The following is a 53,625-nucleotide window of genomic DNA, read 5'->3' as shown; positions in this document are numbered from 1 at the left end:
TTCGATCATCTCTTTCGCCATCTCATGACGAAATTGCTCAAAAGCTTTTGGGTCTCGCTCTGCCATTCGAACCATTTCATCGAATGGAGGAAGCGTTTGGGATGGGATATGACGTAGAGTAGACATCGATGCTCTCCAAATCCTTATGGAAATTGCTTTTAGTTACTAAAAGCCTATACCACTAGAAAGAGGAGAGAGAATGAATTCTTCAGCCGTCTCACTTATAAGAGAAGCTTTCAAGCTTGAGATTGAATAAGTGCGGCATGTCGATATTTGGTTGTGGTGGTTACTGCAGTTGTTGGATGCGGTAAACGCAGCGTCTTTGGCCACTAATGATGTGTTCGGTACGCTCTACTTTGGTGTCACGTCCAAGTAAAGACTGAAAGACACTTAATTCTGATTGGCACAAGCTTGGGCAGCGAGTTGCGGCTTTACAAATCGGACAGTGATTTTCGATTAAGATAAATCCGTTCTCATCTTTCTCGAGTTCAGCCATATAGCCTTCTTGCTCTCTTAATGTGACGAGTGTTTCTAGTTTGCTTTGCAGAGAGTCGCATTGCTCAAGATGCTGACGATAACTTTGTAACGTGAGTTTTTCCCTCTCTGATGTGACTTTTTCCAGTCCATCTTTGCCAAAGATATGTTCGACAGCTTCTATAAACTGAATGGTCAACTCACCGTGACGGTCAGCAAATTGCTCATGACCTTTTTGAGTGAGAGACCAATGACGAGCAGGGCGACCAACTTTTACTTTTACGTCATGGATAGAAAGAATGCCATCATCTTCTAAACTTTGCAGGTGCTGACGAGCCCCCATGGTTGTCATACCTAGCTCAGAAGAGAGTTGTTTTGCAGTGACGGAGCCATCACGCTTAACGATTTGCAATATCCTATCTACGGTCTTCATATACCCACCATTTATACGTCAGTACATATTATGCGCGATAGGGTTAGTAAAGAAAAGTGTTGACTTAATTTGAGTGTGGATTTGTAGGGGCTATGTTCATATGAGCCAATATATGTCGTCATTCTGAACGGCGAGGAACGAGTGTGATTCAGAATCTATTGCCCGGCTGTGTAGTGGTTAAGGCGAGCAGGAAGAATAGGGGGTTGCTGTTACCAGATTCTTAGTCTCGCTGGAGCTCGCTAGAATGACGAGTTTTTTCGATTTAGAGCTTGCTATGGTAGCCGTCATTCTGAACAGCGAGGAATAAGGTGATTCAGAATCTATCTTCTGGTTGAGCAGTGGTTAAGGTGACCAGGAAAGAATAGGAGCTTGTTACTACTAGATTTTTAGTCTCGCTAGAATGACGAGTTCTTTTGATTTAGAGCTTATTAAAGTCTCCGTCATTCTGAACAGCGAGGAACGAGTGTGATTCAGAATCTATTGCCCGTTGTGCGGAAAGAAAGGCTCAAACTCAGATTGAGCGAGAGCCTCGAGAAATGCTTAAAGAATAATATCACGCACTTCTGGATCTTTACGATCTAGGTAGTGAGTCGACTTAATGCGGCGAATAGTTCGGCATCGACCGCGCACGAGCAGCGTTTCTGTGGTTGCAATATTGCCTTGACGAGAGATACCTTCCAGCAAGTCACCTTTAGTGATGCCTGTAGCTGAAAATACCACATTGTCGCTACGAGCCATGTCTTCCATTTTGAGGACAACATTCGCTTTTACGCCCATTTCATCGCAGCGTTTTAGTTCATCTGCGCCGTAAATGCGGTTTTCTTCAGTATCGCCTTTTACTTCGTGACGAGGAAGCAGGCGACCGTGCATATCACCGTCTAGCGCTCGAATTACCGCTGCTGATACTACCCCTTCTGGCGCGCCACCAATACAGTACATCATGTCCACTTCACTGTCTGGCATACAAGTCAGAATAGAGGCAGCCACGTCACCATCAGGCACCGCAAAGACACGCACGCCCATTGCTTGCATTTCTGCAATAACGTTATCGTGGCGAGGTTTCGCAAGGGTAATAACGACTAGGGTATCAAGTGGCTTGTTCAGGGCTTTTGCTACGTTCTCTAGGTTGTCTTTTAACGGCTTTTCTAAGTCAATTACGCCTTTTGCACCAGGGCCAACAACCAGTTTTTCCATGTACATATCTGGCGCTTTAAGAAAGCTGCCTTTCTCACCTGCGGCAAGTACGGCTAGTGCGTTCGATTGTCCCATTGCCGTCATACGCGTTCCTTCAATCGGGTCGACTGCAATATCTACTTCATCACCACCAATACCCACTTGCTCACCAATGTACAGCATTGGCGCATCATCGATTTCACCCTCACCAATGACAATTTCACCACTGATATCTGTTTTGTTCAGTAGCGTGCGCATAACTTCAACAGCTGCGCCATCGGCTGCGTTTTTATCGCCACGGCCAAGCCATTTGTAACCAGCCAGAGCTGCACCTTCAGTCACACGGGAAAATGCCATTGCTAAATCGCGTTTCATGATGTCTCCAAGTAAGCAAGAGGGAAGAAGAATTTGCGCGGCGATTCTATCACAAGGTCGAGTAAACGTTTGCCTTTTTGCGAGGCTTTTACTTTATCTAACTTGAATTTGATCAATACTTAGGACGATTTTCAGCGTAGCGGGACGCAAAATCCTTGCTCAAAAATGCTTCGGCGACAAGAAAAGTCAGCGTTTAGTGAGATTGCGCTGATTTTTTGACCGAATGATGCAAAATATCGAATATAGTGAGTGTTTCTCATCGCGACGCTGAGTAGAATGAACCTTATATAGGTTAGGTGTGCATCAATCTCGCACATCGTCCCAACGGAATAACATAGGTAGGCCAAGATGTCTTTTGAAGTACTAGAACAACTAGAATCTAAAATTCAAACTGCAGTTGACACAATCACTCTTCTTCAGATGGAAGTCGAAGAGCTGAAAGAAGATAAAGCTAAACTTGCGGAAGAAGCGAACGAGCTTCGCTCTCAACGTGAAGAGCTAGAGCAAAAAGCACAACAAGCACAGCAAGAGCACGCACAATGGCAAGAGCGCATTCGTGCACTACTTGGCAAAATGGACGAAGTGGAATAATTCGGCTTCTTCATTCCAAGTTAAAAACACCCGCGTTAAGCGGGTGTTTGTGTTTTAGGGAAGTAGAAAATGTTAAGACAAGGCTAGGCGCTAAGAGCCAAGAGAAGGCCCTATAACTTAGGCGCCTAAGACTCGTTATGCTTCTTCATCCAACCCTAAATCAATATTCAATGGTTCAGGCGACAGGATAATTCCGGTGCTATCAGCATAAATGTAATCTTCTGGAAGGAAGCTAACGCCGCCAAAGTTGACTGGTACATCCAATTCGCCAATACCCTGACTTGTCGCTCCAACAGGAATAGAAGCGAGGGCTTGAATGCCTAAGTTCATATCTTCAAGTTCATCTACTTCACGAACACAGCCGTAAACGACAATGCCTTCCCACTCGTTTTCTTCCGCAATGGTTGCGATTTCTGCATCGATAAGGGCTTTACGTAGGGAACCGCCACCGTCAATTAACAAAACGCGACCAAGTCCATCTTGCTCTAATGTCTCGCGGATCAACGAATTATCTTCAAAACACTTGATGGTGGTGATTTGCCCGGCAAATGAAGCGCGACCGCCAAAGTTACTGAACATTGGTTCAACCACATCTACCTGATCGAGGTAGATATCACAGAGTGCTGAGGTATTGTATTCCATAGCGTACCTTTCTAAACAGAAATTGGTTGTCTTTGAGTATATCTAGGCATTAAGTCAATGCAATGACAATCCTTTTTTAACTTACTAGAGTTTGAGCTACCACAATTGTTGCAAACAAAACGTTGGTGACTAGAGAGCATTTCACGATGACTGGCATCATTGGTGCTATTTGAGCAGGCTTTTGTGTATGCCAAACCGCTTTACCATGATCGGCCACGAAATAAATACTAAGTAAGAATGGCAAGCTAATCCAAATGGGTTTGTCTTGAATTAACAAGTAAGCCGCAAAGGCAAGGATAGCTCCGCCAAGTAAAATAAAGTGGTACTGTTTGGCTTTACGTTGACCTAAGCGTACCGCCACCGTGCGTTTACCACACTCTCGGTCGTTCTCTATATCACGCATATTGTTGATATTGAGTACTGCAACGGCGAGTAAACCGCAGCCTAAAGCAGGTAAGAATAGCGTGGTGTCTACGTGACCGGTATGCAAGAAGTAGGTACCGGATACGCCGAGTAAACCAAAAAACAAGAACACTGATATATCGCCAAGCCCCACGTAACCGTATGGTTTGCTACCCATGGTATAAGCAATGGCTGCGAGAATGGCCAAAATTCCCAGCCCGATAAAAGTGACAATGCTTTCCAGTGAACTTAGTGAATAGAAAACTAACACCAAGCCTGAGATTGCGGTCAGAACGATGTTAAAGATAATCGCGTGTTTCATCTGTTTCGCACTTACCGCGCCAGACTGCATCGCTCGTAATGGGCCGAGGCGTTTGTCGTTATCTGTACCTTGAACGGAATCGCCATAGTCGTTTGCCAGGTTGGACAGAATTTGCAGCAATGTCGCGGTTACGAAAGCCATGATGGCAATCGTCAGTGAGAAATGACCCGCCGAGTAGGCGAGCACGCTACCTGTTAAGATAGAGACCAATGCCAGAGGTAATGTTTTTGGACGAGCGGCTTCAAGCCAGATCTGTAGAGATTGTTTCATGGAAATTTCGTGCTAGTAACCAATGTGCCCAGTATAGACATAAATTTTTATGTACACTATTAACTTAAATCAAATAGGAGACGATTAAGTAAACTAATATGAGCATTAAAAGCAATACAGCGAGGTTCCTATAGCCTTAAGTATTCATTATTTATGAGTGATTCTATAACTTTATTTCTTTTCATGTTTTTTGAAATTGATATAGCTTTAAGTTTTTCATTGCTGCTTTCAGATAAGTTTATACAATATTGCTTTTTAGATTGAACTTTATCTCTAAACTTCTTTTGATCCCATGCCTTTTTTATCCTTTTAATAGTGATTTCTCTTTTGTTCTCTTCAATTGCATCAAAAAAAGCGATAATGAAATCTTTCAGGTCTTGCGTTGAGTTTTTATTATTCCAAATGTATTTAATAATCAAAGGCTCATGTTTAAGTATGTAGCTCCATGCCCACTTTATTTTTTCTTCATCATCTTTCAACCATGAAATGATCTCAGTTTTATCAAGTGATAAATACCACTTTCTTACAATACCCCTCTCTAGTTCAATATGGCTATGTTTGCTTCTATTTACCTTTCTTATATATGATGTTACCCAGTCTACTCTTTCTTTAAAACTGCTTCCATTTGGATTTAATGATAGTTTTCCGGATAGTTTTTTTTGAATGTAAAACCATGAAAAATTACAAAATCTTTCATTTTTTCGTATTTCATTTTTTATGTATAAAGTTGAATTGTATTTTTCTTCTATTTTCCCGACAATCCTTTTGCAATCTTCAAATGAATATGATTTAAGAGCTGCATTTATTATACTTTCATTTTCTTTAATACTTAATGATTCTTCCCATACTGCTCTAATACCATGTGTTGATAGCTGGTTAGCATAGAACTTTCCCATCTTTTTATCTTTAATTATTACATCGTAATCTTCCATAATTAAACCCTCTTAAATAGTAATTTTTAGCAGCTAGTATCTTACATTTACTACAATGTAGTTTCAATCTGGCTCAGCCTTTATCTTTCATAACTACAATGTAGTTTTTTCAGTGATGTAAGTTAAAAGTTGATTGTCACTAATCATTCATGGTTGTAGCTAACTTCAGAGTAGCTCTTTCGCATGTGTTGTACAGGGGGCTTAGAATTAACGCTTACTAGATATGTTGGTATGGTTAATATACATAATTAAATATATAGTTAACCGTACATACTCACTTAACTAAGTACTTATATCCTACACACTCTACCTCAGTAGAGTTGGTATGCTCTCCTTAAATACCATGTATTAAATAACACAGTAATTCATATCTTTGGATGAATACCAAAGAGAATGAATGATGACTTATACTTACAAAGGTTTAGAGGTTCTTTATCCGGTCGAACAACTCAATACACACTATCTAGATCGTATTATATTAACCATGTCTAAAGTATTAAAAGACTATAAGAGAGTTCATGCGTTAAGACTGGATCTGAGACTTCCTGTTTCTGACAGTGAAAAAGACATACTTTTCAGAGATGAGATTTTGAACAATACATTTAATCAAAAAAATATCATTAAACGATTCTTTGAATCCTTGAAGGCAAAAATAAAAGCGCAAGAAAAAAGAATGAAAGCGAGTGGGAAAAGGGTATATCCATGTCACCTACGGTATGTTTGGTGTAGGGAAAGGAATAAATCTACAAATGACCACTATCACCTTGTCCTGTTTTTTAATAAAGATAGATATTGGAGTAGCGGTTATAGAGATAATGAAGAAAGTTTAGCAAGACTTATTATGGATGCATGGAATAGTGCACTAGGAGAGTATGTTGATAATGCAGATAGGTTGGTTCAACTTTTTTATAAAGGTACGCACTACTTAGACCAAAATAAATACGACTTCGAGAATAAATACCAGACCCTCTTTACAAGACTCAGTTACTTTGCCAAAAATAGAACGAAGCATTATGGTGAAGGAAAACGTTGCTTTGGAACGAGTCAGGGATGAAAGTTAATATTAATCTGCTCATCTGTTTAGTATTTCGAAACGTGATTGCTCTATAGATTGATTATAAGTGTAGAGATAACTGGAGAAGCATATGGTCTCTTAGGTTCAACTTGCCATTCGGGGTATGCTAAATAAGCACGCAGCATTCGGTGGTACGGTCATGCACTGTTGGTAAATTGGCCTCGATAACATCAGTAGTGTTAATGATATCCGTTCTCAGGACCCTACGTCTGTGTCAGTGTAAATGCCGTCTCACGTACTTAGTTATTCATGTATTATTTCTGAATACGCTTCGTTGTGCTCCATAATGACATTGGGAGTCTGACAAAAAATAGGAAGCTAGGCCTCCTATTTTTTCGATCTGCTGAAGATTACTATTTGGTTAGAGTTACACATGCCTTCCATGGAAAGTTAGCAGGTGCAGGCTTTACTGTATTAACCGTAACGCAGTCTTCAAATGACTGACCTTCAAAGTCTACATCCGTTAGACGATACCAAATACTAACGCCAGTATCAGTGTATTCAATTGATGCGATTTCACCGTGCTGGAATTCACCAATAACTTCGAATGTCATAGGACGACCTTGGTAGTCGATAGCCCATGCACCAGCTGGACGTAGTCCTCCGATTTCATCAGAGCCGATATTAACACCGCCAGTGTAAGCAAACACAGGTAAATCTTTGTTAGGTAACACGCCGTCACCATCAACATCGATAAAGTAATCTACGTGTGGAATATCAAAGTCTAGACCGTTGTCTGCGTAGTACTTCTGAGTGTTCTCGTAAGCTGCTGTTTTGTACAGTGCTAGGCTGTACTTGGTCAGAGCTTGTTTCATTTCTTCAAACTGAACGGAGTTAGGCTCTAACAATACCTGACCAATTTTCTCGATTTGTTGCTCTAACGTGAGTCCGTTTTCGGTTGCCATAGTTAAAGTACTTGCAGAGATCACGAGTAGCACAGTGCTGGTATCGCCAGCGTTAGAAAGGTTGACGTTATAGAAATTAATGCCATCTGCCCATTGCTCAGGATCATAACTGTAAAGGCTTAGCAGCTCAGTGGTCGCCTCATGCACCGCCTCCTCAAAGGTCTGTCCGGCTTGTACCTTTGCCATGATACTTGCTTTCATGGCCGCTGTAGCAACATTGAAGTTCACTTGTGTCGTTGCGTTCATATCGACAAAAGCGCTCATGCGCATCTGCTCATCACTTTTTCCTGTCAGCTCATTAAAGTAATTCCCCTGTGCAACGAGCTCGACATAAGGCGTATTGAATCGCTCATTCATGTTGTAATTACCTTCATAGTCCTCTATTTGAGTGGTGTAAGAGATGTCGGTCTTTTCTAAGTCTTGGTTAAGTTCATAGGCGGTGACGACTGAACCAGGTTGTAGAGGACCTTTCTGTACTGCACCACCAAATTGATATGATTGCCCTGAGTCGTTATTGTCACGCCCGCCAGAAGAGCCGCCACATCCGATTAAGGCGAAAGGAATAGTAAAGAGAGCGATGGTAAGTAGGGGTTTAGATAGGTTCATTCTATTTCTCCATAATAAGTTTTAGAGGGTACTATTTTGTTTAATTCAAGATGAGAGTCAGCGATATCAAACAGCTCTTTAACTTCAGACGAGAGCAGAGTCGCATCTGTTTGAAGCTCAAAGCGAAAGCTCGACATGGTGGCCTCCTGGATGTTGCTAAGAAGTAAGGTGTTCAACTTGGTATGCGTGTGTGTACGCCAAACGAGATAAGGGCTGCCGTGATGGAGTACGAGACTTATTGGTTGAACGTTAGTTAGGCGTAGAGTGCCGTCTCTTTTGTTTATCTTTAATGAGATAAGACGTTGTTGAAGTGTCGCTAGACATACAATCTGAAAAATTTGGATATCGACTTGAGCGTGTTTACTCAATGGGGTTGGGGCTGTGATAGGAACTTTGGATGACCAATGATTTTGAATGTTATTGATGTCTTCAGGAGTTATGTTCGAAAGGAGGTCATCTAAGAGTGGAGCAAGGCTGCTAGGCAGATGATGCTTGGTTGACTCGATGAGCCAATAGATCAATACCGCTTCGTGAGCCGTCGTGCTCATCTTCAGAGTTTCGGTTTTTTGGTAACCAAAGGGTTTGTCTCTATCATCCACCATTACATTGGGAAACATGGCACAGATAGCGGACAGATTACGTTGGATAGTACGCAAGGAGCGCTCTAAACCAAGCGGGGACAGTTGAGCTTGAATTTGCCTGGCGGTGACTTTCTTATTGTAAGGAATAAGGTTGTAAATCGCCAAGATAAGCTCAAGGTGATACTGAGTTTGGTTAGGTTGCGTCATGGTCAGTTCAACAAGGTTCGTTCTGTTGGGTATGACAATATCAAAAAGGCGCGACAAAGCTCGTCGTATCAATGCCTTAAGCAAAAATGATACGACGAAATTTGTCACATCTACGTCATGAAGTGTCGTGATTAAGGGGGCAGAGGCTTACTTTCCAACGATGGATAAATCGATTTCGTCAAAATCCATGCTTGAAAGATGCCGAGCGAACGTTTTCATCCATACCTGAAGAAGGTCGATTACTTCTGGATGTTCAAGGTTTACCGCCCCTGTATCGGGCTGATAACACCATCCCTTGGCAAGATGAAAGTACAGTTCAGGCTGAACGTTGAGCGCGCTCTCAAATGGGTAAGAAAAGCTGATAAAGAAGACAATCTGCCAGGGCCCTGAATTTGCAGTGCGTTGGAACTGCACTTCAACAGGGTGAATGCCTCGGCCATGGCGGTAGTAGCTTAATTGGCGGCAAGTCAAGAGCAACTGTTTGGCATTGTCAGGTAAAGAGTACCCCTTCAATAGCTTCTCCAACTGCTGACGCAATTGTGGCGCTAAAGAAACACCACCATAAATCGTGTTGATCATATCCACCCCTTTTCTGCAAACGAGACACTACTTTCTCCCACAACGATATGGTCAAGCACCCTTACATCCACTAACGCTAAAGCGTCGATAAGCTTGCGTGTGATACGCCTATCCGCTTGAGATGGGGAAGGGTCACCAGAAGGGTGGTTATGCGCCAGAATGACTGCCGCTGCATTCACTTCCAAGACGCTTTTGACGACCTCGCGCGGATAAACGCTGGCGGAGTCAATGGTGCCTTTAAAGAGTGATTTAAACTCGATGACACGGTGCTGGTTATCAAGTAGTAGCAGAGCGAAAACCTCGTGCTCCGCGCTGGCTAGTTTGAATCGAACATACTCTTTGGTTGCTTCAGGGTTACAAAGGGCATTACCTCGAACGTAGCGGTTAGCTAGGATTTCAGCAGCATGCTCTAGGATTTCATTTTCTTGGTGTTTCTTTTGTTTTTGGTAGTGAAGGTTATCGGTCGGCATAGGTCCTCCAAGAGTGAAACGATAGGAACTTCACTAAGAGGACATATATCTGAAAATAATTGATTCCAAGGGAAGTTAGAAAGAATTCTAAATGTTTAACAACTAAGTAAGTTTTCAGAGAACATTCAATTTTGAGCTTAGACTATTTAGTTCTGGCTATGTTGAAATTGCTGTTACCTACTTTGACTTAGGAGACTGTTCAATAATGGAGAGATAAAAGTTGTGAAGTGAACGATAGAATTAAGTTCACCTAATAAGAGTACGGATGTTGGAAATTTATAAATATATATCATTTGATGCATACGGTGCTCTTGTTAGATAACGAGACGTTGCAAAGTTTGTTTTTCCATAAAAAGGGTTGCCAACGGCAACCCTTTTTCTACTTATTAATAATGGAGTTTTTATGTCTTTGTATCAAACGCTTGGTAGGGCTATTACTGGAACAGCTAGTGTTGCAGGTGTGATCGCTTCTGCGCCAGTATTTGGTCCGAAAGGAACTATTACATCTAGTGGTGTTGTTGTGTCTGTTTTGGTTGGAACATCAGCAGCATTGCTTGACCAAACAGTGCAATCCACATTTTTGCAAGACCTTACTGTCAAACCTAACGAGCATTGTGACGAACTATAAGCTACAAAATCTTAGGTAGATAAAGAAAGCCATTACACAGTGTCATCCCTATTAAAAGTGGCGTGACGGTAATGGCTTAAATGAACTTACATTAACCAAATGAAAGTTTCCAAGTGTGCACATTTACACAATGTAATTCACTAGGCTAATTGAATCTTACTATTTATAGGATAAAGCGGCTTAGATCTTCATCTTCAATCGTGTCGCCTAAGCGTGCTTTCACATAAGCGGAATCAATAACGAATTTAGCGCCAGATTGCTCCGCTGCGTCGTAAGAGATTTCATCCATTAAGCGTTCCATAACGGTGTGTAAGCGACGAGCACCGATGTTTTCTGTGCTTTCGTTGACCGTCCATGCCGCTTCCGCGATTTGCGTGATGCCGTCTTCTGTGAATTCGATGTCCACATCTTCCGTTTTCATCAACGCAACGTACTGCTCTGTTAGAGAGGCTTTTGGTTCTGTCAGAATGCGTTTGAAGTCGTTGCTGCTTAGTGCTTCTAGCTCAACGCGAATTGGTAGACGACCTTGCAATTCTGGGATCAAGTCAGATGGTTTTGCCACTTGGAATGCACCAGATGCAACAAACAGAATGTGGTCTGTTTTTACCATGCCGTGCTTGGTTGATACCGTGCTGCCTTCAATCAATGGAAGTAGGTCGCGCTGAACACCTTCGCGTGAAACGTCTGGGCCTGAGCTCTCGCCGCGTTTACAGATCTTGTCGATCTCATCGATAAATACGATGCCGTTGTTTTCAACGTTGAAAATCGCTGCTTCTTTTAGCTCTTCTTGGTTTACCAGTTTCGCCGCTTCTTCTTCCGCTAACGCTTTCATTGCGTCTTTGATTTTCAGCTTACGTTTTTTCTTAGTGTCGCCTGCCAGGTTTTGGAACATGCCTTGCAGCTGGTTAGTCATCTCTTCCATACCAGGAGGCGCCATGATCTCTACGCCCATCTGCGGTGCGGCTACGTCGATTTCAATTTCTTTATCGTCTAGTTGGCCTTCACGCAGTTTCTTACGGAAGATCTGGCGAGTGTGAGAAGACTCTTCCGTTTGCTCTGCTTGACCCCAGCTATCACGTGCTGGTGGCAGTAGCGCATCAAGAATGCGTTCTTCCGCTTGCTCTTCTGCTCGGAATTTCACTTTCTCCATCGCTTGTTGATGCGTCATTTTCACAGCGACATCTGTTAGGTCACGGATGATGGTTTCAACTTCTTTACCAACGTAACCCACTTCGGTGAATTTTGTCGCTTCAACTTTGATGAAAGGGGCATTTGCCAGTTTTGCGAGGCGTCGTGCGATTTCAGTCTTACCAACACCAGTAGGGCCAATCATCAAGATGTTTTTTGGCGTCACTTCGGCACGCAAGCTTTCTTCAAGCTGCATGCGGCGCCAGCGGTTACGAAGTGCAATCGCAACCGAACGCTTGGCTTTTTCTTGACCGATAATGTGGCGGTTCAATTCATGAACGATTTCGCGAGGCGTCATTTCAGACATATTCTTTCCTTACTTCGTTACGATTACGCGGTTGGTTTTTCAGGCTCTACTGTTGAGTCTAGCTCTTCTACCGTGTGGTGATGGTTAGTGAAGACACAAATATCACCCGCGATATTGAGAGCTTTTTCCGCGATCTCACGAGCATCTAGATCTGTGTTTTCTAGTAGGGCGGTTGCGGCAGCTTGTGCGTAAGCACCACCAGAGCCAATCGCAATCAGGTCGTGTTCTGGCTGTACGACATCACCATTACCGGTAATGATTAACGATGCGGTTTCGTCGGCAACGGCAAGTAAGGCTTCGAGCTTGCGCAGAGCACGATCGCTACGCCAGTCTTTGGCTAGCTCAACTGCCGCTTTGGTTAGGTGACCTTGGTGCATTTGCAGTTTGCTTTCGAAGCGCTCAAAAAGGGTGAAGGCATCCGCAGTACCGCCGGCAAAGCCCGCTAGTACTTGGTTGTTGTATAGGCGGCGAACTTTGCGCGCATTACCTTTCATTACGGTATTGCCTAGAGATACTTGGCCATCACCCGCGATGACGACTTTATTATTTCGACGTACAGATACAATGGTAGTCACAGTCGACCTCTTGATTATTTCTCTTTGGATTTAATTCAGTATATGGGGGAGGAGAAATGGGGATTCAAGGGGGCAAAAAGAAAGGCCCTAGGATCTTAGCTCCTAGGGCCTGAGTTTAAAGATTTTCTTTCCAAATCGCGCACGGCTCGATTTTCGCGCGTTGCAGTTTATGACGGTCACGTTCTGCATCACGTTTGAACTTATACGGACCTAGCACCACACGATACCATGAACTGCCTTCTTTCTTACGAATCTTGCTCGACATCCCTTGGAACGCGATTGCAAGCTTGCGCTCTTCCGCTTGTGCCTGAGTTTTGTACGCGCCACACTGCATGATGTAAGGAATTTTAGAAACTTCAATTTCTTTAGCCACAACTTCAACTTCACGTTTCGGTAGTGACTCAACATATTCCCATTTTTCTTCTGGTGGTGGCGGCAAGTCTTTTTTCGGCTTTGGTTTGCTGACAGTGGTTGTTGGCTGCTTCACGACTGGTTGTTTAGGTTCTGGGTCGCTACTCAAAAGGTAAAGACCATAGCCAAAACCGCCCACGAGCAAGATAGCGAGCAGGCCACTGCGCCAAGGTTTTTTTCTTCTCGGCGGCTGTTTTTTTGTCGACTTTTTTGGGGCGCCTCGCCCCCGTCTTACATAATCTCTATTTGCCACGGTTATTTCTGGTCATCAAGGATTCTTGCAAATATGTTAATCCAGAACGAGTTGAGAAAACACCCTATTGATAGAATCTTGATAGCTAAAGCGCGACAACGCCCGAGTGTAGGAGTGTGTTTCCGTTCTCACTTACATTTATTCAGGGATACACAAAAAGCAGGAGGGGTAAATAAAAAAGCGGCGCCTTAGCACCGCTTTGGGGATGAATACCTAATCTTTAGGTTAAGGGCGCTGTGGTGGCGCTGCACTTCCACGAATGACGAGATTAGTTTCAAGCAGACGCGAGCCTGAATGCACGTCGTGGCCTTTTAACATCTCGAGCATCATTAGCATCGCTTGTCGACCAATCTCATAGCGAGGTTGAGATATGGTGGTCAACGGTGGATCGCAGTACTGAGCGAAGTTAATGTCATCAAAGCCCACAACAGAGAGATCTTGCGGTACTCGTAAGCCAAGCTTTTTCGCTTCTTGAATTGCGCCGATGGCCATTGTGTCACAGTGACAGAAAATAGCCGTTGGTGGTTCTGGCAATTCGAGCAGTTTACGAACGGCTTTTGCTCCGCCATCAAAAGAGAACTCAGTAATGACACTATATTGTGGATCTTTATTGATGCCGGCACGGCGCAGGGCTTGTTGGTAGCCTTGCTGGCGGAACTGACACAATATTGCTGTATCTGGTCCAGAGATTTGAGCAATGCGTTTATGACCTAATTGGGTCAGGTAATTCACCGCTTCAAATGCTGAGGTCAGGTTATCAATATGTACTGTCGGAAGCTCGAGCTCTGGCGCAAATTCACACGCCATTACCATCGGAGGTAAGTTCTTTTGCTCTGGCTTACTGACATCGAATGGTAGATCTGTACCAAGCAGTAGCATTCCATCTGCCTGCTTAGTAAATACGAGGTTTACGAAAGAGCTTTCGCGTTTCTTCTGTTGTCCGCTATCGCCCAGCAGGACTAGATAGCCATGTTCCATGGCTGCATCTTCAATACCGCGAATAATTTCAGAAAAATAAGGATCACAGATGTCGGGAACGATAGTAACAATGGTTTTTGATTCGTTTCTACGTAAGTTACGCGCTAATGAGTTTGGAGAATAACCCGCTTCAAGTACGGCATCTTCTACTCTCTTTCTTGTAGAAGAAGATACTTTCTCTGGATTCATTAAGGCTCGAGATACCGTAGCCGTAGACACTCCCGCAAGCTGGGCAACATCCTTCATTGTCGCCATAGTTTTTAACCTCTCATTTATTTTTTGCCAAGATGACGTTATTCCGGTTTGAAATCAGAGTAATCAAACCGAGTTAGAGCTGTATTTGCTCTTCGCTCAGTTCGTGTTAACGAGTGGGAAAATGGATTCTTCACCGCGATATCAATTTGTGGGAATAGTCATTGTTTTAATCTAAGCTTGTGCAAACAAGTCACTTTAGACTTTTCTAATTTGGATAGTCTATTCATTTCTAAAGTGAAAGTTACGGTCTGTTTAACAAAAATTGTAATCTTGGTGTGATTCTGGTCACATTAAATGGTAATTCATTACATAGTTAAACGTTTGCTAGCTGAGATCTTGTGGTTCTATGTCTAAATTCCAGCGTACTTTCTTAGCATTTGGCAACAACTCAATAGCAGGTTTGGCACTGGTTAATAACTTTTGCATCAATGAACGATGCTGAGTTTGCAGTAATAGTTGCCAACGGTATTTACCAGCCCGCTTGGCCAAAGGTGAAGGAGTAGGGCCTAACACCATGCAGGAATCATCGAACAGAGGGTGTGACTCTAACGTAAAGCGAACCTGACGCAGGAAGTCTTCAACTACCTCACTTTGGTTCGCCTCTGCTTTAAACAGAGTCAAGAAACTATAAGGCGGAAGCTGAGCCAATTTGCGTTCTTCCAGAGCAGTCATAGCAAAGTGGCGATAGTCTTTTTGAAGCAGGGCCTGCAGCAAGCTGTGCTCAGGATGGTGGGTTTGTAGGATAACCTCGCCAGGTTTACTTGCGCGGCCGGCACGACCTGCGACTTGAATAAACAACTGCGCTAGTCGCTCGGAAGCGCGGAAGTCACTACTATAGAGAGAGCCATCAACATCCAAAAGAGCAACGAGCGTTACATTTGGAAAATGGTGCCCCTTAGCCAGCATTTGGGTGCCAATCAGAATTTGATGTTCACCTTTACGAATCGATTCAAGGGCATCTTCCAAACTACCTTTGCGACGTGTGCTGTCTCTGTCGATGCGAATGGCGTTGTATTCTGGAAATAACTGAGCCAATTGTTGTTCGAGTTGTTCCGTTCCTACGCCGACGGTAACCAATTGGGTTGAACCACACCCCTGACATTGATGAATCACCGGTTGTTGTGAGCCGCAGTGATGGCAGCGTATTTCGTTGCTGTAATGGTGGAACGTATAGTACGCATCACAACGTTTACATTCTGCAATCCAACCGCATTCATGGCACATCAAAGCGGGCGAAAAGCCTCGGCGGTTAAGAAACAACATTACTTGATTGCCCGCTTTTAAATGCTTGCGCATCTCGGCAATCAGTTGGGCAGATAAGCCACTTTCTAAATACTGACCTTTTACATCTAACACTTTATTAGTGGTTGGCACGGCAGAGCCAGCTCGTTGGGTTAGTGTTAAATGGTGATATTTGCCTGACAAGGCATTGTGCAATGTCTCCAGTGCAGGTGTGGCTGAGCCCAGAACAATCGGAACTTGTTCTTTATGAGCGCGCATTACAGCAACATCGCGTGCATGATAACGCAAGCTATCTTGCTGTTTGTAAGAGGTGTCATGTTCCTCGTCCACAATGATAATCCCGAGATCAGCAAAAGGCGCGAGTAGGGCAGAGCGTGTGCCGATAATGATTCCGGCCGCTTTGTCGCGTGCAGAAAGCCACGCATTCAGACGCTCCGTCTCGTTTAACCCGGAGTGGATGACGTCAACTGGCACATTAAAACGGCGTTTAAAGCGGTTGATGGTTTGTGGTGTTAAGCCAATCTCTGGTACTAAAACCAAGGCTTGTTTACCTTTCTCTAAGACCGGCTTGATAAGGTTTAAGTAAACTTCTGTTTTACCAGAGCCAGTTACTCCCTCTAATAAATAGCAAGCAAAGCCTGTTTGGCTATTTACACTTGCAATAGCGAGTGCTTGTTCGTGGTTGAGCTTTGGCTTCTCGACGTCGCATTCAACGTGCTGTCCCCACTGGGTGATTACAGGCTTCTTCTCGATACGTTCAATCCAGCCTTTCTCTTCTAAAGACTTTAGTACTGTTGAGGCTATCTCTTGGTCGACAAATTCCTGGTGAGGCAAAGCGCCGTTAACCAACATTTGCAAGACCTTCTGTTGTTTGACCGCTCGACGATCAAGCCCTTGCATCAGCTTGTCTTTACCGGATTCGGTAATTTGCCACTCTTGTAGCGTCGCAAAATCTGCAGGCTTTCCTTTACGTAGAGCTGCTGGCATCGCATTGTGTAGCGTATCTCCAAGTGGGTATTGGTAGAACTGGCTGCACCAAGTCAGCAACGAATAAAGCTTTTCAGACCATATCGGCTGAGAATCAAGAACTGCTTTGATTGGCTTGAGTTGATCTTTGGGAAAGTCCGAGTGATTAACCATTGCGGTGACGATGCCGACTAAGGTTTGGCGTCCAAAAGGCACGGAAACGCGTCCACCAATGATCGGAAACAGGTGCCCCGGAATGGCGTAATCAAATTGTTTGTCGAGCGGAACGGGTAATGCCACTCTAGCAATGGTTGGACGCATAAATTCTTAGCTATTAAAAAGAGGGAAAGGAAATGAGAGTCTATTAAAATCGGTATGGAAATTCGAGTAAAGCTATGTGATTCAGCGTGAATCGTGCCTCTATGATTAGTCTGGCTAAAAAAGTGGCGAAAAAGTTGCCAAATGTGTTGATCCGAGCAATGTGATTCTTTACTATATCGCGCCTTGAGATATGGCTTCGGCAATTAGTTGATGCGGTATCCCATTTTATTATTAATTGCGTGTGGTGTGCGGCTTAGATTCGTATAGCGACACGGCCTACTATTGAGGTTATCCCATGAAAGCTGGTATCCACCCAGAATACAAAGCAGTAAAAGCGACTTGTTCTTGCGGCAACTCTTTTGAGTTCAACTCTACTCTAGGTAAAGAGTCTATCCACCTAGACGTATGTGACAAGTGTCACCCATTCTACACTGGTAAGCAACGTATCGTTGATACAGGCGGCCGTGTTGATCGCTTCAACAAGCGTTTCGGTGCACTATCAAGCGGTAAGAAATAATAGCAGCCGCTATTACGATTACAGTTTAGAAAAGGACGCTTCGGCGTCCTTTTTGTTTAATGGCTACCAAGCGAAGAGGGATGTATAGGGTTTGGAATATTCCCGATTATTTTTCACTCAGCGCTTGCAACCTAAAGTGTGATCTGTATAATGCAGCGCACTGGTTAAGCCAGTTGTGAACCAATGAGCAGTGAGGAGCGAGCAAATCTAAGGATTTGTGAGGTAATGTATACTCAGCTTATGTTCGCGGTTAATACAATTAGCTATCTTTTCTTCGGAAAAACTATCCTCAAAGGTGACTTTGGCATATAGGGATAGTTAATCGAAAATTAACTGACAATGCGTCCTAATCTTGGATGCTACGGTTTCACATAAATCAATCGGCATTCTCTCGTCTCGACGAGTTTGAGTGGCGATATTGTTTGTGTAATTTATTAAATTTGGAGCTCTGTCTCATGCAGAACCAACGTATCCGTATCCGCCTAAAAGCTTTCGATTACAAACTAATCGATGCTTCTACAGCGGAAATCGTTGAAACAGCTAAGCGCACTGGCGCACAGGTTCGTGGTCCAATCCCACTGCCAACTCGTAAAGAGCGTTTCACAGTTCTTATCTCTCCACACGTTAACAAGAAAGCACGTGACCAGTACGAAATCCGTACTCACAAGCGTCTAATCGACATCGTTGAGCCAACAGACAAGACTGTTGATGCTCTAATGCGTCTAGACCTTGCTGCGGGCGTTGACGTTCAAATTAGCCTAGGTTAAGGGAGATTAGAAGTATGATTGGTCTAATCGGTCGTAAAGTGGGCATGACCCGCGTATTTACTGAAGAAGGCGTTTCTATCCCAGTAACAGTTGTTGAGGTTGAAGCTAACCGTGTTTCTCAAGTGAAAACTCTTGAAACTGACGGCTACGCAGCAATCCAGGTTACAGCTGGTTCTAAGAAAGCTAACCGCGTAAACAAAGCTGAAGCAGGTCACTTTGCTAAAGCTGGCGTTGAAGCTGGTCGCGGTCTTTGGGAATTCCGTTTAGAAAACGGCGAAGAGTTCGAAGTTGGTTCAGAACTAACTGTTGAACTATTCAACGAAACTAAGAAAGTAGACGTTACTGGTACATCTAAGGGTAAAGGTTTCCAAGGCGCTGTTAAGCGTTGGAACTTCCGTACTCAAGATATGACTCACGGTAACTCATTGTCTCACCGTGCTCCTGGTTCTATCGGTCAATGTCAGACTCCAGGTCGCGTATTTAAAGGCAAGAAAATGGCAGGTCACATGGGTGCTGAGCGTGTAACGACTCAAAACCTAGAGATCGTACGTGTTGACGCTGAGCGCAACCTGCTTCTTATTAAAGGTGCAGTCCCAGGCGCAACTGGCGGCAACGTGATCGTTAAACCAGCTGTTAAAGCATAACGTCTCAGGAGTAAGTAATGGAACTAATGGTTAAAGGTGCCGATGCACTAACTGTTTCCGAAACTACTTTCGGACGTGAGTTTAACGAAGCTCTTGTACACCAAGTAGTTGTTGCGTACGCAGCAGGTGCTCGTCAAGGTACTCGTGCTCAAAAAACACGTTCAGAAGTTTCTGGCGGTGGCGCTAAGCCATGGCGTCAAAAAGGTACTGGCCGTGCGCGTGCTGGTACAATCCGTAGCCCAATCTGGCGTACAGGTGGTGTTACTTTTGCTGCGAAACCACAAGATCACAGCCAAAAAGTAAACAAAAAAATGTACCGTGGTGCTATGAAGAGCATTCTTTCTGAGCTTGTTCGTCAAGAGCGTCTAATCGTTGTTGATAACTTCTCAGTTGAAGCACCAAAGACTAAAGAGCTAGTTGCTAAGCTTAAAGAGCTTGAGCTAACTGACGCTCTAATCGTGACTAGCGAAGTAGATGAGAATCTATTCCTAGCTGCTCGTAACCTATACAAAGTTGACGCACGTGATGTTGCTGGTATCGATCCAGTATCTCTAATCGCGTTTGACAAAGTTGTAATGACTGCAGAAGCAGTTAAGCAAGTAGAGGAAATGCTAGCATGATCACTGAAGAGCGTATCCTAAAAGTTCTACGTGCACCGCACATCTCTGAAAAAGCAACTATGGCAGCTGAGAAAGCGAACACTATCGTTTTCAAAGTAGCTAAAGATGCGACTAAAAAAGAGATCAAAGCAGCTGTAGAAAAGCTATTTGAAGTTGAAGTTAAGTCTGTAAATACTCTTATCACTAAGGGTAAGACCAAACGTCAAGGTCTACGCCAAGGTCGCCGCAGCGACGTTAAGAAAGCGTACGTTACTTTGAAAGAAGGTCAAGATCTTGACTTCGTTGGCGGCGCGGAATAACAGGAGTAGTTAAAAATGGCTATTGTTAAATGTAAGCCGACTTCCCCTGGTCGTCGTCACGTTGTTAAAGTTGTTAACGCTGACCTACACAAGGGCAAGCCATACGCACCTCTTCTAGAGAAAAACTCTAAGAACGGTGGTCGTAACAACAAGGGTCGTATCACAGTACGTCACATCGGCGGTGGTCACAAGCACCACTACCGTGTAGTTGACTTCAAACGTACTAAAGATGGTATTCCAGCGACAGTTGAGCGTCTTGAATACGATCCAAACCGTAGCGCAAACATTGCTCTAGTTCTTTACAAAGACGGTGAGCGTCGCTACATCCTAGCACCTAAAGGTGTTGTAGCTGGTGATGTTATTCAGTCTGGTGTTGATGCACCAATCAAAGCTGGTAACACTCTACCAATGCGTAATATCCCAGTAGGTTCAACAGTACATAACGTTGAACTTAAGCCTGGTAAAGGTGGTCAGCTAGCTCGTTCGGCTGGTGCTTACGCTCAAATCGTTGCTCGCGACGGTGCGTACGTAACTATCCGTCTACGTTCTGGCGAGATGCGCAAAGTTCTTTCTGAAGGCCGTGCAACAATCGGTGAAGTTGGTAACTCTGAGCACATGCTACGTGAACTTGGTAAAGCAGGTGCATCACGTCATCGCGGTATCCGTCCAACGGTTCGTGGTGTTGTAATGAACCCGATTGACCACCCACATGGTGGTGGTGAAGGTCGTACTTCTGGTGGTCGTCACCCAGTATCTCCTTGGGGTATGCCTACTAAAGGCTTCAAGACTCGTAAGAACAAACGCACTGACAAGTACATCGTACGTCGTCGTAACAAGTAATCTATATAAAGAGGAATCGCCATGCCACGTTCTCTCAAGAAAGGTCCTTTTATTGACCTACACTTGCTGAAGAAGGTAGAGAAAGCGGTGGAAAGCGGAGACAAAAAGCCTATTAAGACTTGGTCCCGTCGTTCAATGATCATCCCTACGATGATCGGTTTGACCATCGCTGTCCATAATGGTCGTCAGCACGTACCAGTATTTGTAACTGATGAAATGATCGGTCACAAACTGGGTGAATTCGCACCAACACGTACTTACCGCGGTCACGCTGCGGATAAGAAAGCTAAGAAGCGCTAAGGAGTAGATAATGGAAGCAATTGCTAAACATAACTTTGCTCGCATTTCGCCTCAGAAAGCTCGCTTAGTTGCGGATCTAATCCGTGGTAAATCTGTTGACCAAGCTCTAGAAATCCTAACGTTCAGCAACAAAAAAGCTGCTGCACTAGTTAAGAAAGTTCTAGAGTCTGCTATCGCTAACGCGGAGCACAACGAAGGTGCAGATATTGACGATCTGAATGTCGCAAAAATCTTTGTAGATGAAGGCCCAACCATGAAGCGTATTATGCCTCGTGCTAAAGGTCGTGCGGATCGTATCTTGAAGCGTTCAAGCCACATCACTGTTGTTGTAGCAGATCGCTAGAGACTAGGAGAGTAAGCAATGGGTCAAAAAGTACATCCAAATGGTATTCGTCTAGGCATCGTTAAGCCTTGGAATGCTACATGGTTTGCTAACACCAAAGATTTCGCTGACAACCTAGACGGCGACTTCAAGGTACGTCAGTTCCTTACAAGTGAACTGAAAAAAGCGTCTCTATCACGTATCGTTATCGAGCGTCCTGCTAAGAGCATCCGTGTGACTATTCACACTGCTCGTCCAGGCGTTGTTATCGGTAAGAAAGGTGAAGACGTTGAGAAGCTACGCGCAGCTGTAGCTAAAATTGCAGGTGTACCAGCGCAAATTAACATCGCTGAAGTACGTAAGCCTGAACTAGATGCGCAACTTGTTGGTGACAGCATCGCGTCTCAGCTAGAGCGTCGTGTTATGTTCCGTCGTGCTATGAAGCGCGCAGTACAAAACGCAATGCGCCTAGGCGCTAAAGGTATCAAAGTGGAAGTAAGCGGTCGTCTAGGCGGCGCTGAAATCGCACGTTCAGAGTGGTACCGTGAAGGCCGTGTGCCTCTACACACTCTACGTGCTGACATTGATTACGCAACTTCTTCGGCTCACACTCAATACGGTGTGATCGGCATTAAAACTTGGATCTTCAAAGGTGAAATCCTAGGTGGTATGCCAGCAGCTAACGCTGTAGAGCCTAAAGGCGACAAGCCTAAGAAGCAGCGTAAAGGCCGTAAGTAAGGAGTCGACAGATGCTACAACCTAAACGTACTAAGTTCCGTAAGGTTCAGACTGGTCGTAACCGTGGTCTAGCTAAAGGTACTGATGTAAGCTTCGGCGAATTCGGTCTTAAAGCTGTTGGCCGTGGTCGTCTAACTGCTCGTCAAATCGAAGCGGCACGTCGTGCAATGACACGTCACGTTAAGCGTCAAGGTAAAATCTGGATCCGTGTGTTCCCAGACAAACCAATCACAGAAAAACCACTTGAAGTTCGTCAAGGTAAGGGTAAAGGTAACGTTGAGTACTGGGTAGCCCAAATCCAACCTGGTAAGGTTATGTACGAAATGGGTGGTGTACCTGAAGAATTGGCACGTGAAGCGTTCCGTCTTGCGGCACGTAAACTGCCTTTCAAAACTACATTTGTAACTAAGCAGGTGATGTGATGAAAGCACAAGATCTACGCGAGAAAAGCGTTGAAGAGCTTAACGCTGAGCTAATGAATTTGCTACGCGAACAGTTCAACTTGCGCATGCAAGCTGCGACTGGTCAACTACAGCAAACTCATACTCTGAAAGCTGTACGCCGTGATATCGCACGTGTGAAAACTGTTTTGACTGAGAAGGCAGGCGCATAATGAGCGAAGTAAAACGTACTCAACAAGGTCGTGTTGTTAGCGACAAGATGGACAAGTCTATCACTGTTGCTATCGAACGTTTCGTAAAACACCCAATCTACGGTAAATACGTAAAACGTACGACTAAAGTACACGCACATGACGAGAACAACGAGTGTGGCCTAGGCGACACAGTTGAAATCGCAGAGTGTCGTCCACTGTCTAAGACTAAGTCTTGGACTTTGGTAAAAGTTCTAGAAAAGGCGAAGATTTAATCTCGTTAATTCTATGAAACTAAAGCGGCTCCAAAATATTTTTGGAGCCGTTTATTTTTTGACTACCCAATCACAAAAAAGGGTGGTACAATTCGCGTCCCTTTTAAAGAGGCAGCCCGACCCGTGATGGGTCTAGTTATTAATATTTAGCGGAGCACTAACATGATCCAAATGCAAAGTATGCTGGACGCAGCTGATAACTCAGGCGCACGCAGCGTAATGTGTATTAAGGTTCTGGGTGGCTCTCACCGCCGTTATGCACATATCGGTGACGTCATCAAAGTTACTGTGAAGGAAGCAATCCCTCGCGGTAAAGTTAAAAAAGGTGATGTTCTGAAGGCGGTGGTAGTGCGCACCCGTAAAGGCGTACGTCGTCCTGACGGTTCTGTCATTCGCTTCGACCGAAATGCTTGCGTATTGCTAAACGACAATACTGAGCAACCAATCGGTACACGTATCTTTGGTCCTGTGACACGCGAACTTCGTGGCGATAAGTTCATGAAGATCGTTTCACTGGCTCCAGAAGTTCTGTAAGGAGCACGTAGAAATGGCAGCTAAAATCCGTCGTAATGACGAAGTAATCGTTCTTGCTGGTAAAGACAAAGGCAAGAAAGGTAAAGTAACTAAGGTTCTAGCAACTGGTAAAGTTATCGTTGAAGGTATCAACCTAGTTAAGAAACATCAGAAACCTGTTCCAGCTATGGGTATCCAAGGCGGTATCGTAGAGCAAGAAGCAGCTATCGACGTTTCTAACGTGGCTATCTTTAACGCAGCTACTGGTAAAGCTGACCGTATCGGTTTCCGTTTTGAAGACGGCAAAAAAGTTCGTTTCTTCAAGTCTAACGGCGAAACCGTTTCTAACTAATAGAAGTAATTTGGAGTTCTACTATGGCGAAACTGCATGATTACTACAAGTCGTCTGTAGTCGCTGAACTGACCAAACAGTTCGGTTACACAAGCGTCATGCAAGTCCCTAGAATCGAGAAAATCACCCTAAACATGGGTGTTGGTGAAGCAATCAACGATAAGAAACTGCTAGAAAATGCAGCGTCTGATATGGCAACGATCTCTGGTCAAAAGCCACTTATCACAAAAGCGCGCAAATCTGTTGCAGGTTTCAAAATCCGTGAAGGCTACCCTATCGGTTGTAAAGTAACCTTGCGTGGCGAACGTATGTGGGATTTTCTTGAGCGTTTAATTAACATCGCTCTTCCACGTGTACGTGACTTCCGTGGTGTTAGCGCTAAGTCTTTTGACGGTCGCGGTAACTACAGCATGGGCGTTCGCGAGCAAATCATCTTCCCGGAAATCGACTTTGATAAAGTTGATCGAGTACGCGGTCTAGACATCACTATTACGACGTCTGCTGGTACTGATGAGGAAGGCCGTGCTCTGCTGGCTGCCTTTAACTTCCCATTCCGTAAGTAAGGTGAAGGGTTACTGTTATGGCTAAAAATTCAATGAAAGCACGTGAAGCAAAACGTGCGAAGCTAGTAGCTAAGTTCGCTGAAAAGCGTGCAGCGCTAAAAGCTATCATCAGCGATGTAAACGCATCTGAAGAAGATCGTTGGAACGCGGTTCTTACACTGCAATCTCTTCCACGTGATTCAAGTGCATCACGTCAGCGCAACCGTTGCAACCAAACTGGTCGTCCACACGGTTACCTACGTAAGTTCGGTCTAAGCCGTATTAAGGTTCGTGAAGCTTGCATGAAAGGCGAGATTCCGGGTCTTCGTAAGGCTAGCTGGTAATTGCCACTTAATCATTTGGAGTAAATCATATGAGCATGCAAGATCCGATTTCGGATATGCTGACCCGCGTTCGTAACGGTCAGGCAGCAAACAAAGTTGCTGTAAAAATGCCTTCTTCAAAGCTTAAAGTTGCAATTGCTGCACTACTAAAAGCTGAAGGTTACATCGTTGACTTCGCTGTTGAAGGCGAAGCAAAACCTGAGCTAGAAGTTACACTTAAGTACTTCCAAGCTAAACCAGTAATCGAGCAACTTAAACGTGTTTCTCGTCCAGGTCTACGTGTTTACAAGAAGAAAGATGAACTTCCTTCTGTAATGGGTGGTCTTGGTATTGCTATCGTTTCTACTTCCAAGGGTCTTATGTCAGACCGCGCTGCACGTAAAGCAGGTCTTGGTGGTGAAATCATCGCTTACGTAGCTTAATAAGGAGTAGACTATGTCTCGTGTTGCAAAAGCACCTGTCGCTATTCCAGCTGGCGTAGAGGTGAAACTAAACGGCCAAGAAATCACTGTAAAAGGTGCGAAAGGCGAACTAACTCGCGTTCTTAACAACGCAGTTGTAATCGCTCAGGAAGAAAATAACCTGACTTTCGGTCCTAAAGAAGGTGTTGCTAACGCATGGGCTCAAGCAGGTACTGCTCGCGCTCTAGTTAACAACATGGTTGTTGGTGTTACTGAAGGCTTTACTAAGAAGCTAACTCTTAAAGGTGTAGGTTACCGTGCTGCTATCAAAGGCAACGCTGTAGGTCTAACACTAGGCTTCTCACACCCAGTTGAGCACGAGTTGCCAGCGGGTATTAAAGCTGAATGTCCAAGCCAAACTGAAATCGTGATCACTGGTGCTGACAAGCAACTAGTTGGTCAAGTTGCGGCTGACATTCGTTCTTACCGTGAGCCTGAGCCATACAAAGGCAAAGGTGTTCGTTACGCAGATGAAAATGTGCGTACTAAAGAAGCTAAGAAGAAGTAAGGTAACACTATGGATAAGAAAGCATCTCGCATCCGTCGTGCTACACGTGCACGTCGTAAGATTGCAGAACTGGGTGCGACTCGCCTAGTTGTACACCGTACTCCTCGTCACGTGTACGCACAGGTTATCGCGGCTAACGGCTCTGAGGTTATCGCAGCAGCTTCTACTGTAGAAAAAGCGATCCGTGAGCAAGTGAAATACACTGGTAACGTTGATGCAGCTAAAGCAGTGGGTAAAGCTATTGCTGAGCGCGCTCTAGAGAAGGGCGTAACTGCAGTTGCATTTGATCGTTCTGGTTTCCAATACCACGGTCGAGTAGCGGCGCTAGCAGAATCTGCTCGCGAAGCTGGTCTGAAATTCTAAGGTAGGGTTGGAAGATGGCTAAAGAACAACAAGTTCAAGCGAATGATTTGCAAGAAAAGCTAATCGCAGTTAACCGTGTTTCTAAAACGGTTAAAGGTGGTCGAATCATGAGCTTCACTGCACTAACAGTAGTTGGTGACGGTAACGGTCGTGTAGGTTTCGGTTACGGCAAAGCTCGTGAAGTACCTGCAGCGATTCAAAAAGCAATGGAAAAAGCGCGTCGTAACATGACTACGATCGCTCTAAACGAAGGCACTCTTCACCACCCAGTGAAAGGTCGCCATTCGGGCTCTAAAGTTTACATGCAGCCTGCTGCAGAAGGTACTGGTGTTATCGCAGGTGGTGCGATGCGTGCAGTACTAGAAGTTGCTGGTGTACACAACGTACTATCTAAAGCGTACGGTTCTACGAACCCTATCAACATCGTTCGTGCAACGATCGATGCACTAGGTAGCATGAAGTCACCAGAAATGGTTGCTGCTAAACGTGGTCTAACTGTTGAATCTATTTCGGAGTAAGAACACCATGGCAACTATTAAAGTAACTCAAACTAAAAGCTCAATTGGTCGTCTGCCAAAGCACAAAGCTACTTTGCGCGGTCTAGGTCTTCGTAAAATCAACCACACAGTAGAACTTGAAGATACTCCGTGTATTCGCGGTATGATCAACAAGGTTTACTACATGGTTAAAGTTGAGGAGTAATCAGAATGCGTTTGAATACTCTAGCACCGGCTGCTGGCGCGAAAACTTCTGCGAAGCGAGTAGGTCGTGGTATCGGTTCAGGCCTAGGTAAAACTGGTGGCCGTGGTCACAAAGGTCAAAAATCACGTTCTGGCGGCAGTGTTCGTCCAGGTTTCGAAGGCGGTCAGATGCCTCTGAAACAACGTCTACCAAAATTCGGTTTCACTTCTCGTAAGAGCCTAGTGTCTGCTGAAGTTCGTCTAGCTGAGCTAGCGAAAGTTTCTGGTGACGTAGTTGATCTAAACAGTCTTAAAGCTGCTAACATCATCACTAAGAACATCGAATTTGTAAAAGTTGTTCTTTCTGGTGAAATCAACAAAGCAGTGACTGTTAAAGGTCTACGTGTGACTAAAGGCGCTAAAGCTGCAATCGAAGCTGCAGGCGGTAAAATCGAGGAATAATCTCGAGGAACGAGGTACAGATGGCTAAGAAACCAGGACAAGATTTTCGTAGTGCTCAGAGCGGCTTAAGTGAACTAAAGTCGCGCTTGTTATTCGTAATTGGTGCACTTTTAGTATTCCGAGCCGGCTCTTTTGTGCCGATTCCTGGTATTGACGCTGCTGTACTTGCCGATTTGTTCGAACAGCAAAAAGGTACCATCGTTGAAATGTTTAACATGTTCTCCGGTGGTGCTCTTGAGCGTGCATCTATATTAGCATTGGGCATCATGCCGTATATTTCGGCATCTATTGTTGTCCAATTGCTAACTGTAGTTCATCCAGCGTTAGCTGAACTCAAAAAAGAGGGTGAAGCAGGCCGTCGTAAGATAAGCCAATACACACGCTACGGCACGCTTGTACTTGCAACCTTCCAAGCTATAGGTATTGCAACTGGCCTACCAAACATGGTCGACAATCTGGTTGTTATCAACCAAACCATGTTTACGCTAATTGCTACCGTAAGTTTAGTAACCGGTACCATGTTCTTGATGTGGTTAGGTGAACAAATTACAGAGCGCGGAATTGGTAACGGTATTTCGATACTGATTTTTGCAGGTATTGTTGCTGGATTGCCTTCTGCAATCGGTCAAACAATCGAGCAAGCGCGTCAAGGTGAATTGCATGTACTTCTTCTGTTGCTAATCGCGGTATTAGCTTTTGCAGTAATTTACTTCGTTGTTTTCATGGAACGTGGTCAACGCCGAATCGTCGTTAACTATGCGAAACGTCAACAAGGTCGTAAAGTGTTTGCTGCGCAAAGCTCGCACTTGCCTCTTAAAATTAACATGGCAGGTGTAATTCCAGCGATTTTTGCATCAAGTATTATCTTGTTCCCAGGAACATTGGCTCAGTGGTTTGGTCAAAACGGTGAGAGCAGCGCGTTCGGTTGGTTAACTGACGTGTCTTTGGCTCTTAGCCCTGGTCAACCGTTGTATGTAATGCTTTATGCAGCAGCAATTATCTTCTTCTGTTTCTTCTACACGGCGTTGGTTTTCAACCCGCGTGAAACAGCAGATAACTTGAAGAAGTCTGGTGCATTCGTACCCGGTATCCGCCCAGGTGAGCAGACAGCGAAATACATTGATAAAGTAATGACACGTTTAACCCTTGCTGGTGCACTGTACATTACCTTTATCTGTCTGATTCCCGAGTTCATGATGGTCGCGTGGAACGTACGTTTCTACTTCGGCGGTACATCGCTACTAATCGTAGTTGTTGTAATTATGGACTTTATGGCACAGGTACAGACTCATCTGATGTCTCAACAGTATGATTCTGTGTTGAAGAAAGCGAATCTGAAAGGCTACGGCCGTTAATCCGGCGGTAGACTCAGTTTCATTTACGGAGTTTAGCAATGAAAGTTCGTGCTTCCGTTAAAAAAATCTGCCGTAACTGTAAAGTAATCAAGCGTAACGGTGTCGTTCGCGTGATTTGCAGTGAGCCAAAGCACAAACAGCGCCAAGGCTAATTAGCAGAAATTTTTACTTGAAAATGAAGGTTGGGTCGAGTATATTCCTCGGCCTACCTTTTGCGTGCAAAAGAAGTAGTATTCCGCAGCGTATCCATAACGGGCTTTGCTGCGGCTAATTCTTTTATAGAAACACTTAGGAGTGAATAATGGCCCGTATAGCAGGCATTAACATTCCTGATCAGAAACATGCAGTAATCGCTCTAACAGCGATCTACGGCATCGGTAAAACTCGCTCTCAAGCTATCCTAGCTGAAGTGGGTATTGCTGAAAATGTTAAGATCAGTGAACTAACTGAAGAGCAGATCGATCAACTGCGTGATGGTGTAGCTAAGTACACTGTAGAAGGTGATCTACGTCGTGAAGTATCTATGAACATCAAGCGTCTTATGGACCTTGGCTGTTACCGTGGTCTTCGTCATCGTCGCAGTCTACCACTACGTGGACAGCGTACTAAAACCAACGCTCGCACCCGCAAGGGTCCGCGTAAGCCGATCAAGAAATAATCGGGAAGGTAGAGTACAATGGCTAAACAACCAACTCGCGCTCGTAAGCGCGTACGCAAGCAAGTTGCAGATGGCGTTGCGCACATCCATGCTTCTTTCAATAACACAATCGTAACCATTACTGACCGTCAAGGTAACGCTCTTGCATGGGCTACTGCAGGTGGTTCTGGTTTCCGTGGTTCTCGTAAGTCTACTCCGTTCGCTGCACAGGTTGCTGCTGAGCGTTGTGCTGAAATGGCTAAAGAATACGGCCTAAAGAACTTGGAAGTTATGGTTAAGGGTCCTGGTCCAGGTCGCGAATCTACTGTTCGTGCACTAAACGCCGCTGGTTTCCGCATCACAAACATCGTTGATGCTACACCAATCCCTCATAACGGTTGTCGTCCACCTAAGAAACGTCGCGTATAACGTTTCTAGGACAATTGGAGAAGAATCATGGCAAGATATTTGGGTCCTAAGCTGAAGCTTAGCCGTCGTGAAGGCACTGACTTATTCCTTAAGTCTGGTGTTCGCGCGATCGATACCAAGTGTAAAATTGATAACGCACCAGGTGTACACGGCGCTCGTCGCGGTCGTCTATCTGAGTATGGCGTTCAGCTTCGTGAGAAGCAAAAAGTACGTCGTATGTACGGCGTTCTAGAAAAACAATTCCGTAACTACTACAAAGAAGCTGCTCGCCTAAAAGGCAACACTGGTGAAAACCTACTTCAGCTTCTTGAAGGTCGTCTTGATAACGTAGTTTACCGCATGGGCTTTGGCGCAACTCGCGCAGAAGCACGTCAGCTAGTTAGCCACAAAGCTATCCTAGTAAACGGTAAAGTTGTAAACGTTCCTTCTTTCAAAGTAGCGGCTAATGACGTTGTTTCTATTCGCGAGAAAGCTAAACAGCAAGCTCGTATCAAAGCAGCTCTAGAAGTTGCTGAACAACGTGAAAAACCAACTTGGATTGAAGTAGATGGTGGCAAGATGGAAGGTACATTCAAGCGTATGCCTGAGCGTTCTGATCTATCAGCTGACATCAACGAACAATTGATCGTCGAGCTTTACTCTAAGTAAGGTTTAAACTAAAGAGAGGACACAATGCAGGGTTCTGTAACAGAATTTCTTAAGCCACGTCTAGTTGACATCGAACAAATCAGCTCGACTCACGCAAAAGTAACTCTTGAGCCATTAGAGCGTGGCTTTGGTCATACTCTGGGTAATGCACTTCGCCGCATCCTTCTATCTTCTATGCCAGGTTGTGCTGTAACAGAAGTAGAAATTGAAGGCGTACTTCATGAGTACAGCACGAAAGAAGGCGTTCAAGAAGATATTCTTGAAATTCTTCTAAACCTTAAAGGTTTGGCTGTGCGCGTTGCCGAAGGCAAAGATGAAGTGTTCATTACTTTGAACAAATCAGGCTCGGGCCCTGTGGTTGCAGGTGACATCACCCATGATGGTGATGTAGAGATCGCTAACCCTGAACACGTAATTTGTCACCTAACGGATGACAACGCTGAGATCGCAATGCGTATCAAAGTTGAACGTGGTCGTGGTTATGTTCCAGCTTCTGCGCGTATCCATAACGAAGAAGACGAGCGTCCTATCGGTCGCCTACTAGTAGATGCTACTTACAGCCCAGTAGACAAAATTGCCTACGCTGTAGAAGCTGCTCGTGTAGAACAGCGTACTGATCTAGACAAGCTTGTTATCGATATGGAAACAAACGGTACTCTAGAACCTGAGGAAGCAATCCGTCGTGCAGCTACAATCCTAGCTGAACAATTGGATGCATTCGTAGATCTTCGTGATGTACGAGTTCCTGAGGAGAAGGAAGAGAAGCCAGAATTCGATCCGATCCTACTGCGTCCTGTAGACGATCTTGAACTAACAGTTCGCTCTGCTAACTGTCTGAAAGCAGAAGCGATTCACTACATCGGTGATCTAGTACAACGTACTGAGGTTGAGCTACTTAAAACGCCTAACCTTGGTAAAAAATCTCTTACTGAGATTAAAGACGTACTTGCGTCACGTGGTCTGTCTCTGGGCATGCGCCTAGAAAACTGGCCACCTGCATCAATCGCTGAAGATTAATCGATACTAGTTAGAAGGATTAGGTCATGCGCCATCGTAAGAGTGGTCGTCAACTCAACCGCAACAGCTCACATCGCAAAGCGATGTTCAGCAACATGGCTAGCTCTCTAGTACGTCATGAAGTTATCAAGACTACTTTGCCAAAAGCAAAAGAGCTACGTCGCGTAGTTGAGCCTTTGATTACACTAGCTAAGACTGACAGTGTTGCTAACCGTCGTCTAGCATTTGCACGTACTCGTGACAACGAAGTAGTTGCAAAACTATTTAACGAACTAGGTCCACGTTTTGCTGCTCGTCAGGGCGGTTACACTCGTATCCTAAAAGCTGGCTTCCGTGCTGGTGATAAAGCTCCAATGGCTTACATTGAGCTTGTAGATCGCCCAGCTGCTGAAGAAGCTGCTGAGTAATCAGTTCGTAAGAACGAGAAAGCCGAGCATTAGCTCGGCTTTTTTGTATCTGTAATTCTGTAAACCTTTATATCCAGCCTGCATTTATTTCAACCCATGCAGACTGGCAATTTAAAAAGTGATTATCACTTACGCTTATTTACTAGTATTCCACAACCCGCCCAACGAACTTAGAAGCCCTTCGCTAGCGCCTTGCTTGTTCAAGTAATCCAAGATTACTGGAGCAAACTGACTGATCATAGATGGGTCTAAACCTAACGTATCGAATGCACTTTTTACTGCACTGATATTCTCAATATTTCCTAGTAAGCTTTGTGCTCCTTGCAAGTTTGAAAGTCCAGGAATCAAAGACTGTAATTCACTACTATTTTCTTGCGAAAGCTGGCTTTGAGCCAAAGCGAGTAGCGCACCACTGCCTCCGGCTGCTTGCTCAGTGGATACTGGTAATTGGCTAGTTAGCATGTCTGTTAATGGAGATGACTCGGTGTTCAAGCTGCTGCCGACCATGTCCATCAGACCACTTTCTTTACTTTTTTGAGTGACTGAATCTAAGAATGCGTGCGCACTACCAATGTTGATTGATAGGAGTGCTAGAGTTAGGAGTGTTTTACGCATAGTACCTCCAAAGGTTGAGCGTTTTTTAAAAGTGATTTTATTTTTAAAGGCTATCAGAGTGAAAGGTTCAGAGGTGAGAAAGTCTATTCAGTTTAGACAAAAAAACGGCGCTAGTGCGCCGTTTTATTTAATCATAATTGAAAATGGTTTCAATTAGATAATATCTAATAGTTCTACTTCGAAAACTAAAGCTGCAAATGGAGGGATAGCCGCACCAGCGCCACGCTCACCGTACGCAAGATCTTGTGGTACGTATAGCTTCCACTTAGAGCCAACAGGCATTAGTTGTAGTGCCTCTACCCAACCTTTGATCACACCTGTAACAGGGAATTCAGCAGGTTGACCGCGAGATACAGAGCTATCGAATACAGTACCGTCAGTTAGCTCACCGTGGTAGTGAACGCGAACTGAGCTTTCTGCTGTAGGAACTGCACCAGTACCTTCAGAAATGATTTCGTACTGAAGACCAGAGTCTAGAACGTTAACTTCAGGTCGTAGAGCGTTGTCTTTTAGGAACGCTTCGCCTTCTGCTGCCGCAATTTTTGCTGCTTCTTGGCGAGCTGTTTCTGCACGAGTGTGAAGTTCTTGTAGTGCTTTGTTGATTTCATCAATTTCGATTGATGGCATGTCACCAGTTAGTGCTGTTGCAATACCCGCTGCGATAGCATCAACGCTAAGACCTTCAAGACCAGAGCCTGCAAGTTGCTGACCCATTTGCAGACCAATGCCGTAGCTTGCTTTTTGTTCTGCAGTTTCAAATTTAATTTCAGACATGAATGTCGCTCTTATTAGGAGTGATAAAGGTAACAGGATATCAGTTTCGAGCTTAGGTTTAAATGATTGCGACTGAATGCTTAATTGAGGCGGCCAGGTTGTGACTTATCTCTTACTCCAAGTGAAATTTCTGCTAATTTAATCCCAATTCCATTTTAGTTTGGTGAAAAACATATACTCTCCGCGTCGGTATTTTTATACTGGCCGTAGAAGTATTAAGGGACTCATTACAATGAATCGTCGCAGAAAGAAAAAGCAGCAAGTCGACTATGTCGAGTTGGTTAAACAAAAATTCGCTGCTATCGACTGGAAGCAGCCGTTCAACAAAGAGCAATGGTTGGAGCGTATACAGCCTGTTAAGCAGTTTTGGTTGCGCCTGCCTAAATTTCATCAGCGTGCTTTGATGGTCTTAGTGCCATTGATTCTGGTACTCCTTGTTATTCCTTTGCCGAATAAAACAGACCAGCCAGTTGAGCAGACTGAGGTCGATCATCAACGCGTAGCGATTGAGCTGAACGCGCAGAGTTTAAGCCAGCAGCGAACCTCTCAGAACTCTGGACCGAAATCTGAAGACTGGAAAGAGTACACGGTTAAAAATGGTGATACATTAGCGCAGGTTTTCAGAAGTAATCAGCTCTCTATGGCGGATCTTAGCGCTCTGGTCAAAATAGAAGGCAGTGATAAGCCGCTAAGCCAAATAAAGCAGGGACAATTGATTCGCTTTAAGCTTAGTGACGAAGGCGAGTTAGATATGCTACAGCTGGAAAAAAGCGGGCGGTCCGTTATGTTTTTCCGTTTATCGGATGGGACCTTTGGACGTAACAAGTAAACGCTTCAAATGAAAAGACGCGAAGATATCGCGTCTTTTTAGTCAGTTTTTCATAGCGATTAGTTTTCATAGTAACCAATCGAGTTGAAGCTTATAGCGCTACGGATTCTTTCCGCATATCCACATGAGGGATACCATCTTCAAGATAGCACTCTGAGATAACCTTGAATCCATGACTAGCATAAAACTGGATGAGGTGTTCTTGAGCACCTATATCTATTGTCTGTCCTGGCCATAATGTTTCGCATTGTGCCAAGGCCTTGTCCAATAACTTATGACCTAAGCCACCGCCTCGCGCGGTCTGCTTTGTCACCACTCGACCAATACTCACATTGTCATACGTAGTGCCTGCGGGCAGTAATCTTGCGCAAGCAACCAGTTCATCACCGTGATAGCCTATTAGATGATAAATGCCTTCCAGCGTGTCCTTACCATCAAGTTCAGGGTAAGGGCAGGTTTGTTCAACAACGAATACATCCACACGCAATTTCATCATTTCATACAGCTGCGTGGTTGTTAGCTGAGCAAAGGGCAAAGTAATCCAAGTGAGCATGTTGTTATCCGTAATGAGAATAGAGTGACTGACTTTACTTTGTTTTGAGCTCATACTCATTAACAAAGGTTAATTAGCACTGGTTTTCCCACCAAATCTGGTGATAATGTGCCCTCTTTCCATCTCACCTGAGGATATCCCCGTGAGCAAACAAACATTCGATCAAGTTGGGCTTAACCCAGCGTTACTCGCCACACTTGATTCCCTGAACTATACCCACATGACGCCAATTCAAGCTTTGAGCTTGCCTGCAATCCTAAAACATCGTGATGTCATCGGGCAGGGTAAAACGGGCTCAGGTAAAACCGCTGCATTTGGTTTAGGGGTTTTATCGAACCTCAACGTCAAACGCTTTCGTGTCCAGTCATTAGTATTGTGTCCAACACGTGAGCTTGCAGATCAAGTAGCGAAGGAAATTCGTACTTTAGGTCGCGGCATTCATAATATTAAAGTGCTTACTCTCTGCGGTGGGATGCCAATGGGGCCACAAATTGGTTCGTTAGAGCATGGTGCGCATATCCTAGTTGGTACTCCTGGTCGTATTTTGGATCACCTTGAAAAAGGCCGAATTGATCTTAGCGAACTGAATACCTTGGTGCTAGATGAAGCTGATCGCATGTTGGACATGGGTTTCCAAGACGCATTAGATGCAATCATCGATGCAGCGCCAAAGCAGCGTCAAACTCTACTTTTCAGTGCTACTTTTCCAGAAAAAATTGAGCAAATTGCGCAGCGTATAATGCAGACACCGGAAGTGATTAAGGTGGAATCGACGCATGATACTTCAAGCATTGCGCAGTACTTCTATAAAGTTGAAGGCTCGGAAGCGCGTGATGAAGCATTGGCGAATTTGCTGCTGACTCACCAACCAGAGTCCGCGGTTGTTTTTTGTAATACCAAAAAAGAAGTGCAAAGTGTCGCAGATGAGTTGCATCACAAAGGATTCAGCGTTATCGATATCCACGGGGACTTAGAGCAGCGTGAACGCGACCAAGCATTGGTGCAGTTTGCTAACAAGAGTGTGTCTATCCTTGTTGCAACAGACGTTGCAGCGCGTGGTTTGGACGTTGATAATCTTGATGCTGTCTTTAACTTTGAGCTATCGCGCGATCCTGAGGTTCATGTGCACCGTATTGGTCGTACAGGTCGTGCGGGTAGTAAAGGTTTAGCGTTTAGCTTTTTTGGTGAGAAAGACGGTTTACGTGTAGCTCGTATTGAAGAATACCTAGAGATGGACGTGGTACCAGCAACATTGCCTGCCAAATCAAATCAGCAGCCATACCAAGCGAAGATGGTGACGATTAACATTGATGGCGGTAAGAAACAGAAAGTACGACCGGGTGATATTTTAGGTTGTCTGACAGGAAAAAATGGTATTCCAGGCTCTCAAGTCGGAAAGATCCATCTGTTCCCTGTGCGCGCTTATGTTGCCGTCGAAAAGTCTGTGGCTAAAAAGGCTCTACAAACCATTAGTAACGGCAAGATGAAAGGGCGCCAGTTCCGGGCGCGAATTCTTAAATAGCTCAAATAGCAGAGAAAAAGCTCTTCGTTTGAAGAGCTTTTTTCTTTTTTGAGTTTATTTGAGAGTGTGATCTTTGGTTAAGCGTGCTTTGATTCGACTCAAACTGATTGGTGTAATGCCCAGGTAGGCCGCAATTTGACTATCGGTAATACGTTGCTTTAAATCTGGGTAATGAGCGCAAAATAATTGATATCGTTCTTCTGGAGAGTAGAGCAACATAAAGCGTTCTTTGTTCTCTTTATTAACCAGTTGGTTTTCGAGTAGCTTTAAGTAAATGGCGTGCTTTTCTGCTCGCCAGTGATGCAACGTTTCAATTGGCAAGCAAAATAGCTGACAAGCGCTCAGCGTTTCCAATAAGTAAGGCGAAGGTTGGTCCTTTATTATGCTCTCAAACCCGATAACCCAGTCCTTCTCCCAATAAAATTCTTTACTGAATTCTTTGCCGTGCTCAGTAAGATAGCTTGCGTGGCATAACCCCTCAATGATGAAGTAAAGGTGTGAGCTAAACTCCCCTTGGTGATTAAGAATGTGGCGTGTAGGCAGTTCGAGTAACTCACCATTTTCAATAAGTTGGTTTGCTTCTGTCTCTAAAAAGCCATGTTTGACTAAGTCTGAAAAAAGATCGCTGTGCATGTGATAACTCAGAAACGGTTTTCTTTATTTTAACGGGTTTTATTGATAACAAAAAAGCGGCTCATGAGAGCCGCTTAGTGTTGTTGTCAAATCAACCTTATTTATTCAGATCGATTTGATAAATTGCGAAACCAATGTCGTCTGTTGACACGCGTTTCATTGGGTATTGTCCTTTCTCTTTGATGAACTGCGCCGCTTTATCGCTAGGGGAGGTTTCGAAACGAATATCTAGCTTGTTATCGGACTTAATCGGTGCGAAAGACCAGTTGTTGTCAGCGCTTGGTGTCACTTCTCCTTTTTCTTCACTCACGCGAGAAATATAAGTGGCGACGACAGAGCGGTTTTCATCTGGTGCGTCAAACGCAATGAAATCTGGGCCTGTACCAGGGAAAGTATTGCTATAAGCACGGTAGTTATTGGTTGCGATGATGAAATCTTGCTTCGGATTGACAGGCTTACCATTGAACGTCAGGTTCACAATACGCTGAGAATCTGGATTAATCACTTTACAATCCGCATCGTACTTCGGCGGTTGGGTAACGTCGATTTGGTAGTTAACCCCATCAATAACATCGAAGTTGTAAGTACGGAAATTATCCCAATCAATCAAAGATTGCGGTTTAGGATTGTTGATGTCGATGTGGTTGAATTGACCCGCACTGCACTCTAGCCATTCGCGAACTTCTTTACCTTTCACTTTCATCGCAACCAAGGTGTTTGGATATAAGTAAAGATCGGCCGCATTACGGAAGGTGAGCTGACCGGATTCTACTTCTGTAAAGTTATTCGGATCGTTCTTACGACCGCCGACTTTAAATGGTGCTGCCGCACTCAGTACTGGAATGTCAGAAAGGTCTGGGTCGCCTTGAATAAAGCGTTCTACGTAGTCTTTCTGAGCAAGGTTAACGATTTGAATGGTGGGGTCGTCCTGCACTAATGCCAAGAAGCTGTACATGACATCATTTGCTTTGCCGATTGGTTGGTTTACAAATTCACGAGTGCCTTTGTGATCTTCTTCTAACGCTTTCACAATATCTTCATCGGCTTTAGCTAATGACTTCTTATTTACTTTATCGAAGATAGGGCGTGCTTCTGCTTGGCCTTCGATGACTTGCCATCTGCCGTCTTTCTCTTTCAGCATCAAATCCATCACACCTACGTGACTTCCCCAGCGACCCGGCATCACGGACGTTACACCATTGATGGTCCCTTTATCTATATCAACACCAGGTAGGTTTGCGAAGTCTTTCCCTGGGAAGACTGCGTGAGAGTGGCCAAAAGCAATTGCATCAATACCTTCAACTTCTGTGAGGTAGTAAACAGAGTTTTCAGCGCCTAGCTTGTATGGATCAGTAGAAATGCCCGAGTGTGGAATCGCCACAATCACGTCTGCGCCTTCTTTCTTCATTTGAGGAATCAGTTTCTCTGCTGTTTCCTTAATGTCTTTAGCAAAGACTTTGCCTTCTAGGTTCTTCTTATCCCACACCATAATTTGTGGTGGTACAAAGCCGATGTAACCCACTTTTATTTGATGCGCTTCGCCGTTTGTGTCTGTAAATGTGTGAGTTTTGATGAGGTAAGGCTTGAAGTAATGCTCACCGGTTTGTTTATCAAATACGTTTGCATTGATGTAAGGGAAGTTTGCCCCCTTCAACGTCGTTTGTAGGAAATCTAAGCCATAGTTGAACTCATGATTGCCAATGTTGCCCACATCGTAGTCTAGCTGGTTCATCGCTTTGTAGACTGGGTGCACGTCGCCGGGATTAATCCCCTTTGCCGCCATGTAATCGCCCATTGGGCTGCCCTGAATTAAATCACCGTTATCTACTAGTACCGTGTTTTCTGTCTCGGACTTAGCTTGTTTCACTATTGTCGCTGCGCGACTTAAACCGATTTGCTGTGATGGTTGGTCTTTGTAGTAATCGTAATCCATCACGTTGGTGTGAATGTCGGTAGTTTCGATAATACGAAGCTTGATGGTATCGGCCATTGCTGGGCCAGCAAGCGTTAGCATGCCACTTAATACTGCGAGGGAAATAGGATGAACTGCCACTTTCATTTGGTGCTCCAATTCAATGATAAGGGGAAATCGTACTGCGTAATGTATCAAACACAGATGCAACTCGATGATAAAGATACAGAAAACTGTGAACATTAATCAGTTTACTGAACCTTATTCATATTAACCGCCGACTTTTTCACGCTTTTGAATGAGACCAAACAAAAACTTCTTAGCAGATTTTTGAATAAAAAATGAAATTTTAGAATTTCAGGTAATATAAACGCCCCGCCATAATGCTTGCATAACGATATCAATGGACGATGAGCAAGCACATGGCAACGAACGATTCAGTCACTTCTTTTCCTAAACCAAAGCCCCGGTTAGTTTCTGACAACCCAGTCGCTGGTGTTACTCGTTTTGCAAAGCAATCGCTACAGCCTGGTGAAGTCGCCTTAGTAGGTGCAGGACCAGGCGATCCTGAACTTCTGACGGTGAAAGCACTGAACTGCTTGCAGCAAGCTGATGTGGTTTTGTACGACTACTTGGTGTCTGAAGAAATCATGGCATTGATTCCAAGCGATACGATTTTGGTGTGCGTTGGGAAGCGAGCTGGGCATCACAGTGTGCCGCAGGAGAAGACGAATCAGCTTTTGGTGGATTTTGCCAAGGAGGGCTACAAAGTAGTGCGCATTAAAGGTGGGGATCCGTTTGTATTCGGTCGTGGTGGTGAAGAGTTAGAAGTGCTTGCTGATGCCGGCGTTCGTTTTCAAGTTGTCCCTGGCATTACCGCAGCAGCTGGCGCAACCGCTTATGCTGGTATTCCACTGACTCATCGTGATTATGCGCAATCGGCCATCTTTGTGACTGGCCACTTGAAAGAAGAAAGTGATGAGATGGATTGGTCCACGTTGGCGCGTGGGAATCAGACTTTAGTGATCTACATGGGGCTGATGAAATCACACTATATTCAGAATCAACTCATTAAGCATGGTCGTTCAGCGTCGACTCCGATTGCCATTATTGAGCGTGGCACGCAGATTCAACAAAAAGTATTTACGGGAGAACTCTCCCAACTCTCTGATTTATCGAAGGAAGCACAGTCGCCATCTTTGATTGTTGTCGGAGAGGTAGTGCGACTGTCTCAAAAGTTAGACTGGTTTTTGTCTAGTACTGAATTCAACAAAAGTGCTATTGCCAACTCCATATAATTTCAGACCAAAGATTAGAGACGTAATGCGCCTTCAAGCTTAAAAAGGAAATACAAAACATGGACCAACAACGTTTAACTCACCTTAAACAACTCGAAGCGGAGAGTATCCACATCATCCGTGAAGTTGCGGCTGAGTTTGATAACCCAGTCATGATGTATTCGATTGGTAAAGACTCATCAGTGATGCTGCACCTTGCGCGTAAAGCTTTTTACCCAGGTAAGATTCCATTTCCATTGCTGCATGTTGACACCGATTGGAAGTTCCGCGAGATGATTGAATTTCGTGATCGCACCGCGGCCAAATACGGTTTTGAGCTTTTGGTACATAAGAATCCAGAAGGTCTAGCCATGGGCTGTAGTCCGTTTGTTCATGGTTCTTCTAAGCACACTGACATCATGAAGACTCAAGGCTTAAAACAAGCGCTGAACAAGTACGGTTTTGATGCGGCCTTTGGTGGTGCGCGCCGCGACGAAGAGAAATCACGGGCGAAAGAGCGCGTGTATTCATTCCGCGATAAGAACCATACATGGGATCCTAAAAACCAACGTCCTGAGCTATGGAAGACGTACAACGGCCAGGTCAATAAGGGTGAGAGCATTCGTGTATTCCCGCTGTCTAACTGGACTGAGCTTGATATCTGGCAATACATCTATTTAGAAAACATCGAGATCGTGCCGCTTTACCTCGCGGACAAACGCCCAGTTGTTGAACGCGATGGCATGCTGATCATGGTTGATGATGATCGTATGGAGCTTCAACCGGGTGAAGTGATTGAAGAGAAGAGTGTGCGCTTCCGTACCCTTGGTTGTTATCCATTGACTGGGGCCATCGAGTCTGAAGCAAACACTTTAACTGGCATTATCGAAGAGATGCTGGTGGCAACGTCGAGTGAGCGCCAAGGCCGAGCGATCGACCACGATCAGTCAGGATCGATGGAGCTTAAGAAACGTCAAGGTTACTTCTAAAGGATCTAAGGAAAGATAATGAACAGTGCAGTTGAAGCTCAATTAGCCGAGCTTGGTATCGAAGGCTATTTAACACAACACCAGTACAAGTCGTTACTTAGATTCTTGACTTGTGGCTCGGTGGATGACGGTAAAAGTACATTAATCGGTCGCTTACTCCATGACTCAAAACAAATTTATGAAGATCAGCTAGCGGCAGTGCACTCAGACAGCCAACGTGTGGGCACCACGGGTGAAAAACCTGACCTTGCGTTGTTGGTCGATGGCTTACAAGCTGAGCGCGAGCAGGGGATCACGATTGATGTGGCTTACCGCTATTTCTCGACGCAGAAACGTAAATTCATCATTGCAGATACTCCTGGACACGAGCAGTACACACGTAACATGGCTACAGGTGCATCGACATGTGACTTAGCTGTGATTCTGGTTGATGCACGTAAGGGCATTCTCGATCAAACTCGTCGTCACTCTTTCATTTCCAACCTGTTGGGTTTGAAGCACTTTGTTGTGGCGATCAACAAGATGGACTTAGTGGATTACTCCCAAGAGCGCTTTGAAGAGATCCGCGACGAGTATTTGAAGTTCTCTGAGAATCTGACAGGGGATATTGATATTCAAATCATCCCGATCTCAGCGCTTGAAGGGGACAATGTGGTGGATAAAGGCCAAAACCTGACTTGGTTTAAAGGCCCATCATTGCTTGAGCTTCTTGAAACGGTCGATGTGGATCAAGAAAAAGGCGCGGGTGAATTCCGCTTCCCTGTGCAATACGTTAATCGTCCTAACCTCGATTTCCGTGGTTTTGCGGGGACCATTTCTTCTGGTTCGATCAAAGTCGGTGATGCCATTAAAGCATTGCCATCGGGTAAAACGTCAACTGTGGCTCGTATTGTGACCTTTGATGGTGATATCGAAGAAGCTCGTGCCGGATTAGCTGTCACTCTGACGCTAAGCGATGAGATCGATATTAGCCGTGGCGACTTAATTGTTCTAGATAATGCTCAAGTGGAAACCACAAACCATTTGCTTGCCGATGTGGTGTGGATGACAGAGCAACCCCTGCAACCGGGTCGTGACTATGACATCAAAATCGCAGGTAAGAAAACCGTAGGTCATGTTGAAGCGATTCGTCATCAATATGACATTAATAATCTCTCGACTCATAGCTCGGCAGAGCTGCCATTGAATGGTATTGGTTTGTGTGAATGGTCTCTTAATGAGTCAGTCGCGCTGGACAATTATCAAGACTGTGCAGATACCGGTGGCTTTATCATTATCGATCGTCTGACAAACGTGACGGTTGGTGCTGGCATGGTTAAAGAGAGCCTCGCCGTGGTTGAGCGCGATTTGACGGACATCTCTGCGTTTGAAGTTGAGCTTAATGCGCTTGTCCGTAAACACTTCCCACACTGGGAAGCAAAAGACGTCAGCCAGTTTCTGAAAAAGTAACTGGCTTACCCAAGTACGATAATTTCAGGCTCTGTCTGCTGTTGTACTTGAGGCGTCGCTACCTAACTGAATTGCGAAATGTCGTTAGGTATTCTCCTAATACCAGAATGCTTCGGTGGAGCCCAAGAAAACCGAGCATTCTGATGTTCTTTTCGCTTGCGCTGATTTTTGTCTGTTTACTCGTTTGTCGGTGTTTCATGGATAAATGAGTCGTTGTTGTGCCCTTTGGGCTATTTGGTAAGGAAAGGCTATGTGGGAACAAGGGTTTGTGTTAGCGATTTTGCTTGGCATTATCACTTGCTTGCTTGTCACGAAAATTAAGCCTAGTTACGTCTTTGCGGGTGCCGCTTTTATTGCATTCATGGCTGGGATGATGGATTCAGCCACTATCGCATCCAATTTTACCAACTCTTCATTGTTAACCCTGGTTTTATTGATTCTTGCATCCTGTGCTCTAGAAAAAACACTGCTGATCAGTTGGGTGAGCCGAAGTATCTCTGAGGGCCAGTTAGGCAGCGTGATTGCTAAGCTCGGTGTGTCGACCGCCTTGCTTTCTTCATTTACGAATAATACCGCTGTGGTTGTCTCATTGATTGGGGCGATTAAGCGTAATCAGCAGCATGCACCTTCGAAATTACTTATTCCCTTGTCTTACGCCGCCATTTTTGGTGGCACGTTAACTTTGATTGGTACGTCGACTAACTTAATCATCAACAGCTTTGTCGAAGACGCAGGCTTACCGAGCCTGAGCTTTTTTACACCTACGATGATAGGTTTGGCTGTGCTGGTGGGAGGGATGTTGATTCTTATCCCGCTCAGCTACTTGCTACCGAATTATGATGATCAAAACCAAGAAGATTTACCTTACTTTCTTGAGTCTCGCGTTGAGCCAGGATCACCGCTAGTTGGGCGTACGATCAGCGAGAATAATTTACGTGCTCTGCGCAAACTGTTTCTTGCAGAAGTGGTGCGCGATGGTGTTACTGTTTCTTCTGTGGGACCGGATTTTGTGCTCAATGCAAAAGACCGCCTGTTATTTTGTGGCGATGTTGAGAGCGTCGCGACCCTGCAAGAAATTCCGGGCCTCAAGTTGTTTGGGCAGCAGCACTTAAATGGGCAAAACTTTATCGAAGTTGTGGTGAGCTCGTCGGCGACATTTTGCTACAAAACCCTCAAAGAGAGCCGATTCCGCGACCGATTCGATGCCGTTGTTGTGGCGATTCGCCGAGGCCACGAACGCCTAGAAGGTGGCTTGGGTAGTATTACCTTAGCGCCAGGGGACACGTTAGTTCTGGTTCCAGGCAAGCGTTTTGAGTCTGAACGCCGAGCTCATCGTAAAGAGTTTGTTTTAGTGCATGACTTGGACTCTAGCGCTCGGCTTGATACGAATAAGTCTTCTATTGTATTACTGGGCTTTGCAGCCGTAATTGGATGCGCTCTATTAGAGTTAGTACCGATTATTAAAGGTCTAGCTGCGTACCTTATCGCGCTTATTGCGTTTGGTATTGTGCAGATTTCAGAACTGCGCCGCCGTTTTCCGATCGATATCGTCGTGATTGTCGGTTCCGCTTTGTCTATTGCTCAACTGATGATCTCTTCTGGATTGTCAGAAAGAATGGGAGTGATGTTTATTGAAGCGTTTAATGGCTGGGGAGTATTTGGTGCCTTGGTGGCGACTTATATCATGACATTGGTACTCACTGAATTGGTGACAAACAATGCCGCGGCTGCGCTTTCTTTTCCTATCGGCTATAGCATGGCGGTGGGTTATGGCGTGGATCCGATGCCATTCATCATGGCGGTTTTGTTCGGCGCGAGTGCGAGCTTTATCTCTCCCTACGGTTACCAAACTAACCTGCTGGTGTACAGCGTAGGAAATTACAAATTGACCGACTACGTGAGAATTGGAGTGCCAATTTCGATTGTGTACTCTGTATTAGTACTTACTTTGATCCCGGTCTTTTTCCCGTTTTAATTCCGATATTTACAAGGATACGTTATGACTGCCGAAACGACGGTAAAAGATGAAAACATTGTTTGGCACCAGCATTCGGTTGATAAACAGTTTCGTGCTGAATTAAAGAAGCAAAAACCTGCCGTATTGTGGTTCACTGGCTTATCTGGAGCGGGTAAATCAACCGTAGCGGGGGCGTTGGAAAATCGCCTTGCAGCATTGGGTTACCACACCTATTTATTGGATGGTGACAATGTACGACATGGTTTGTGTAGCGATTTAGGTTTTTCTGAACAGGACCGTCGCGAGAACATTCGTCGTATTGGTGAACTGGCGAAGTTGATGGCAGATGCGGGTTTAATTGTTCTGTCGGCGTTTATTTCACCGCATCGTGCAGAGCGGAAGTTAGTGCGCGATTTATTGCCAGAAGGCGAGTTTATCGAAGTGTATGTCAATGCATCTCTAGAGGTTTGCGAAGGTCGAGATCCTAAGGGTTTATACCGTAAAGCCCGTGCGGGAGAGATTCCTAATTTCACTGGTATTGATTCGGAATATCAAGCGCCAGAGAACCCTGAAATCGATTTGCCCGCGGGAGAAAAGAGTGTCGATGAGCTGGTGGATTTGTGCTTAATCGATCTTAAACAACGCGGTGTGATCCGATAAAAAAGCATTTAGATCATAGGTGACCTAAAGCTCTTTGAGCAGCTGTAGAAGTATTTGGCTCATAGGTAGTCAAATGCTTCTCAAGCTGGCTAGACGGTATGATGAACCGTACTTTTAGCTTCACTATGGACACTAAATCTATGATTTAACAGTGCAAGCATTTGGTCGTAGTATTCGGCATGTGGTTTGTTACCGAGCAAGGTACAGAGCTCATTGCCTGTGGGTGTGAATCGGTAATATAAAAGGCGGACACCTTTACTGTTTACGTTCAGCGACAAGTTTTTACCTTGGTAGGTGAGGATCAACGGTGTATCGATACTAATTTCGCCAGATTCAAGTTCGGCACTGTGCAGCAGCCCTAATTCAATTAAGAGCAAAAAGCTTGAATAGGGCAGTTGAAAACTTCCCATATTTAGGCTGTTGGCGACGTCTCGCTTGCCGAAGCTAAATATGCCTCCTTGCGCTTTGTAACCAATCAGCAGTTTTCTGCTGTGATCCCCTCCAAAACTGCACGCTAAAGAGGCGGCTCTTTGCAGAGTTTGTGCTTCCTTTGGTGACATATCTTTGAGGGTTTTCAACGCTTTCATGGACGTTGAGCCCGGATTGGTCACTTCACGCTTCATCACTTGAGCCCATAGCTTTTGCATCGCGCTGTTATGGATGTCTTGAGCCATCTCAAAAAATCGATGCAACCAATCTTGGTCTGGCTCTCCCGCTGTCTCATCTCGGCATGAACTGTGCGCTAATTTTAAAATCTGTTCTAAGTTTTTTTGTCGCTGTTCTTGGCGTCTTTGCTCTCGCAATTGGGCTCTTTCAAACGCAGATTTGGCTGGCGGTTCGGTTTGCAGTAAGGCGTCAAGACCGTGTATTTGGGCAATGGTTTTTACCTTACTAGCACTGTCTTTTATGTAGCCTTGTTTCTTTTCTTGTTGCGTATTTTTTTTTGTGTCTGACTGATGTTCGATGACAACAGGTTGCTTTGTCGGGTCTGCCATTCGTTTTCCTACCAAGAACTGCGCGGTTCGCACGTTTAAATTTACACCTTATCTGACCAAGCGACCAGACAGGAGTTCTCAGTTTTTGAACGAATAGGGCTATTCAAAATGATAATGAGTTGTTAAAATTGTTATCGTTATTTTGGAGGGGCTATGAAGTTCTCAGAAGCAGGTAAACTCAAAAAGCACCTGTCGATAGCGTTTCTTTTGGTTATTTATGTGGGCGTATTAGCGTATTTATCTCGTTATATCGTGTAGCACAAAGCTAAAAAAGGCGCCAGTGTGACGCCTTAGGTGTAGCGAGGCTTATCGACGACTTAAATTACATATCGTCGTAGGCTTCTATTTCTGATCCCTCAATAACGTAAGCCGTTTCTGCCAGTTCGTGGTTTATCGTCTCGGTTTTCAACGTTCCAACCACATATATAACATCCCACAACTCTTGAACAGGCGCGCCTTTCGGAAACTTCACGTAAATGATCTGGTTTGGAGGCGGTGGTGGCACGTGAATACAAGCTCCAAAATATGGCACCAATAAAAATTCGGTGACGGTATCGGCATCACCTTCAAGTGGGATAACAAACCCTGGAATTTTAACTTGGCTTCCGTTCAGTTCTGGTCGAACGTTACCAATCTTGGACTGCTGGGCTGCGCCACCACTGTGATCAGATGCGGGCATGCCTATACTGTCGAATAATTTACGCTCTTTTTCTGGAACAAGGTCAATCCAGTCAAGCTTCAATGGTTCTTCGCTGGCCATAACAGGCGCTGTGAATGCGACGACCAGCAAGCAACTTGCGAGAATTTTTTTCCACATTTTATTAAATCCTTATTGTCATTCCGTCACTCAGTGACTGTCGGTAGGCGCGGAGTGCGGGAATGAAACCAATCACAATACCAGCGCATTGTACGAAACCTAATAGCATCCACTCATAAGTAGATAAGATGCTTAAGGTGAGATGTATTCCATAGTGCTGTTGGATGATCGGCTGCGCGATAGCAAGAATAGCATACAGCCCAGTAACGCCAGTAATAATACCAGCAGCAGTAAGCAAGCTGGCTTCACTAATTAAGAGTGAGAAAACATGACGAGGCCTTGCTCCCATGGCACGCAAAATCGCCATTTCACGGCGGCGTTCCTGTAGGCTAGTTAATAGACTGCTTAACATACCTAACAACCCTGCAATCACGACAAAACCAGATACTGCCATTAGGGCTTGCTCTGCAACAGACATCATTCCCCATAACTCATGCAACGCAACGCCGGGCATAATGGCGCTAAGCGGCTCTTTGGGGTAGGTGTTAATTTGTCTTTGCAGGGCGAAAGTTTGAATACGAGATTTCAAACCAACGAGCATAGCGGTAATTTGTTTGGGCTGAAAGTCTCTGTTTTTGAGATCTTGTGCCTTGGGTGTCGGGCCCAAACGCGCACCACTTTCCCATCCGACGTGAATGGCTTCGATGGCTTCCAATGATACATGGACAGTTTTGTCGACTGGTGTTCCTGTAGGTGCAAGGATACCGACAACTTTAAATGGCAGATTGTCATGACGGCTAAAGCCAACGTCGCTAATGCCGTGGGCAATGATGATTTCGCTACCGATATCATAACCAAGTTGTTTAGCGACATCAGAGCCTAGCACGGTTTCAAATAAACCATTGAATTCTCTACCCTTGCTGAATGTTAGTGGTTGCTTACTTCCAAACTTGTAATGCTCAAAGTAACTGTGATTGGTTCCCATAACTCGGAAGCCTTTATGCGAGTCGCCAAGCGAGATTGGAATAGCCCAATCGACTGAACGATGATTGGCAAACTCTTGGTAGCTTTTCCAATCGATGTTGTTGGTCGCATTACCAATACGAAACACAGAATAGAGCAATAGGTTCACTTGCCCAGAACGTCCACCAATAATGAGGTCTGTGCCTGAAATTGTATTGGCGAAGCTATCCTTGGCTTGAGTTCGGATACGCTCGACGCCCAAGAGGAGTACCACTGAAATCGCAACGGTCATGATGGTTAGAATTGCCGTCGCTTTGCGGTTCATCAAGCTCTTCCAGGCGAGCTTTACAACAGCACTCATGATATGGCTCCTAGGCTAGATACTTGATTAATGTCGGGTAGATTGAGCGTGCGATCGAATAAGGGTTCGAGTGTTGGGTCGTGGCTAACGAATACCAGTGTGGCATTGGCTTGATTCGCTTGCTCCATGAGGAGCTCAATAAATGCCTTACGATTGTCATAGTCTAAAGCTGAGGTTGGTTCGTCAGCGATCACTAACTCTGGATGTCCTATCAGAGCTCGAGCCGCAGCCACACGTTGTTGTTGACCAATACTCAATTCAGAGACAGGGCGTGTATGAAGCTCGTTTGGCAAGTGCAGTCGTTCTAGTAGGGCCTGAGCCTGTTCATTTAACGTTTGAGATGAGGCACCTAAATGGGCACGGTCACGTCGTATTTTACTGAACTGACATGGCAATAATACGTTTTCAAGTACGTTAAGGTACGGCAATAAATTGAACTGTTGAAAGATGTAGCCAATATGATTGGCGCGAAAGCGGTCTCTCTGACTGGCACTTAAACTAGCAAGGTCAGTATCGAGTACAGATAGAGAGCCTGAAGTTAATGTGTTAATCCCCGTCAACAAAGCGAGCAAGGTCGATTTACCGCAGCCACTTGGACCTTTGATAAACACATGCTCGCCTTGTGTAATGTGTAATTTGGGGATGTGGATGGTTGGGTTGGTTGAACCGGGCCAGAAAAATTGGGCATCTTCTAGCTCGACAACATTTGGTGTGGTTTCAGTCATATTAAATCACCAAAGCTGTGGCGTGTAAGTGGGTACTTACACGCCACTCGTGTTATTTGATTACGATTTGGGTGTTATCTTTGCTTAATTTAATTGCTGATTGCATGGTATCAGTGAATATATTGACGCTGATGGACTCTGTAGTTGGGAATTGGTTAAACCAATCGGTTTGGATTTGGCTAAGCTGATTAACTTGTTCGCAACTGAAGCGATATTGCACCGAAAATTCACCGTGACCGCCATGATCGTGCGCCTCATCATGAGCGTCATGGTGGTCATGTTTATCATGATGTTCATTGTGATCATGGTGTTCGTGCCCTTCATGATCGTGATGTGCATGGTCATCATGGTCGTGCTCACTATGATCATGTTCCTCATGAGTTTCGCTTAGGTTGTGGCTCACGTAAGCTTCTTCAATATTACAATCAGCTTGTGAGTTAATAGCGAACAATGCGTTGCTGTCTTCGAGTGTAGCGACGGCTTGTTTAAGCGCTTGCTCTTGTTGCGCGTTTTCTGGAGCATGTTCGAAACCCACAACATCAGCTCCAGGAGCTGTAATCTCTACTAACAGATCTTTGCCATCTTGGGCGATATTAAACTCGACGTGACCATGCACATGAGCACCATGCTGGCGGTATTCGTTTGCATTCGCTGCTGTTGATAAAGTGAGGCCAATAGCAAGGGCTAAAACGTGTTTTGATGACATTGTATTTTTCCTAATTTTACTGGCATTAACCAAAGGCGGTATTGCTCAGATTCGAGTTTCACTAAGTTATTGTTCCTGACACACTAGGTGCGGAAATGAACTCAATAATTTTGAGTGTGGAATAGTTTGGAAATTAAGCAAAATAAGGAGGGGCACGAGCAGCGCCAAGAACTTCTTCGCCGTACACGAGATGCAAAAAAACATGATGATGCTGGGCGCGCGTAAAAGTCGGTGTAGAGAGGGTAGGTTGTACCTTTGCTATACCGTGCTGAACACCAGAAAATAATTGGCAATGATGATGGGTATGATGGTCGGGCGTCAGATCGACTTGATGAAGTACAACCGCAAAGTTCCAAGCGATCAGCAACGCAACACTGAAAAATAAAGCAGTGCGATACCAATATCTTAGTGTTTTTTGCTGGTGGTGGTACATCTGAGCTCCTCTTACCGACTGTTATAATATAACACCCATAATGAATAAAAGTTCACTCTTTTGTTGGCTAGCAGAAAAATTTAACTCCACACATACGTGCCGAAAAATATTGGTAATACTCTCTGATGGAAGTGTCGCACTTATAAAGAGCAGAGTTATCACTGCCCATGCTTCTAATCAAATTCATATAGCTCCTTACAGCAAGAGCAAGGAGCCATTCAATGAAGCTAGATGTTCTGTTTAATAAGCTCAATGACTTTTGTTATCTCATCTTGCTCAAGTGCGCCCTCTTTGACGAACAGAATTTTGCCCGTTTTGTCTTGAACAATAATGGCCGAGCTTTCTTCTTTCAGGTCCCAAGTATTAGCAACTACGCCACTTTCATCAAGAACCATGGATGACCAAGGAAACTCTTTTTTGCTGTCTTGAGCTGAAGACTTCACGAAAGAGCCTGTCCCCCAAATTGCATCATCTTGGTTGATGATAGTCGTCGTCTGGTAGCTTTCTTGTGGAAAATTTGCCGCTGTTATTGCCGACATTAAAGGGGCATTCATCTCTTTTGAACTGCTACGGCCTGCGATGGCTTGAATAACACGAACTTTGCCTTGCATATGTTGAGTTGCCCAGGGTTGGTATGCAACGCCTTCGCCTTGTAAAACAATCTCGCCGTAAGCGGCAACATTGACAGGAGGAACGCTTTTTCCTACTGACAAGTTGTGTGCAAAGGTCAAGCTTGGCGTTAAGGCCAGTAGTAGAGGTAGGAGAGTCTTAGTTTTCATATTGTTATATTCCGTACGAGGTTTGGAAGCTTCCAGTATATATCCAGATCTTAGAAATTTGTAGGACCGTTTATAACATTTATTTAACGTATGGAGTGGTGTAATCTTGCGTTATATTTAGAATTTGCTAAAATGAGTTCCGTCGCAAATTGCGCATTAAGATTGCAGAGGAAAAATAAGCAATCCGTGTTTTCTCAAAGGAATTGAGGTGAGTTATGCTACGTGAGTTTGCTGTATATCGACCATTACAAGTGGCCCGTTTTGTTAAAACGTTGTTCAAAGGTCAGTTTTTTATTGTCGGGGTTGGTTGTTTTCAGTTCGACAATGGCAAAGTGTTACTACCTGACGTCAACGATCATAAAAGGCTCACCATCTTTAAAGAAGTCAACCAAGTGATAGCATCATTATCGGCTTAGTTAGCTTGGTACCCACTTAGATTTAGAAAAGAGCGACCATATCGGTCGCTCTTTTTGTTGCTGGTTAGGTTTATCCTTGGAGGCTTGGTGGGAAGCAAACTCCCGTTCCTCCGATGCCACAGTAACCATCAGGGTTTTTCGCCAAATATTGCTGGTGGTAGGTTTCCGCAAAGTAATACGGACCTGCTGGTTGTATTTCGGTGGTGATGTTCGCGCGTTGCTCTTCTTGCAGTGCTTGTTGATACAAGAGTTTCGATTTCTCTGCGCTCTCGAGTTGCTCCGTCGAATAAGTGTAAATTGCAGAACGATATTGAGTACCTAAGTCGTTACCTTGACGCATTCCCTGAGTTGGGTCGTGTTTTTCCCAAAAAACAGCCAGTAGCTTTTCTAATGAGATGACGCGTTCATCGAAAACGACTCGAACGACTTCTGTATGACCCGTTTTACCCGTACAGACTTCTTCATAGGTGGGATTGGGTGTGTACCCCCCAGCGTAACCGACCGAAGTAGATACAACGCCGTCGAGTTGCCAAAATACGCGCTCAGCGCCCCAAAAACAGCCCATTCCGAGCAAAATCTGTTGTTGGTGTGACGTCAGAGGCGCCTTTAGGTTAGATTTATTTACAAAATGATGATCGTCAATCTGCATTGGTTGATCTCTACCTGGCAAGGCATCTTCTATACTGATCAATGTTTGTTTGTTGAGCATGGTATTTGTCCTTCAATACGTGTCTTAAATTTGCGAACTTTTTCATTTCGTCTGTATCTGATGCTGTGATGACATAGACCGCGTTAAACCTATTAATATTACAGACTTAGAATCTAATTGGCGTTATCATTATTTACGTTTACTTAACCTCATTCAGCCATAAAAGCATGATAAAAAAAGCTCTCCCCACCATTGTTGGCCTGTTTGCCTTTTCTCATGGTGCCTATGCCGATGTTTCTTTGACTTTGAAAGGCATTGATGGCGCTTTAGAAGAGAATGTCAGTGCGTATCTATCATCTATTCCAGAGAAGGATTACTCCACTTCTCTGCGTTTTCAAGCGAGATTAGATCAAAGTATCACTGAAGCGCTTAACGCGCTTGGGTATTATCATGCAAAAATTTCATACTCTATTCCTGAAGCGAATGATGAGTTAATTGTGCTCATCAAGCCGGGCTTGCCAGTGAAAGTGAAAGTCATGGATGTGGTCATCACTGGAGAGGCCAAGGACGATGAAGAGTTTGCAAAACTTATTGAGCGCTCTCCGCTCAAAGTTGGCCAAGTTTTGAATCAAGGCCAATACGACACCCTTAAGTCAGGCATTCGTAACTTGGCGCTTCAGCGTGGTTACTTCAATGGTGAGTTTACGCTAAGTCGATTAGAGGTTATCCCTGATCTGAACGAAGCTAATGTCCGTTTGCACTACAGCAGTGGAATACGTTTCAATTTTGGCGACGTTTCTTTTATTGGCAACCACATCTGGGAAGACCGTGTCGCATCACTACAACCTTTTAAAGAAGGGGACCCATACAACGTTTCGAAGCTGGGCGAGTTTAACCAGAAGCTATCAAATACGGAGTGGTTTTCCTCAGTTTTTGTTGAGCCTGAATTGGATAGGCTTGATGATGGCCGAGACTTGCCAATTAAAGTGTCTTTATCTCCTGCTTCGAAGAATCAGATCGAGACGGGTATTGGTTACTCAACGGATGTCGGCGTTCGAGGAACGTTGAAGTGGAAGAAACCTTGGGTGAGCTCCCGAGGACACAGTTTCAACACTGCTTTATCCCTATCTAAGCCAGAGCAAACCGTGACTGCTTCTTACAAAATTCCTTTAGAAGATGTCGCTAACGATTATTATCAAGTTCAATATGGGCTTAAAAACCTAGACAACCGTGACACACAGAGTATCGAGTCTAACCTTGCAGTGGAACGTCATTGGTTAGCAGACGGTGGTTGGCATAATACCGTTTATGTTCGTCATTTGTACGAGAGCTTTACGCAAGGTTTACAAGATGATGAATTCAACTTCGTACTTCCAGGTGCGACATTTTCTCGGACTAGGGTTCGAGGGGGCAATATGCCAATGTGGGGAGACAAGCAAAGCATCACTATTGAGTATGGTGATACCGCTATGCTTTCTGAAACTAGAGTGCTCCGCTTAATTGGCTCGACTTCTTGGATTCGTGGTATTGGAGAGAATCATCGTGGTTTGTTCCGCTTAGAAGGTGGTGCGAATATTACCGATGAACTTGAAAAACTATCACCGTCGCTGCGTTTCTTCGCTGGTGGTGACAATAATATTCGTGGTTACGGCTATGAATCTATTTCACCTGTGGATGAGAGTGGTGCTTTGACGGGTGGTAAATACATTGTTAGCAGTACATTAGAATACCAATATCGTGTTTATGGAAACTGGTGGGCTGCAACGTTTTACGATATTGGTGATGCGTTTAATGAAACACCAGATTGGAAATCAGGCGCAGGTGTTGGTATCCGCTGGGCGTCTCCGGTGGGCCCTGTTAGTTTTGATTTTGCATGGG

The 53,625-nt window shown here is 44.6% G+C and carries 69 protein-coding genes (2 of these 69 running past the window's edge); 41 read left to right on the top strand and 28 right to left on the bottom strand.

Annotated features, from left to right (window positions below; genetic code table 11):
* The 3 genes from R7H07_RS13100 to glpX form a co-directional block, all read right to left on the bottom strand.
* A protein-coding gene (locus R7H07_RS13100) for a DUF3135 domain-containing protein (protein WP_206959366.1) crosses the window boundary here: on the bottom strand, positions 1-126 show its 5' end (the start). 225 nt of this gene lie to the left of the window's left edge; 126 of the gene's 351 nt are visible here — the first part of the coding sequence; the start codon lies at positions 124-126; its stop codon lies off the left edge, out of view.
* A gap of 160 nt (positions 127-286) precedes the next feature.
* Positions 287-907: a helix-turn-helix transcriptional regulator gene (locus tag R7H07_RS13095; RefSeq protein WP_005379532.1), complete on the bottom strand. Its 621-nt coding sequence runs from the start codon at positions 905-907 to the stop codon at positions 287-289.
* Positions 908-1,447: 540 nt separating this feature from the next.
* On the bottom strand, positions 1,448-2,455 hold the full coding sequence (glpX, locus tag R7H07_RS13090; protein ID WP_206959365.1) for a class II fructose-bisphosphatase: 1,008 nt from the start codon (positions 2,453-2,455) through the stop codon (positions 1,448-1,450).
* A 348-nt stretch (positions 2,456-2,803) separates the two neighbouring features.
* Here glpX and zapB point away from each other — a divergent pair, with 348 nt between their 5' ends.
* Positions 2,804-3,046: a cell division protein ZapB gene (gene zapB, locus R7H07_RS13085; protein ID WP_005379536.1), complete on the top strand. Its 243-nt coding sequence runs from the start codon at positions 2,804-2,806 to the stop codon at positions 3,044-3,046.
* Between the two features lie 135 nt (positions 3,047-3,181).
* Here the strand turns inward: zapB and rraA are convergent, their stop codons facing one another.
* The 3 genes from rraA to R7H07_RS13070 form a co-directional block, all read right to left on the bottom strand.
* Positions 3,182-3,688, bottom strand: coding sequence for a ribonuclease E activity regulator RraA (gene rraA, locus R7H07_RS13080; protein ID WP_206959356.1), 507 nt, complete (start codon positions 3,686-3,688; stop codon positions 3,182-3,184).
* A 76-nt stretch (positions 3,689-3,764) separates the two neighbouring features.
* Positions 3,765-4,682 carry a 1,4-dihydroxy-2-naphthoate polyprenyltransferase gene (locus R7H07_RS13075; protein WP_206959348.1) on the bottom strand — a complete coding sequence of 306 codons (918 nt, stop codon included), beginning with the start codon at positions 4,680-4,682 and terminating at the stop codon, positions 3,765-3,767.
* Positions 4,683-4,810: 128 nt separating this feature from the next.
* Positions 4,811-5,614, bottom strand: coding sequence for a hypothetical protein (locus tag R7H07_RS13070; RefSeq protein WP_206959346.1), 804 nt, complete (start codon positions 5,612-5,614; stop codon positions 4,811-4,813).
* Between the two features lie 397 nt (positions 5,615-6,011).
* On the opposite strand from R7H07_RS13070, the gene R7H07_RS13065 reads away from it, so the two are divergent.
* Positions 6,012-6,668, top strand: a complete 657-nt coding sequence (locus R7H07_RS13065) for an inovirus Gp2 family protein (protein WP_206959343.1) — start codon at positions 6,012-6,014, stop codon at positions 6,666-6,668.
* 374 nt (positions 6,669-7,042) lie between these two features.
* On the opposite strand, the gene R7H07_RS13060 is transcribed toward R7H07_RS13065, so the two are convergent.
* From R7H07_RS13060 to radC, 4 genes are all read right to left on the bottom strand, one after another.
* Positions 7,043-8,200 (bottom strand): hypothetical protein, encoded by a 1,158-nt coding sequence (locus R7H07_RS13060; RefSeq protein ID WP_017633430.1) that lies wholly within the window; start codon positions 8,198-8,200, stop codon positions 7,043-7,045.
* Positions 8,197-8,988 carry a helix-turn-helix transcriptional regulator gene (locus R7H07_RS13055; protein WP_242539587.1) on the bottom strand — a complete coding sequence of 264 codons (792 nt, stop codon included), beginning with the start codon at positions 8,986-8,988 and terminating at the stop codon, positions 8,197-8,199. The genes R7H07_RS13060 and R7H07_RS13055 overlap by 4 nt, the downstream gene beginning before the upstream one ends.
* A 147-nt stretch (positions 8,989-9,135) precedes the next feature.
* Positions 9,136-9,567 (bottom strand): DUF2787 family protein, encoded by a 432-nt coding sequence (locus tag R7H07_RS13050; RefSeq protein ID WP_206959342.1) that lies wholly within the window; start codon positions 9,565-9,567, stop codon positions 9,136-9,138.
* A complete protein-coding gene (gene radC, locus R7H07_RS13045; protein ID WP_046874059.1) occupies positions 9,564-10,037 on the bottom strand; it encodes a RadC family protein in 474 nt (157 codons plus the stop codon). Before radC ends, R7H07_RS13050 begins: the two co-directional genes overlap by 4 nt.
* Positions 10,038-10,440: 403 nt before the next feature.
* Between radC and R7H07_RS13040 the strand changes: the two genes are divergently transcribed.
* A complete protein-coding gene (locus R7H07_RS13040) occupies positions 10,441-10,665 on the top strand; it encodes a hypothetical protein (RefSeq protein WP_206959339.1) in 225 nt (74 codons plus the stop codon).
* 163 nt (positions 10,666-10,828) lie between these two features.
* Here the strand turns inward: R7H07_RS13040 and hslU are convergent, their stop codons facing one another.
* From hslU to priA, 5 genes are all read right to left on the bottom strand, one after another.
* Positions 10,829-12,160 carry an HslU--HslV peptidase ATPase subunit gene (hslU, locus tag R7H07_RS13035; protein WP_025768349.1) on the bottom strand — a complete coding sequence of 444 codons (1,332 nt, stop codon included), beginning with the start codon at positions 12,158-12,160 and terminating at the stop codon, positions 10,829-10,831.
* 23 nt (positions 12,161-12,183) lie between these two features.
* Positions 12,184-12,735, bottom strand: coding sequence for an ATP-dependent protease subunit HslV (gene hslV / locus R7H07_RS13030; protein ID WP_005383176.1), 552 nt, complete (start codon positions 12,733-12,735; stop codon positions 12,184-12,186).
* 115 nt (positions 12,736-12,850) lie between these two features.
* Positions 12,851-13,399, bottom strand: a complete 549-nt coding sequence (ftsN, locus tag R7H07_RS13025) for a cell division protein FtsN (RefSeq protein ID WP_017820300.1) — start codon at positions 13,397-13,399, stop codon at positions 12,851-12,853.
* A gap of 225 nt (positions 13,400-13,624) precedes the next feature.
* The gene (cytR, locus tag R7H07_RS13020) at positions 13,625-14,653 is read right to left on the bottom strand and encodes a DNA-binding transcriptional regulator CytR (RefSeq protein WP_254901949.1); all 1,029 of its coding nucleotides are present in this window, start codon (positions 14,651-14,653) and stop codon (positions 13,625-13,627) included.
* A gap of 303 nt (positions 14,654-14,956) precedes the next feature.
* Complete coding sequence (gene priA / locus R7H07_RS13015; protein WP_186584494.1) at positions 14,957-17,161, bottom strand: primosomal protein N'; 2,205 nt, start codon at positions 17,159-17,161, stop codon at positions 14,957-14,959.
* A 295-nt stretch (positions 17,162-17,456) separates the two neighbouring features.
* Between priA and rpmE the strand changes: the two genes are divergently transcribed.
* The 29 genes from rpmE to rplQ all read left to right on the top strand — a co-directional run bounded on the left by rpmE (position 17,457) and on the right by rplQ (position 31,793).
* On the top strand, positions 17,457-17,678 hold the full coding sequence (gene rpmE, locus R7H07_RS13010; RefSeq protein WP_005379546.1) for a 50S ribosomal protein L31: 222 nt from the start codon (positions 17,457-17,459) through the stop codon (positions 17,676-17,678).
* Between the two features lie 455 nt (positions 17,679-18,133).
* Positions 18,134-18,445, top strand: coding sequence for a 30S ribosomal protein S10 (gene rpsJ, locus R7H07_RS13005; RefSeq protein ID WP_004410492.1), 312 nt, complete (start codon positions 18,134-18,136; stop codon positions 18,443-18,445).
* A gap of 14 nt (positions 18,446-18,459) precedes the next feature.
* Positions 18,460-19,089, top strand: a complete 630-nt coding sequence (gene rplC / locus R7H07_RS13000) for a 50S ribosomal protein L3 (RefSeq protein WP_005379555.1) — start codon at positions 18,460-18,462, stop codon at positions 19,087-19,089.
* A 17-nt stretch (positions 19,090-19,106) separates the two neighbouring features.
* Positions 19,107-19,709 carry a 50S ribosomal protein L4 gene (gene rplD, locus R7H07_RS12995; protein ID WP_005379556.1) on the top strand — a complete coding sequence of 201 codons (603 nt, stop codon included), beginning with the start codon at positions 19,107-19,109 and terminating at the stop codon, positions 19,707-19,709.
* Entirely contained in the window at positions 19,706-20,008 is a 303-nt protein-coding gene (rplW, locus tag R7H07_RS12990; RefSeq protein WP_004398471.1) for a 50S ribosomal protein L23, read from the top strand. Before rplD ends, rplW begins: the two co-directional genes overlap by 4 nt.
* A 15-nt stretch (positions 20,009-20,023) precedes the next feature.
* The gene (rplB, locus tag R7H07_RS12985; RefSeq protein ID WP_005383168.1) at positions 20,024-20,848 is read left to right on the top strand and encodes a 50S ribosomal protein L2; all 825 of its coding nucleotides are present in this window, start codon (positions 20,024-20,026) and stop codon (positions 20,846-20,848) included.
* A 21-nt stretch (positions 20,849-20,869) separates the two neighbouring features.
* Entirely contained in the window at positions 20,870-21,148 is a 279-nt protein-coding gene (gene rpsS / locus R7H07_RS12980; RefSeq protein ID WP_004394525.1) for a 30S ribosomal protein S19, read from the top strand.
* Between the two features lie 10 nt (positions 21,149-21,158).
* Positions 21,159-21,491, top strand: a complete 333-nt coding sequence (gene rplV, locus R7H07_RS12975; protein WP_005383164.1) for a 50S ribosomal protein L22 — start codon at positions 21,159-21,161, stop codon at positions 21,489-21,491.
* Positions 21,492-21,509: 18 nt separating this feature from the next.
* Positions 21,510-22,208 carry a 30S ribosomal protein S3 gene (gene rpsC / locus R7H07_RS12970; protein WP_005383161.1) on the top strand — a complete coding sequence of 233 codons (699 nt, stop codon included), beginning with the start codon at positions 21,510-21,512 and terminating at the stop codon, positions 22,206-22,208.
* Between the two features lie 11 nt (positions 22,209-22,219).
* Positions 22,220-22,630, top strand: coding sequence for a 50S ribosomal protein L16 (gene rplP / locus R7H07_RS12965; protein ID WP_005379577.1), 411 nt, complete (start codon positions 22,220-22,222; stop codon positions 22,628-22,630).
* Positions 22,630-22,821, top strand: a complete 192-nt coding sequence (gene rpmC / locus R7H07_RS12960; protein ID WP_005379576.1) for a 50S ribosomal protein L29 — start codon at positions 22,630-22,632, stop codon at positions 22,819-22,821. Before rplP ends, rpmC begins: the two co-directional genes overlap by 1 nt.
* The gene (gene rpsQ, locus R7H07_RS12955; protein ID WP_005379575.1) at positions 22,821-23,075 is read left to right on the top strand and encodes a 30S ribosomal protein S17; all 255 of its coding nucleotides are present in this window, start codon (positions 22,821-22,823) and stop codon (positions 23,073-23,075) included. The genes rpmC and rpsQ overlap by 1 nt, the downstream gene beginning before the upstream one ends.
* 162 nt (positions 23,076-23,237) lie before the next feature.
* The gene (gene rplN / locus R7H07_RS12950) at positions 23,238-23,609 is read left to right on the top strand and encodes a 50S ribosomal protein L14 (protein WP_004410450.1); all 372 of its coding nucleotides are present in this window, start codon (positions 23,238-23,240) and stop codon (positions 23,607-23,609) included.
* A gap of 13 nt (positions 23,610-23,622) precedes the next feature.
* Positions 23,623-23,940: a 50S ribosomal protein L24 gene (gene rplX / locus R7H07_RS12945; RefSeq protein WP_005379574.1), complete on the top strand. Its 318-nt coding sequence runs from the start codon at positions 23,623-23,625 to the stop codon at positions 23,938-23,940.
* Between the two features lie 23 nt (positions 23,941-23,963).
* Entirely contained in the window at positions 23,964-24,503 is a 540-nt protein-coding gene (gene rplE / locus R7H07_RS12940) for a 50S ribosomal protein L5 (RefSeq protein WP_005379573.1), read from the top strand.
* Positions 24,504-24,520: 17 nt separating this feature from the next.
* The gene (gene rpsN / locus R7H07_RS12935; RefSeq protein ID WP_004410442.1) at positions 24,521-24,826 is read left to right on the top strand and encodes a 30S ribosomal protein S14; all 306 of its coding nucleotides are present in this window, start codon (positions 24,521-24,523) and stop codon (positions 24,824-24,826) included.
* A 29-nt stretch (positions 24,827-24,855) separates the two neighbouring features.
* Positions 24,856-25,248: a 30S ribosomal protein S8 gene (rpsH, locus tag R7H07_RS12930; protein ID WP_005379572.1), complete on the top strand. Its 393-nt coding sequence runs from the start codon at positions 24,856-24,858 to the stop codon at positions 25,246-25,248.
* A 13-nt stretch (positions 25,249-25,261) separates the two neighbouring features.
* Positions 25,262-25,795, top strand: a complete 534-nt coding sequence (gene rplF / locus R7H07_RS12925; protein WP_005379570.1) for a 50S ribosomal protein L6 — start codon at positions 25,262-25,264, stop codon at positions 25,793-25,795.
* A gap of 9 nt (positions 25,796-25,804) precedes the next feature.
* Entirely contained in the window at positions 25,805-26,158 is a 354-nt protein-coding gene (gene rplR, locus R7H07_RS12920; RefSeq protein WP_005379568.1) for a 50S ribosomal protein L18, read from the top strand.
* Between the two features lie 14 nt (positions 26,159-26,172).
* Positions 26,173-26,676 carry a 30S ribosomal protein S5 gene (rpsE, locus tag R7H07_RS12915; RefSeq protein WP_004745894.1) on the top strand — a complete coding sequence of 168 codons (504 nt, stop codon included), beginning with the start codon at positions 26,173-26,175 and terminating at the stop codon, positions 26,674-26,676.
* A gap of 7 nt (positions 26,677-26,683) precedes the next feature.
* Entirely contained in the window at positions 26,684-26,860 is a 177-nt protein-coding gene (rpmD, locus tag R7H07_RS12910) for a 50S ribosomal protein L30 (RefSeq protein ID WP_005379565.1), read from the top strand.
* Between the two features lie 5 nt (positions 26,861-26,865).
* Positions 26,866-27,300, top strand: coding sequence for a 50S ribosomal protein L15 (rplO, locus tag R7H07_RS12905; protein ID WP_005383155.1), 435 nt, complete (start codon positions 26,866-26,868; stop codon positions 27,298-27,300).
* A gap of 20 nt (positions 27,301-27,320) precedes the next feature.
* A complete protein-coding gene (gene secY / locus R7H07_RS12900; protein ID WP_005379562.1) occupies positions 27,321-28,655 on the top strand; it encodes a preprotein translocase subunit SecY in 1,335 nt (444 codons plus the stop codon).
* 38 nt (positions 28,656-28,693) lie between these two features.
* Positions 28,694-28,807, top strand: coding sequence for a 50S ribosomal protein L36 (rpmJ, locus tag R7H07_RS12895; RefSeq protein ID WP_000868186.1), 114 nt, complete (start codon positions 28,694-28,696; stop codon positions 28,805-28,807).
* Between the two features lie 149 nt (positions 28,808-28,956).
* Positions 28,957-29,313: a 30S ribosomal protein S13 gene (rpsM, locus tag R7H07_RS12890; RefSeq protein ID WP_005383154.1), complete on the top strand. Its 357-nt coding sequence runs from the start codon at positions 28,957-28,959 to the stop codon at positions 29,311-29,313.
* Between the two features lie 18 nt (positions 29,314-29,331).
* Positions 29,332-29,721 (top strand): 30S ribosomal protein S11, encoded by a 390-nt coding sequence (gene rpsK / locus R7H07_RS12885; RefSeq protein WP_001118870.1) that lies wholly within the window; start codon positions 29,332-29,334, stop codon positions 29,719-29,721.
* Positions 29,722-29,748: 27 nt separating this feature from the next.
* Positions 29,749-30,369, top strand: a complete 621-nt coding sequence (gene rpsD / locus R7H07_RS12880; RefSeq protein ID WP_005383146.1) for a 30S ribosomal protein S4 — start codon at positions 29,749-29,751, stop codon at positions 30,367-30,369.
* A 24-nt stretch (positions 30,370-30,393) separates the two neighbouring features.
* On the top strand, positions 30,394-31,386 hold the full coding sequence (locus tag R7H07_RS12875) for a DNA-directed RNA polymerase subunit alpha (RefSeq protein ID WP_005383143.1): 993 nt from the start codon (positions 30,394-30,396) through the stop codon (positions 31,384-31,386).
* Between the two features lie 26 nt (positions 31,387-31,412).
* Positions 31,413-31,793: a 50S ribosomal protein L17 gene (gene rplQ, locus R7H07_RS12870; protein ID WP_005383141.1), complete on the top strand. Its 381-nt coding sequence runs from the start codon at positions 31,413-31,415 to the stop codon at positions 31,791-31,793.
* A gap of 135 nt (positions 31,794-31,928) precedes the next feature.
* On the opposite strand, the gene R7H07_RS12865 is transcribed toward rplQ, so the two are convergent.
* Positions 31,929-32,408, bottom strand: coding sequence for a DUF2780 domain-containing protein (locus tag R7H07_RS12865; RefSeq protein ID WP_017820297.1), 480 nt, complete (start codon positions 32,406-32,408; stop codon positions 31,929-31,931).
* 153 nt (positions 32,409-32,561) lie between these two features.
* Positions 32,562-33,182 carry an FKBP-type peptidyl-prolyl cis-trans isomerase gene (locus R7H07_RS12860; protein WP_005383137.1) on the bottom strand — a complete coding sequence of 207 codons (621 nt, stop codon included), beginning with the start codon at positions 33,180-33,182 and terminating at the stop codon, positions 32,562-32,564.
* Between the two features lie 232 nt (positions 33,183-33,414).
* On the opposite strand from R7H07_RS12860, the gene R7H07_RS12855 reads away from it, so the two are divergent.
* Positions 33,415-34,011, top strand: a complete 597-nt coding sequence (locus R7H07_RS12855; RefSeq protein ID WP_017820296.1) for a LysM-like peptidoglycan-binding domain-containing protein — start codon at positions 33,415-33,417, stop codon at positions 34,009-34,011.
* 91 nt (positions 34,012-34,102) lie between these two features.
* On the opposite strand, the gene R7H07_RS12850 is transcribed toward R7H07_RS12855, so the two are convergent.
* On the bottom strand, positions 34,103-34,564 hold the full coding sequence (locus R7H07_RS12850) for a GNAT family N-acetyltransferase (protein WP_025768352.1): 462 nt from the start codon (positions 34,562-34,564) through the stop codon (positions 34,103-34,105).
* Between the two features lie 142 nt (positions 34,565-34,706).
* Between R7H07_RS12850 and dbpA the strand changes: the two genes are divergently transcribed.
* On the top strand, positions 34,707-36,086 hold the full coding sequence (dbpA, locus tag R7H07_RS12845) for an ATP-dependent RNA helicase DbpA (RefSeq protein WP_005379583.1): 1,380 nt from the start codon (positions 34,707-34,709) through the stop codon (positions 36,084-36,086).
* Positions 36,087-36,140: 54 nt separating this feature from the next.
* On the opposite strand, the gene R7H07_RS12840 is transcribed toward dbpA, so the two are convergent.
* Positions 36,141-36,719, bottom strand: coding sequence for a Crp/Fnr family transcriptional regulator (locus R7H07_RS12840; protein ID WP_017820293.1), 579 nt, complete (start codon positions 36,717-36,719; stop codon positions 36,141-36,143).
* A 97-nt stretch (positions 36,720-36,816) separates the two neighbouring features.
* Positions 36,817-38,778 carry a 2',3'-cyclic-nucleotide 2'-phosphodiesterase gene (gene cpdB, locus R7H07_RS12835; protein ID WP_042522453.1) on the bottom strand — a complete coding sequence of 654 codons (1,962 nt, stop codon included), beginning with the start codon at positions 38,776-38,778 and terminating at the stop codon, positions 36,817-36,819.
* Between the two features lie 275 nt (positions 38,779-39,053).
* On the opposite strand from cpdB, the gene cobA reads away from it, so the two are divergent.
* The 5 genes from cobA to cysC all read left to right on the top strand — a co-directional run bounded on the left by cobA (position 39,054) and on the right by cysC (position 44,963).
* Complete coding sequence (gene cobA, locus R7H07_RS12830; protein WP_206959337.1) at positions 39,054-39,929, top strand: uroporphyrinogen-III C-methyltransferase; 876 nt, start codon at positions 39,054-39,056, stop codon at positions 39,927-39,929.
* A gap of 59 nt (positions 39,930-39,988) precedes the next feature.
* Positions 39,989-40,897, top strand: coding sequence for a sulfate adenylyltransferase subunit CysD (cysD, locus tag R7H07_RS12825; RefSeq protein ID WP_005379592.1), 909 nt, complete (start codon positions 39,989-39,991; stop codon positions 40,895-40,897).
* Between the two features lie 18 nt (positions 40,898-40,915).
* On the top strand, positions 40,916-42,346 hold the full coding sequence (gene cysN / locus R7H07_RS12820; protein WP_017633444.1) for a sulfate adenylyltransferase subunit CysN: 1,431 nt from the start codon (positions 40,916-40,918) through the stop codon (positions 42,344-42,346).
* A 250-nt stretch (positions 42,347-42,596) separates the two neighbouring features.
* Complete coding sequence (locus R7H07_RS12815; protein ID WP_005379596.1) at positions 42,597-44,321, top strand: SLC13 family permease; 1,725 nt, start codon at positions 42,597-42,599, stop codon at positions 44,319-44,321.
* Positions 44,322-44,345: 24 nt separating this feature from the next.
* Entirely contained in the window at positions 44,346-44,963 is a 618-nt protein-coding gene (cysC, locus tag R7H07_RS12810; protein ID WP_005379598.1) for an adenylyl-sulfate kinase, read from the top strand.
* 89 nt (positions 44,964-45,052) lie between these two features.
* Here cysC and R7H07_RS12805 read toward each other — a convergent pair whose 3' ends face one another.
* The 7 genes from R7H07_RS12805 to R7H07_RS12775 all read right to left on the bottom strand — a co-directional run bounded on the left by R7H07_RS12805 (position 45,053) and on the right by R7H07_RS12775 (position 50,682).
* Entirely contained in the window at positions 45,053-45,958 is a 906-nt protein-coding gene (locus tag R7H07_RS12805; protein ID WP_132936728.1) for a TIGR03899 family protein, read from the bottom strand.
* 322 nt (positions 45,959-46,280) lie between these two features.
* Entirely contained in the window at positions 46,281-46,775 is a 495-nt protein-coding gene (locus tag R7H07_RS12800) for a DUF3299 domain-containing protein (RefSeq protein ID WP_005379600.1), read from the bottom strand.
* Between the two features lie 4 nt (positions 46,776-46,779).
* Positions 46,780-48,039: an ABC transporter permease gene (locus R7H07_RS12795; protein WP_005379602.1), complete on the bottom strand. Its 1,260-nt coding sequence runs from the start codon at positions 48,037-48,039 to the stop codon at positions 46,780-46,782.
* On the bottom strand, positions 48,036-48,764 hold the full coding sequence (locus tag R7H07_RS12790; protein ID WP_005379603.1) for an ABC transporter ATP-binding protein: 729 nt from the start codon (positions 48,762-48,764) through the stop codon (positions 48,036-48,038). The genes R7H07_RS12795 and R7H07_RS12790 overlap by 4 nt, the downstream gene beginning before the upstream one ends.
* 52 nt (positions 48,765-48,816) lie before the next feature.
* A complete protein-coding gene (gene zrgA / locus R7H07_RS12785; protein ID WP_033906016.1) occupies positions 48,817-49,470 on the bottom strand; it encodes a zinc uptake protein ZrgA in 654 nt (217 codons plus the stop codon).
* Between the two features lie 133 nt (positions 49,471-49,603).
* Positions 49,604-49,903: a DUF2607 family protein gene (locus tag R7H07_RS12780; RefSeq protein WP_005379608.1), complete on the bottom strand. Its 300-nt coding sequence runs from the start codon at positions 49,901-49,903 to the stop codon at positions 49,604-49,606.
* A gap of 227 nt (positions 49,904-50,130) precedes the next feature.
* Positions 50,131-50,682 (bottom strand): YtfJ family protein, encoded by a 552-nt coding sequence (locus R7H07_RS12775; protein WP_054574246.1) that lies wholly within the window; start codon positions 50,680-50,682, stop codon positions 50,131-50,133.
* Positions 50,683-50,897: 215 nt separating this feature from the next.
* Between R7H07_RS12775 and R7H07_RS12770 the strand changes: the two genes are divergently transcribed.
* Positions 50,898-51,098, top strand: coding sequence for a DUF1107 domain-containing protein (locus R7H07_RS12770; RefSeq protein ID WP_005379612.1), 201 nt, complete (start codon positions 50,898-50,900; stop codon positions 51,096-51,098).
* Between the two features lie 70 nt (positions 51,099-51,168).
* Here R7H07_RS12770 and msrA read toward each other — a convergent pair whose 3' ends face one another.
* Positions 51,169-51,807, bottom strand: coding sequence for a peptide-methionine (S)-S-oxide reductase MsrA (msrA, locus tag R7H07_RS12765; protein WP_017633451.1), 639 nt, complete (start codon positions 51,805-51,807; stop codon positions 51,169-51,171).
* Positions 51,808-51,974: 167 nt separating this feature from the next.
* Here msrA and R7H07_RS12760 point away from each other — a divergent pair, with 167 nt between their 5' ends.
* A protein-coding gene (locus tag R7H07_RS12760) for an autotransporter assembly complex protein TamA (protein WP_005379622.1) crosses the window boundary here: on the top strand, positions 51,975-53,625 show its 5' portion. The gene runs 62 nt beyond the window's last position; the window shows 1,651 of its 1,713 coding nt (coding positions 1-1,651); it begins with the start codon at positions 51,975-51,977; the stop codon falls past the right edge of the window.

Source organism: Vibrio sp. Vb1127 (assembly GCF_033338735.1).
In the GTDB taxonomy this organism is placed as follows: Bacteria; Pseudomonadota; Gammaproteobacteria; order Enterobacterales; family Vibrionaceae; genus Vibrio; species Vibrio alginolyticus.
This window is presented reverse-complemented; position numbering and strand designations above follow the sequence as displayed.

What these genes read in the sequence shown, in the direction of transcription:
- R7H07_RS12875 (WP_005383143.1), top strand. Translation starts at nt 30,394, where the DNA reads ATGCAGGGTTCTGTAACAGAATTTCTTAAGCCACGTCTAGTTGACATC.
- R7H07_RS12780 (WP_005379608.1), bottom strand. Translation starts at nt 49,903, where the DNA reads ATGTACCACCACCAGCAAAAAACACTAAGATATTGGTATCGCACTGCT.
- R7H07_RS12800 (WP_005379600.1), bottom strand. Translation starts at nt 46,775, where the DNA reads ATGTGGAAAAAAATTCTCGCAAGTTGCTTGCTGGTCGTCGCATTCACA.
- cysC (WP_005379598.1), top strand. Translation starts at nt 44,346, where the DNA reads ATGACTGCCGAAACGACGGTAAAAGATGAAAACATTGTTTGGCACCAG.
- rpmD (WP_005379565.1), top strand. Translation starts at nt 26,684, where the DNA reads ATGGCAACTATTAAAGTAACTCAAACTAAAAGCTCAATTGGTCGTCTG.
- priA (WP_186584494.1), bottom strand. Translation starts at nt 17,161, where the DNA reads ATGCGTCCAACCATTGCTAGAGTGGCATTACCCGTTCCGCTCGACAAA.
- rpsJ (WP_004410492.1), top strand. Translation starts at nt 18,134, where the DNA reads ATGCAGAACCAACGTATCCGTATCCGCCTAAAAGCTTTCGATTACAAA.
- rpsK (WP_001118870.1), top strand. Translation starts at nt 29,332, where the DNA reads ATGGCTAAACAACCAACTCGCGCTCGTAAGCGCGTACGCAAGCAAGTT.
- R7H07_RS13055 (WP_242539587.1), bottom strand. Translation starts at nt 8,988, where the DNA reads ATGACGCAACCTAACCAAACTCAGTATCACCTTGAGCTTATCTTGGCG.
- rpsS (WP_004394525.1), top strand. Translation starts at nt 20,870, where the DNA reads ATGCCACGTTCTCTCAAGAAAGGTCCTTTTATTGACCTACACTTGCTG.
- rpsN (WP_004410442.1), top strand. Translation starts at nt 24,521, where the DNA reads ATGGCTAAAAATTCAATGAAAGCACGTGAAGCAAAACGTGCGAAGCTA.
- rplB (WP_005383168.1), top strand. Translation starts at nt 20,024, where the DNA reads ATGGCTATTGTTAAATGTAAGCCGACTTCCCCTGGTCGTCGTCACGTT.
- rpsE (WP_004745894.1), top strand. Translation starts at nt 26,173, where the DNA reads ATGGCTAAAGAACAACAAGTTCAAGCGAATGATTTGCAAGAAAAGCTA.
- rpsC (WP_005383161.1), top strand. Translation starts at nt 21,510, where the DNA reads ATGGGTCAAAAAGTACATCCAAATGGTATTCGTCTAGGCATCGTTAAG.
- secY (WP_005379562.1), top strand. Translation starts at nt 27,321, where the DNA reads ATGGCTAAGAAACCAGGACAAGATTTTCGTAGTGCTCAGAGCGGCTTA.
- R7H07_RS12860 (WP_005383137.1), bottom strand. Translation starts at nt 33,182, where the DNA reads ATGTCTGAAATTAAATTTGAAACTGCAGAACAAAAAGCAAGCTACGGC.
- rpsQ (WP_005379575.1), top strand. Translation starts at nt 22,821, where the DNA reads ATGAGCGAAGTAAAACGTACTCAACAAGGTCGTGTTGTTAGCGACAAG.
- rpsH (WP_005379572.1), top strand. Translation starts at nt 24,856, where the DNA reads ATGAGCATGCAAGATCCGATTTCGGATATGCTGACCCGCGTTCGTAAC.
- cobA (WP_206959337.1), top strand. Translation starts at nt 39,054, where the DNA reads ATGGCAACGAACGATTCAGTCACTTCTTTTCCTAAACCAAAGCCCCGG.
- R7H07_RS13050 (WP_206959342.1), bottom strand. Translation starts at nt 9,567, where the DNA reads ATGATCAACACGATTTATGGTGGTGTTTCTTTAGCGCCACAATTGCGT.
- zrgA (WP_033906016.1), bottom strand. Translation starts at nt 49,470, where the DNA reads ATGTCATCAAAACACGTTTTAGCCCTTGCTATTGGCCTCACTTTATCA.
- msrA (WP_017633451.1), bottom strand. Translation starts at nt 51,807, where the DNA reads ATGCTCAACAAACAAACATTGATCAGTATAGAAGATGCCTTGCCAGGT.
- glpX (WP_206959365.1), bottom strand. Translation starts at nt 2,455, where the DNA reads ATGAAACGCGATTTAGCAATGGCATTTTCCCGTGTGACTGAAGGTGCA.
- R7H07_RS12770 (WP_005379612.1), top strand. Translation starts at nt 50,898, where the DNA reads ATGCTACGTGAGTTTGCTGTATATCGACCATTACAAGTGGCCCGTTTT.
- zapB (WP_005379536.1), top strand. Translation starts at nt 2,804, where the DNA reads ATGTCTTTTGAAGTACTAGAACAACTAGAATCTAAAATTCAAACTGCA.
- R7H07_RS12795 (WP_005379602.1), bottom strand. Translation starts at nt 48,039, where the DNA reads ATGAGTGCTGTTGTAAAGCTCGCCTGGAAGAGCTTGATGAACCGCAAA.
- rplF (WP_005379570.1), top strand. Translation starts at nt 25,262, where the DNA reads ATGTCTCGTGTTGCAAAAGCACCTGTCGCTATTCCAGCTGGCGTAGAG.
- rplW (WP_004398471.1), top strand. Translation starts at nt 19,706, where the DNA reads ATGATCACTGAAGAGCGTATCCTAAAAGTTCTACGTGCACCGCACATC.
- rplP (WP_005379577.1), top strand. Translation starts at nt 22,220, where the DNA reads ATGCTACAACCTAAACGTACTAAGTTCCGTAAGGTTCAGACTGGTCGT.
- rplQ (WP_005383141.1), top strand. Translation starts at nt 31,413, where the DNA reads ATGCGCCATCGTAAGAGTGGTCGTCAACTCAACCGCAACAGCTCACAT.
- rpmJ (WP_000868186.1), top strand. Translation starts at nt 28,694, where the DNA reads ATGAAAGTTCGTGCTTCCGTTAAAAAAATCTGCCGTAACTGTAAAGTA.
- R7H07_RS12775 (WP_054574246.1), bottom strand. Translation starts at nt 50,682, where the DNA reads ATGAAAACTAAGACTCTCCTACCTCTACTACTGGCCTTAACGCCAAGC.
- R7H07_RS13060 (WP_017633430.1), bottom strand. Translation starts at nt 8,200, where the DNA reads ATGAACCTATCTAAACCCCTACTTACCATCGCTCTCTTTACTATTCCT.
- rpsD (WP_005383146.1), top strand. Translation starts at nt 29,749, where the DNA reads ATGGCAAGATATTTGGGTCCTAAGCTGAAGCTTAGCCGTCGTGAAGGC.
- cysD (WP_005379592.1), top strand. Translation starts at nt 39,989, where the DNA reads ATGGACCAACAACGTTTAACTCACCTTAAACAACTCGAAGCGGAGAGT.
- R7H07_RS12865 (WP_017820297.1), bottom strand. Translation starts at nt 32,408, where the DNA reads ATGCGTAAAACACTCCTAACTCTAGCACTCCTATCAATCAACATTGGT.
- rpsM (WP_005383154.1), top strand. Translation starts at nt 28,957, where the DNA reads ATGGCCCGTATAGCAGGCATTAACATTCCTGATCAGAAACATGCAGTA.
- R7H07_RS12815 (WP_005379596.1), top strand. Translation starts at nt 42,597, where the DNA reads ATGTGGGAACAAGGGTTTGTGTTAGCGATTTTGCTTGGCATTATCACT.
- R7H07_RS13040 (WP_206959339.1), top strand. Translation starts at nt 10,441, where the DNA reads ATGTCTTTGTATCAAACGCTTGGTAGGGCTATTACTGGAACAGCTAGT.
- cpdB (WP_042522453.1), bottom strand. Translation starts at nt 38,778, where the DNA reads ATGAAAGTGGCAGTTCATCCTATTTCCCTCGCAGTATTAAGTGGCATG.
- R7H07_RS12840 (WP_017820293.1), bottom strand. Translation starts at nt 36,719, where the DNA reads ATGCACAGCGATCTTTTTTCAGACTTAGTCAAACATGGCTTTTTAGAG.
- rpmE (WP_005379546.1), top strand. Translation starts at nt 17,457, where the DNA reads ATGAAAGCTGGTATCCACCCAGAATACAAAGCAGTAAAAGCGACTTGT.
- cysN (WP_017633444.1), top strand. Translation starts at nt 40,916, where the DNA reads ATGAACAGTGCAGTTGAAGCTCAATTAGCCGAGCTTGGTATCGAAGGC.
- rplX (WP_005379574.1), top strand. Translation starts at nt 23,623, where the DNA reads ATGGCAGCTAAAATCCGTCGTAATGACGAAGTAATCGTTCTTGCTGGT.
- R7H07_RS12850 (WP_025768352.1), bottom strand. Translation starts at nt 34,564, where the DNA reads ATGCTCACTTGGATTACTTTGCCCTTTGCTCAGCTAACAACCACGCAG.
- R7H07_RS13065 (WP_206959343.1), top strand. Translation starts at nt 6,012, where the DNA reads ATGATGACTTATACTTACAAAGGTTTAGAGGTTCTTTATCCGGTCGAA.
- rraA (WP_206959356.1), bottom strand. Translation starts at nt 3,688, where the DNA reads ATGGAATACAATACCTCAGCACTCTGTGATATCTACCTCGATCAGGTA.
- rplD (WP_005379556.1), top strand. Translation starts at nt 19,107, where the DNA reads ATGGAACTAATGGTTAAAGGTGCCGATGCACTAACTGTTTCCGAAACT.
- rplV (WP_005383164.1), top strand. Translation starts at nt 21,159, where the DNA reads ATGGAAGCAATTGCTAAACATAACTTTGCTCGCATTTCGCCTCAGAAA.
- rplE (WP_005379573.1), top strand. Translation starts at nt 23,964, where the DNA reads ATGGCGAAACTGCATGATTACTACAAGTCGTCTGTAGTCGCTGAACTG.
- R7H07_RS12805 (WP_132936728.1), bottom strand. Translation starts at nt 45,958, where the DNA reads ATGGCAGACCCGACAAAGCAACCTGTTGTCATCGAACATCAGTCAGAC.
- radC (WP_046874059.1), bottom strand. Translation starts at nt 10,037, where the DNA reads ATGCCGACCGATAACCTTCACTACCAAAAACAAAAGAAACACCAAGAA.
- R7H07_RS13070 (WP_206959346.1), bottom strand. Translation starts at nt 5,614, where the DNA reads ATGGAAGATTACGATGTAATAATTAAAGATAAAAAGATGGGAAAGTTC.
- rplC (WP_005379555.1), top strand. Translation starts at nt 18,460, where the DNA reads ATGATTGGTCTAATCGGTCGTAAAGTGGGCATGACCCGCGTATTTACT.
- rplR (WP_005379568.1), top strand. Translation starts at nt 25,805, where the DNA reads ATGGATAAGAAAGCATCTCGCATCCGTCGTGCTACACGTGCACGTCGT.
- R7H07_RS12790 (WP_005379603.1), bottom strand. Translation starts at nt 48,764, where the DNA reads ATGACTGAAACCACACCAAATGTTGTCGAGCTAGAAGATGCCCAATTT.
- R7H07_RS13095 (WP_005379532.1), bottom strand. Translation starts at nt 907, where the DNA reads ATGAAGACCGTAGATAGGATATTGCAAATCGTTAAGCGTGATGGCTCC.
- R7H07_RS13075 (WP_206959348.1), bottom strand. Translation starts at nt 4,682, where the DNA reads ATGAAACAATCTCTACAGATCTGGCTTGAAGCCGCTCGTCCAAAAACA.
- hslU (WP_025768349.1), bottom strand. Translation starts at nt 12,160, where the DNA reads ATGTCTGAAATGACGCCTCGCGAAATCGTTCATGAATTGAACCGCCAC.
- R7H07_RS12855 (WP_017820296.1), top strand. Translation starts at nt 33,415, where the DNA reads ATGAATCGTCGCAGAAAGAAAAAGCAGCAAGTCGACTATGTCGAGTTG.
- rplO (WP_005383155.1), top strand. Translation starts at nt 26,866, where the DNA reads ATGCGTTTGAATACTCTAGCACCGGCTGCTGGCGCGAAAACTTCTGCG.
- rpmC (WP_005379576.1), top strand. Translation starts at nt 22,630, where the DNA reads ATGAAAGCACAAGATCTACGCGAGAAAAGCGTTGAAGAGCTTAACGCT.
- rplN (WP_004410450.1), top strand. Translation starts at nt 23,238, where the DNA reads ATGATCCAAATGCAAAGTATGCTGGACGCAGCTGATAACTCAGGCGCA.